The sequence below is a fragment of the Actinocrispum wychmicini genome (genome assembly GCF_004345645.1).
GTDB classification, from domain to species: Bacteria; Actinomycetota; Actinomycetes; order Mycobacteriales; family Pseudonocardiaceae; genus Kibdelosporangium; species Kibdelosporangium wychmicini.
The window spans coordinates 1-47,061 of sequence record NZ_SLWS01000025.1; the positions used below are offsets into that span (position 1 = coordinate 1).

42 protein-coding genes are annotated in these 47,061 nt (G+C 68.6%); 11 read left to right on the forward strand and 31 right to left on the reverse strand.

Annotated elements, in window-relative coordinates:
• Positions 1 to 323: 323 nt before the first annotated feature.
• Positions 324 to 734: a DUF5709 domain-containing protein gene (locus EV192_RS52920; RefSeq protein ID WP_132126430.1), complete on the reverse strand. Its 411-nt coding sequence runs from the start codon at positions 732 to 734 to the stop codon at positions 324 to 326.
• Positions 735 to 751: 17 nt separating this feature from the next.
• Here EV192_RS52920 and EV192_RS52925 point away from each other — a divergent pair, with 17 nt between their 5' ends.
• On the forward strand, positions 752 to 1,312 hold the full coding sequence (locus EV192_RS52925; RefSeq protein ID WP_132126431.1) for a cadmium resistance transporter: 561 nt from the start codon (positions 752 to 754) through the stop codon (positions 1,310 to 1,312).
• Here the strand turns inward: EV192_RS52925 and EV192_RS52930 are convergent.
• Genes EV192_RS52930 through EV192_RS52945 form a run of 4 tightly spaced genes read right to left on the reverse strand, consistent with a single transcriptional unit; the run spans position 1,305 to position 4,981 of the window.
• Positions 1,305 to 2,096 carry an alpha/beta fold hydrolase gene (locus EV192_RS52930; protein ID WP_132126432.1) on the reverse strand — a complete coding sequence of 264 codons (792 nt, stop codon included), beginning with the start codon at positions 2,094 to 2,096 and terminating at the stop codon, positions 1,305 to 1,307. The two genes, EV192_RS52925 and EV192_RS52930, sit on opposite strands and share 8 nt — an antisense overlap.
• Positions 2,089 to 3,372, reverse strand: a complete 1,284-nt coding sequence (locus EV192_RS52935) for a bifunctional o-acetylhomoserine/o-acetylserine sulfhydrylase (RefSeq protein ID WP_132126433.1) — start codon at positions 3,370 to 3,372, stop codon at positions 2,089 to 2,091. Before EV192_RS52935 ends, EV192_RS52930 begins: the two co-directional genes overlap by 8 nt.
• Entirely contained in the window at positions 3,369 to 4,367 is a 999-nt protein-coding gene (locus tag EV192_RS52940; protein WP_132126434.1) for an isopenicillin N synthase family dioxygenase, read from the reverse strand. The genes EV192_RS52935 and EV192_RS52940 overlap by 4 nt, the downstream gene beginning before the upstream one ends.
• A complete protein-coding gene (locus EV192_RS52945; protein WP_132126435.1) occupies positions 4,364 to 4,981 on the reverse strand; it encodes a GNAT family N-acetyltransferase in 618 nt (205 codons plus the stop codon). Before EV192_RS52945 ends, EV192_RS52940 begins: the two co-directional genes overlap by 4 nt.
• A 237-nt stretch (positions 4,982 to 5,218) precedes the next feature.
• Between EV192_RS52945 and EV192_RS52950 the strand changes: the two genes are divergently transcribed.
• Positions 5,219 to 6,547 (forward strand): beta-1,3-glucanase family protein, encoded by a 1,329-nt coding sequence (locus EV192_RS52950; protein ID WP_132126436.1) that lies wholly within the window; start codon positions 5,219 to 5,221, stop codon positions 6,545 to 6,547.
• Between the two features lie 3 nt (positions 6,548 to 6,550).
• On the opposite strand, the gene EV192_RS52955 is transcribed toward EV192_RS52950, so the two are convergent.
• The 3 genes from EV192_RS52955 to EV192_RS52965 all read right to left on the reverse strand — a co-directional run bounded on the left by EV192_RS52955 (position 6,551) and on the right by EV192_RS52965 (position 10,018).
• On the reverse strand, positions 6,551 to 6,991 hold the full coding sequence (locus EV192_RS52955) for a hypothetical protein (RefSeq protein WP_132126437.1): 441 nt from the start codon (positions 6,989 to 6,991) through the stop codon (positions 6,551 to 6,553).
• Between the two features lie 17 nt (positions 6,992 to 7,008).
• The gene (locus EV192_RS52960; protein WP_243727649.1) at positions 7,009 to 8,070 is read right to left on the reverse strand and encodes a DUF6745 domain-containing protein; all 1,062 of its coding nucleotides are present in this window, start codon (positions 8,068 to 8,070) and stop codon (positions 7,009 to 7,011) included.
• Positions 8,071 to 8,263: 193 nt separating this feature from the next.
• Positions 8,264 to 10,018 carry an ABC transporter ATP-binding protein gene (locus EV192_RS52965; RefSeq protein ID WP_243727650.1) on the reverse strand — a complete coding sequence of 585 codons (1,755 nt, stop codon included), beginning with the start codon at positions 10,016 to 10,018 and terminating at the stop codon, positions 8,264 to 8,266.
• A 310-nt stretch (positions 10,019 to 10,328) separates the two neighbouring features.
• Here EV192_RS52965 and EV192_RS52970 point away from each other — a divergent pair, with 310 nt between their 5' ends.
• A complete protein-coding gene (locus EV192_RS52970; protein WP_132126439.1) occupies positions 10,329 to 11,699 on the forward strand; it encodes an ankyrin repeat domain-containing protein in 1,371 nt (456 codons plus the stop codon).
• Here EV192_RS52970 and EV192_RS52975 read toward each other — a convergent pair whose 3' ends face one another.
• On the reverse strand, positions 11,700 to 13,364 hold the full coding sequence (locus EV192_RS52975; RefSeq protein ID WP_132126440.1) for an LTA synthase family protein: 1,665 nt from the start codon (positions 13,362 to 13,364) through the stop codon (positions 11,700 to 11,702). It lies immediately after the preceding gene.
• A 77-nt stretch (positions 13,365 to 13,441) separates the two neighbouring features.
• On the opposite strand from EV192_RS52975, the gene EV192_RS52980 reads away from it, so the two are divergent.
• On the forward strand, positions 13,442 to 13,999 hold the full coding sequence (locus EV192_RS52980) for a GNAT family N-acetyltransferase (protein ID WP_132126441.1): 558 nt from the start codon (positions 13,442 to 13,444) through the stop codon (positions 13,997 to 13,999).
• Here EV192_RS52980 and EV192_RS54545 read toward each other — a convergent pair.
• Entirely contained in the window at positions 13,971 to 14,135 is a 165-nt protein-coding gene (locus tag EV192_RS54545; RefSeq protein ID WP_165961068.1) for a hypothetical protein, read from the reverse strand. The genes EV192_RS52980 and EV192_RS54545 overlap by 29 nt on opposite strands.
• Before the next feature lie 228 nt (positions 14,136 to 14,363).
• Between EV192_RS54545 and EV192_RS52985 the strand changes: the two genes are divergently transcribed.
• Positions 14,364 to 15,512, forward strand: a complete 1,149-nt coding sequence (locus EV192_RS52985; protein WP_132126442.1) for a cytochrome P450 — start codon at positions 14,364 to 14,366, stop codon at positions 15,510 to 15,512.
• Between the two features lie 92 nt (positions 15,513 to 15,604).
• Positions 15,605 to 16,129, forward strand: a complete 525-nt coding sequence (locus EV192_RS52990; protein WP_132126443.1) for a hypothetical protein — start codon at positions 15,605 to 15,607, stop codon at positions 16,127 to 16,129.
• Here EV192_RS52990 and EV192_RS52995 read toward each other — a convergent pair.
• From EV192_RS52995 to EV192_RS53020, 6 genes are all read right to left on the reverse strand, one after another.
• Positions 16,103 to 17,329 carry a kynureninase gene (locus EV192_RS52995; protein WP_132126444.1) on the reverse strand — a complete coding sequence of 409 codons (1,227 nt, stop codon included), beginning with the start codon at positions 17,327 to 17,329 and terminating at the stop codon, positions 16,103 to 16,105. The two genes, EV192_RS52990 and EV192_RS52995, sit on opposite strands and share 27 nt — an antisense overlap.
• 178 nt (positions 17,330 to 17,507) lie before the next feature.
• Positions 17,508 to 18,317 (reverse strand): ABC transporter permease, encoded by an 810-nt coding sequence (locus EV192_RS53000; RefSeq protein ID WP_132126445.1) that lies wholly within the window; start codon positions 18,315 to 18,317, stop codon positions 17,508 to 17,510.
• A gap of 7 nt (positions 18,318 to 18,324) precedes the next feature.
• Positions 18,325 to 19,176: an ABC transporter permease gene (locus tag EV192_RS53005; protein WP_132126446.1), complete on the reverse strand. Its 852-nt coding sequence runs from the start codon at positions 19,174 to 19,176 to the stop codon at positions 18,325 to 18,327.
• A 692-nt stretch (positions 19,177 to 19,868) separates the two neighbouring features.
• Positions 19,869 to 21,056 (reverse strand): ABC transporter substrate-binding protein, encoded by a 1,188-nt coding sequence (locus tag EV192_RS53010; RefSeq protein WP_132126447.1) that lies wholly within the window; start codon positions 21,054 to 21,056, stop codon positions 19,869 to 19,871.
• Positions 21,053 to 22,141, reverse strand: coding sequence for an ABC transporter ATP-binding protein (locus tag EV192_RS53015; protein ID WP_132126448.1), 1,089 nt, complete (start codon positions 22,139 to 22,141; stop codon positions 21,053 to 21,055). Before EV192_RS53015 ends, EV192_RS53010 begins: the two co-directional genes overlap by 4 nt.
• Positions 22,141 to 23,562, reverse strand: a complete 1,422-nt coding sequence (locus tag EV192_RS53020; protein ID WP_132126449.1) for a gamma-aminobutyraldehyde dehydrogenase — start codon at positions 23,560 to 23,562, stop codon at positions 22,141 to 22,143. The genes EV192_RS53015 and EV192_RS53020 overlap by 1 nt, the downstream gene beginning before the upstream one ends.
• A gap of 149 nt (positions 23,563 to 23,711) precedes the next feature.
• Here EV192_RS53020 and EV192_RS53025 point away from each other — a divergent pair, with 149 nt between their 5' ends.
• Positions 23,712 to 24,413, forward strand: a complete 702-nt coding sequence (locus EV192_RS53025; protein WP_132126469.1) for a FadR/GntR family transcriptional regulator — start codon at positions 23,712 to 23,714, stop codon at positions 24,411 to 24,413.
• Positions 24,410 to 25,144, forward strand: a complete 735-nt coding sequence (locus tag EV192_RS53030) for a cache domain-containing protein (protein ID WP_243727651.1) — start codon at positions 24,410 to 24,412, stop codon at positions 25,142 to 25,144. The genes EV192_RS53025 and EV192_RS53030 overlap by 4 nt, the downstream gene beginning before the upstream one ends.
• Here the strand turns inward: EV192_RS53030 and EV192_RS53035 are convergent.
• Positions 25,128 to 25,718, reverse strand: coding sequence for a Uma2 family endonuclease (locus EV192_RS53035; protein WP_132126450.1), 591 nt, complete (start codon positions 25,716 to 25,718; stop codon positions 25,128 to 25,130). The two genes, EV192_RS53030 and EV192_RS53035, sit on opposite strands and share 17 nt — an antisense overlap.
• 144 nt (positions 25,719 to 25,862) lie before the next feature.
• Between EV192_RS53035 and EV192_RS53040 the strand changes: the two genes are divergently transcribed.
• A complete protein-coding gene (locus EV192_RS53040; protein WP_132126451.1) occupies positions 25,863 to 26,132 on the forward strand; it encodes a hypothetical protein in 270 nt (89 codons plus the stop codon).
• Here the strand turns inward: EV192_RS53040 and EV192_RS53045 are convergent.
• A complete protein-coding gene (locus EV192_RS53045; protein ID WP_132126452.1) occupies positions 26,114 to 27,202 on the reverse strand; it encodes a serine hydrolase domain-containing protein in 1,089 nt (362 codons plus the stop codon). The genes EV192_RS53040 and EV192_RS53045 overlap by 19 nt on opposite strands.
• A 58-nt stretch (positions 27,203 to 27,260) precedes the next feature.
• On the opposite strand from EV192_RS53045, the gene EV192_RS53050 reads away from it, so the two are divergent.
• Positions 27,261 to 28,250 carry a small ribosomal subunit Rsm22 family protein gene (locus EV192_RS53050; protein ID WP_132126453.1) on the forward strand — a complete coding sequence of 330 codons (990 nt, stop codon included), beginning with the start codon at positions 27,261 to 27,263 and terminating at the stop codon, positions 28,248 to 28,250.
• Here EV192_RS53050 and EV192_RS53055 read toward each other — a convergent pair.
• From EV192_RS53055 to EV192_RS53115, 13 genes are all read right to left on the reverse strand, one after another.
• The gene (locus EV192_RS53055) at positions 28,234 to 29,109 is read right to left on the reverse strand and encodes a tetratricopeptide repeat protein (protein WP_132126454.1); all 876 of its coding nucleotides are present in this window, start codon (positions 29,107 to 29,109) and stop codon (positions 28,234 to 28,236) included. The genes EV192_RS53050 and EV192_RS53055 overlap by 17 nt on opposite strands.
• Positions 29,106 to 31,604 (reverse strand): Hsp70 family protein, encoded by a 2,499-nt coding sequence (locus tag EV192_RS53060; protein WP_132126455.1) that lies wholly within the window; start codon positions 31,602 to 31,604, stop codon positions 29,106 to 29,108. The genes EV192_RS53055 and EV192_RS53060 overlap by 4 nt, the downstream gene beginning before the upstream one ends.
• Positions 31,597 to 32,178, reverse strand: a complete 582-nt coding sequence (locus EV192_RS53065; protein WP_132126456.1) for a hypothetical protein — start codon at positions 32,176 to 32,178, stop codon at positions 31,597 to 31,599. The genes EV192_RS53060 and EV192_RS53065 overlap by 8 nt, the downstream gene beginning before the upstream one ends.
• Entirely contained in the window at positions 32,175 to 33,557 is a 1,383-nt protein-coding gene (locus EV192_RS53070) for a hypothetical protein (RefSeq protein WP_132126457.1), read from the reverse strand. Before EV192_RS53070 ends, EV192_RS53065 begins: the two co-directional genes overlap by 4 nt.
• Positions 33,542 to 35,167: a DUF998 domain-containing protein gene (locus tag EV192_RS53075; RefSeq protein WP_132126458.1), complete on the reverse strand. Its 1,626-nt coding sequence runs from the start codon at positions 35,165 to 35,167 to the stop codon at positions 33,542 to 33,544. The genes EV192_RS53070 and EV192_RS53075 overlap by 16 nt, the downstream gene beginning before the upstream one ends.
• The gene (locus tag EV192_RS53080; RefSeq protein WP_132126459.1) at positions 35,164 to 36,255 is read right to left on the reverse strand and encodes a serine/threonine-protein kinase; all 1,092 of its coding nucleotides are present in this window, start codon (positions 36,253 to 36,255) and stop codon (positions 35,164 to 35,166) included. Before EV192_RS53080 ends, EV192_RS53075 begins: the two co-directional genes overlap by 4 nt.
• 188 nt (positions 36,256 to 36,443) lie before the next feature.
• Complete coding sequence (locus EV192_RS53085) at positions 36,444 to 37,748, reverse strand: class I SAM-dependent methyltransferase (protein ID WP_132126460.1); 1,305 nt, start codon at positions 37,746 to 37,748, stop codon at positions 36,444 to 36,446.
• A gap of 25 nt (positions 37,749 to 37,773) precedes the next feature.
• Positions 37,774 to 38,088 carry a hypothetical protein gene (locus tag EV192_RS53090; protein ID WP_207926989.1) on the reverse strand — a complete coding sequence of 105 codons (315 nt, stop codon included), beginning with the start codon at positions 38,086 to 38,088 and terminating at the stop codon, positions 37,774 to 37,776.
• Positions 38,089 to 38,113: 25 nt separating this feature from the next.
• Positions 38,114 to 38,725 (reverse strand): ATP-dependent Clp protease proteolytic subunit, encoded by a 612-nt coding sequence (locus EV192_RS53095; protein ID WP_132126462.1) that lies wholly within the window; start codon positions 38,723 to 38,725, stop codon positions 38,114 to 38,116.
• Positions 38,726 to 38,819: 94 nt separating this feature from the next.
• Complete coding sequence (locus EV192_RS53100) at positions 38,820 to 41,177, reverse strand: helix-turn-helix transcriptional regulator (protein ID WP_132126463.1); 2,358 nt, start codon at positions 41,175 to 41,177, stop codon at positions 38,820 to 38,822.
• A gap of 148 nt (positions 41,178 to 41,325) precedes the next feature.
• Positions 41,326 to 42,333, reverse strand: a complete 1,008-nt coding sequence (locus EV192_RS53105) for a hypothetical protein (RefSeq protein WP_132126464.1) — start codon at positions 42,331 to 42,333, stop codon at positions 41,326 to 41,328.
• On the reverse strand, positions 42,330 to 43,799 hold the full coding sequence (locus EV192_RS53110; RefSeq protein WP_132126465.1) for a P-loop NTPase family protein: 1,470 nt from the start codon (positions 43,797 to 43,799) through the stop codon (positions 42,330 to 42,332). Before EV192_RS53110 ends, EV192_RS53105 begins: the two co-directional genes overlap by 4 nt.
• A gap of 56 nt (positions 43,800 to 43,855) precedes the next feature.
• On the reverse strand, positions 43,856 to 44,836 hold the full coding sequence (locus EV192_RS53115) for an IniB N-terminal domain-containing protein (protein ID WP_132126466.1): 981 nt from the start codon (positions 44,834 to 44,836) through the stop codon (positions 43,856 to 43,858).
• Between the two features lie 195 nt (positions 44,837 to 45,031).
• Here EV192_RS53115 and EV192_RS53120 point away from each other — a divergent pair, with 195 nt between their 5' ends.
• Positions 45,032 to 46,693 carry an Hsp70 family protein gene (locus EV192_RS53120; RefSeq protein WP_132126467.1) on the forward strand — a complete coding sequence of 554 codons (1,662 nt, stop codon included), beginning with the start codon at positions 45,032 to 45,034 and terminating at the stop codon, positions 46,691 to 46,693.
• Positions 46,694 to 47,061: the final 368 nt, after the last annotated feature.

Sequence of the window (47,061 nt, forward strand, 5' to 3'; positions counted from 1 at the left end):
AAGATCACCAGTTCTACAAGGAGTCCCGCTGTCCTGTCGATCTTGAACTTCACCCGCCTTGCCCCACCAGCAAAATCACTAACTACGCGGCATTGCCCGGGGCCGGGTCCCGTAGGCGCACCCCTTGACACCCATGGTTTGCAAAGCACAGGTCGGCCGGGAGAGAGGACACGAACCACAGGTCTGATGCGTGAGCACACGCCTTGGGCAAGCACGGCCCCCGGCCCCTCGATGGCTGGCGCTGTCCTCCCGTGCGGGCGCGCAGGTGGGTCCGTGTTCTCAGTGGGTGGGGCTGTTCGTCGCTATGTTGGGTGGTCGCTCCGTCAGTACTCCTGTGGGTCCACTATGTGCATTGCGGCTTCCTCCGCTGAGGCGGCGCCTCCGTCGATACCGACGTCGGTGGCTCGCAGTTCGCCGTTCGCGTCCTCGTCGTTCGGTGCCGTCAGGCGGCCGGCTCGGCGGTTGCCGACTTCGTTGTCCAGTAGTTCGCCGTCGGTGTCTTCGGTGTCGCCCAGGTCGTCTCGGCCGTTGTCGGTCAGGTCTGGGACTTCGCGGGCCAGTCGGCCGGTGAGGCTCTCGCCCTCGGCGGTTTCCCTGGCTGTGGTGCCCCAGTCGTTGATCGCCCGTGGTTTCTCCGGTGGTGAGTAGCCTTCGTCGTACGGGTCGCGGTCGTCGAGGGTGTCTTCGATGTCCAGCAGTCCGTTGTCGGCGTTGTCCTCGGTGTCGTCGTTCATTCTCGTAAGGTAATCCGGTGCGACTGGGACTGCTGGGCCAGGCTGTGGGGGTGTTCGCGGTCACGAACATCGACGACATTGTCCTGCTCGCGGTGTTCTTCGGGCAGGCTGCCGGGCGGTACGGGCGGGTGGTTGTCGGTCAGTACTTGGGGTTTGTGGGCATCTTGGCGGTTTCGGTCGCCGGGGTGTTGGGGGCCCGACTGTTGCCGGACAGTGCCTTGCCGTATCTCGGGTTGCTGCCGCTGCTGCTCGGTTTGTACACGGCGTGGCAGGCCTGGCGGGGTGGCGACGGCGAGATGTCCGCTGTCGGCAAGGCGCCGACTGTGGTCACGGTCGCGGCCGTCACCCTCGCCAATGGCGGCGACAACGTCGGCGTGTACGTGCCGGTGTTCGCGAACGGCGGTACTGGGCAGACGGTCGTGTACTTGGTTGTGTTCCTGGTTCTCGTCGCGGTGTGGTGTGTCGCCGGCCGGTATCTCGCCACGCGGCCGGCCGTGACGCGTGCCATGACACGATGGGGGCACATTGTCGTACCCGTGGTGTTGATCGCGCTCGGTGTGGGGATCTTGGTCAGCTGACCGTCCGCACGAATTCGATCACGACCCGGTACACCTCGTCGCGGTCGATCTCGTTCAGGATGTTGTGCAGGTCGTTCGGGAAGATCACGGCCTTGCCATTGGGCAGTAGTTCGGCTGCCCGCTCCGCGCCGGCGGCCGGGGCCAGGTCGTCCTCGGCGCCGTGGACGAGCAGGGTGGGCACGGTGACCGACTCGATCACGGCGGCCACCCGACCGGCCGCGGTTCCCAACGCCTGCAAGGTTTCCAGCCGGATACCGCCCTGCCAGGTCAGGGGATCGTCCCGGATCTGCTGAGCGTACGCCTCGTTGCGGGTCATCTCGCTGGGATCCTTGCGGATGTCCATCGGGTCGATGCCGGTGGCGAGCAGGGCGACCAGCGCGCTCTCCCCGCTCGGCACGAGCGACGAGCCCGCCAGCACCAGCGCGGACGCGGGCACCTTCCGCTCCCCCACCAGCAACACCGTGAGCGTCGAGCCCAACGAGTGTCCAATGAGGACGAACGGGAGCTCGGGATGCGCGGCGCGCGCGAGGTCGATCAGGGTGCCGGCGTCGTCCAGCAGAGTGTCGACACTGTTGATCAGGACGCGGACCCCGTCGCTGCGGCCGTGGCCCGCGTGGTCAAGGGCCCAGACCGCGATGCCGGCGTCGTTGAGCGCGGCCGCGAAGGGCTCGTAGAGTCCGACGTGCTCCCCCAGGCCGTGCAGCAACACCACGAGAACCCGTGGGTCGGCCGGGACCCAACTCCGGTGGTGGACGGTCCCGGCGGTGCCGGCGAACTCAGGCATGCAGTCCTCGATCCAGGTCGGCGATCAGGTCGTCGGCGCCTTCCAGGCCGACCGACAGCCGCACCAGGCCGGGGCCGACACCGCTGGCGAGCTGCTGGTCCGGGTCGAGCTGCGCGTGGGTGGTGGACGCGGGGTGGATGACCAGGCTGCGCACGTCACCGATGTTGGCCAAATGGCTGAACAACGTCAACCCGTCCACGAACCGTTTGCCCGCGTCGACACCGCCGGCGAGGTCGAACGCGACCACCGCGCCGACCCCCTTCGGCAGGTACCGCGCGCCCGCGTCGAACCAACGGTTACCGGGGAGCCCGGCGTAGTGGACACGCGTGACGCCCGGCTGCTCGGCCAACCACGCGGCCACTTTTCCGGCGTTGGCGACGTGCCGTTCCATCCGCAACGACAACGTCTCGATGCCTTGCAGCAGAAGGAAACTGTTGAACGGTGACACCGCTGGCCCGAGGTCGCGGACCAGCTTTGTCCGCAGCCGCAACGCGTACGCGAGCCTGCCGAACTCGGTCGCGAACACGAGGCCGTTGTAGCTCGGGTCCGGTTGGTTCAGCTGTGGCCACCGGTCGGGTTCGAAACGGAAGTCGAACCGTCCACTGTCGACGATCGCACCGCCGATCCCGGTGCCGTGCCCGGACAGGAACTTCGTCGTCGAGTGCACGACGATGTCGGCGCCGTGGTCGATCGGCCGTTCCAGGTACGGTGTCGGCACGGTGTTGTCCACGACGAGCGGCACGCCCGCACTGTGCGCGATGTTGGCGACGGAGGCGACATCCAGGACGTTGCCCAGTGGGTTGCCGACGCTCTCGGCGTAGAACGCCTTGGTGTTGGGGCGAACCGCGGCGCGCCACTGGTTACGGTCATCCGGATCGGTCACAAAGGACACTTCGATCCCGAGATCCCGCAAGGTGTACGCGAACAAGTTGTACGTCCCGCCGTACAGCGTCGCCGCCGACACCACGTGGTCGCCGACGCGGGCGAGGTTCAGCAACGCCAGCGCGGACGCCGCCTGACCGCTGGCCACGGCGACCGCCGCGTACCCGTTCTCCAGGTCCGCGAGCCGCTCCTCCACAACGGCCGTCGTCGGGTTCGACAACCGGGTGTACGCGTGCGTCTCCAGGTCCTTCAGCGCGAACGCGGCCGCTGCGTGCTCCGCGCCGTCGAACACGAACGAGGTGCTCTGGTACACAGGCACGGCTCGGGCCCCGGTTGTCGGGTCCGGGCGTGCGCCCGCGTGGATCTGCCGTGTCTCGAACGACCAACGCGTCATCCGGCGACGTCCGCCCACCAGCGCTCGGCGACCTTGGGATGCGAGCGCAACCACCCCACCAGCGCGTTCGCCCCGAACTGCGCCAACAACGGATTGTCCTTCTCGTCGCTGACACCCCGGGCGTGCGCGGCCAGCTCGGCCGGCAGCCGCAGCGGCTCGACCACGGCGTCCAGGCGCGGCCCGAGGAAGAACGGCACCGAGAACCGCTCGACCCCGGCGGGTGGGCTGACCACGCGGTGCCGGGTGGCGGTCAGGTAGCCCTGGGTGGCGATCTCCAGCATCTCGCCGATGTTGAACACGAAGCTGCCCGGGATCGGCGTGGCGTCGATCCACGTGCCGTCCTGCGCCTGCACCTGCAGGCCGCCGACCTCGTCCTGCTGCAGCAACGCCAGATAGCCGTAGTCCTTGTGGGCGCCGACCCCCTGGTCCGCGTCCGGCGTGGCCCGACCCGGGTAGCGGACGATCTTGACGTGGGTGGACGCCTCGTCGTCGAACCAGGCGTCGAAGTATCCCTCGTCCTGGCCGAGCGCGGACGCCAACGCCCGCAGGACCTCGCGGCTGACCCGCAGGGCCTCCGCCTGCCACGCCAGGGTCGTCTCCCGCAACCCCGGGAGGTCGGCCGGCCACTGGTTCGGCCCGATCAGCCGCTGCCACGCCGGCGCCCCAGCCGCCGGCGGGACAGGGTCACGCTCCGGCCCGATGTCGATCTGCTCGCGCCAGTCCGGGTGACCGCCGGTGTACTCGTAACCCGTCCGGGTGTAGCCCCGGAACTGCGGTGAGTGAATGTTCTCGATGGCCAGCCGCTGCTGGAGCGGCAACCCGAAGAAAGCCCGCGCGACCTCGAAGATCCCCGTGGTCAGCCGCTCCGGGACGCCGTGCCCCACCACGTAGAAGAACCCGACTTCGTGGGCCGCGTACCGCAACTGTTCGAGAAAGCCGGCCCGGTCCCCCTGGCGGAACCGCGACAGGTCGATCAACGGCAAAGGCGTACTCACCCTTGCGACCCTATGCCGAGGGGCCCCGACACCCCAGTACTCCCACCTGATGGGAGGACAGCGGCCGGGTGCGACCGGGCGAAATCACTGGCCAGCATGCCCATCATCACCAGATCATGGTGCCGGCCGGCCAGGAACACGTGCTCCCGAAGTCGCCCCTCCTCGACGAAACCCAGCCGGCCATGGAGGGCCAGCGACGCCTCGTTGAACGCGTACACGCTCGCCGTGCACTTGTGGTACCGCCGCTCGCCGAACATGAAGCGCAGCAGCAGCACGACGGCCTCGGACGCATAGCCTTTGCGCTGCTGCCCGGCCATGATCCCGATGCCGTACTCGAACCAGCCGGCCCGCAGGTCGGCGCGATTCGACGAGATCCCGCCGACCAGCTTCCCGGTGTCGACGGCCTCGATGGCCAGCTGGAAGCGGTCGCCGACGGGCTCGGCCGCGGCCCGCTCCTTGGTCCACGCCCGGTAGCCCTCGGCGGACCGGGGCGGGTGGACCATGTCACCCGCCCGCTGGTCCGCGGAGTCCGAATCGAACTCCATGAACCCGGCCCAGTCGGCCGGCTCGATCCCGCGCAACCGGACCCGTGACCCCACCCAGAGAGATGTCATGCCGCCATCGGATCAAGCGACCCCGGCGGAGTCCACCGGATTTTCAGGTGCCTGGTTACCGGGTACGCGCCGCGCCCAGGTCGTGGCTTGACATCTCAGCCGGATCGGTTCAGCCTCTGTGTGAGAGCGCTCTCCCGGCTGCCCCGCCGCCTGGCGAAAGAGACCCTGCCCCGCGGCCATCGTCGTCGCCTGGCCAGCGACGACCGTGTCCGCCACTCGTCCCGCACGAGGAGAGACATGCCCATCACCGCAGTGCCGCGACTGTTGGCCGCTGTGACTCTCGCCGTGGCCATGCTCGGCCCGGCCCCCGCGTACGCGGCGGATCCCCTGATCTCCCAAGGAAAGTCCACTACCTCGTCGTCGGCCGAGAACGCGACCTTCGGCCCGTCGAACGCGGTCGACGGCAACACCGGCACCCGTTGGTCCAGCTCGTTCAGTGATCCACAGTGGATCCAGGTCGACCTCGGCGGCACCGCGACGGTCAGCCAGGTCGTGCTGAACTGGGAGACCGCGTACGCGCGCGCCTTCCAGATCCAGACCTCCGCCGACGGCGGCAGCTGGACGACCATCTACTCGACCACGACCGGAACCGGTGGCACACAGACGCTTTCGGTGTCCGGCAGTGGCCGGTACGTCCGGATGTCCGGCACCCAGCGGGCCACCCAGTGGGGTTATTCGCTGTGGGAGTTCCAGGTGTTCGGCACCGGCGGCGGCAACGGCGGCGGTGGGACCGGCGCGCCCCCGAACGAGTTCTGGGGCGACACCGGCTCGATTCCGGCCGCGCGCAACGTGTTGACGGTGCAGGTGCTCAACCGGACCAACGGGCACTACCAGGACAGTCAGGTGTACTGGAGCTTCAACGGCCAGACGCACTCCATCGCCGAGCAGCCGTACCTGGACATGCCGGCCAACTCGGCCGGCCGGATGTACTTCTTCCTCGGCTCGCCGACCAGCCAGTACCAGGACTTCATCGAGTTCACGGTGAGGCCGTCGGTGTTCAACGGCAACACCACCCGGGTGGACGCGTTCGCGTTGAAGCTGATGATGCGGCTGCACGCGCACGACGGCTATGACGTCACGGTCGGCGACGACTACCCGACGTTCCAGGAGGACCGCACGGCCACGTTCCAGAAGTTCGTGAACGAGGTGCCGACCGAGTTCAAACAGCTCGCCCAGGCACCGAACGCGCCGTTGCGCATCCCGGCGCCTGGGAGTGTGCCGGCGTTCCGGGCCGGCGGCCAGTACCAGAACTACTTCACCGGGTACGCCCAGTCGGTCGGGGTGACCGAGTCCACCTCGAACATCACCGGCTGTGCCGGTTCGCTGGCCGGCAACCCGAACATGTGCGCGGCGCTGAACCGGCACGTGGCACAGCTGCCGCAGTCGCAGTGGTCGGACCCGACGCAGTACTACAAGGCGGCGCCGGCCAACTACTACGCCAAGTTCTGGCACGACCACGCCGTCAACCGTCTCGCGTACGGCTTCCCGTACGACGACGTGGCCGGCCAGTCATCGTTCATCTCGCACGGCAACCCGCAGTGGCTGCTGGTGGCCGTCGGCTGGTGAACGTCAGTCGGCGATCAGCACGGCGCGGGACCGGGCTCCGGCCCCGCGCTCCTGCTGGCGACGCACCAGCCACCGGCCGGGCGCCACCCCGCTGGCGCCGTGCTCCGGGTGGATCAGGTACGCGGGCGCGATGTTCTCGAACACGCCGATGGCCAGCCGGGTCAGGTCCCGCATCGCGGCCGTGACCCGGCATGTGCCCGGGTCGGCGACCAGCGTGTGCGGGTTGTTGCCGGCGACGCCACGCACCAGTTCGACGCCGTCGGGTGGCACCTGCCGCCAGATCCCCCAGCCGTCGCTGAGGGTCACGGACTTGATCATGTCGAACGGGATCACGATGAGGTCGCCCTGGGCCTGCAGGCCGTCGATCACCGGCACGGCCACCTGGCGTTCCAAGTGGTCCAGGACGTCCAAGCCGGTTCGGTCAAGCAGTTCAGCCAAGTACATGGGAATCACCTGGGGAGTCATGTCCGGCGCTGCAGCTGGGCGTACTGGGCTCCGGTGAGCCCGTACGACCAGCCGGCGGCGTCGATCGGGTCGTTGAACCAGGGTGGGACGCGCAGTCCGTACTGCCGGCGGGTGCCGTCGCGTTCCACCGAACCGTTCACGGCGAGCAGTAACCGGGTCGATGTGCCCCACCGCTGATAGGGCAGGTCGTAGAGGCGCAGCTCGCTGCCGGGATTCCCGGGGTCGGCGGCCTGTCCGACCAGGGCGAGGCCGGCTTGGGCGATGAACGCCGGCCAGCCGAGGTGTTCGATCGCGCAGCGCCGTACCTCGATGTTCGGTTCCGCGGCGATCAGGTCGACGGTCGGTCCTTCGACCACCCACGACGGAACCCTCATGCCGTGCCACGAATGCACCGCCCAGCCGTCCGAATAGGACATAGCTGGGCCATTTTCGGTGTGCAGCCGGAGCTCACCATGGAGTGAGCCAGGGACAGGTTCGGTACGCACCACACACGGTCGCTCGACGACGACACACGTGCTCTCACGGGGAACCCACCATCCACATGAACGCGCCAGCGTCGACCACAGTTCCGCGTGAGCGACATCGTCGGCTGGGATGCGCGCGCCGAGGACCTGCCGGATCACGTCGAACTGGGCGATCCAGTCGACGTCGTGCTGCCCGAACCACAGGAGGCCGGTCCGTTCCCCCAGCGCGGCCCGAACCACCCCGGCGACGGACTCACGGACCACGCGGCTCAGCACACCGTGCACCGCCGAGTCCACAAGGGACCGCGATGACATGCCGGATCGCATTGCCGCCACTGGATCTTCGGGTGGTGCCGAGCGCCACCCGGTGTATCCGACGCCGATTCGATGTCGTAGACCGGAGACCAGGGTCGCCAGCCGGCCTTCCAGCGGCAGGTCCGTGTCCCACCGCCAACTCCTGGGCGGTCCGAGAACGCCGACCGCCGCGGCCGGCGACTCCACCCACACGAACGTGGGTGGAGGCCGGTCCAGCAGGCAATAGAGGCCGCTGATGGCGTTCTCGGTCGCGTCCCGGTCGGCGGGCAACGTGCTCAACGCGTGCCCGAGCCACTCATCTCGAAGTGCCTGGATCCGGTGCCATCGTTCGGCTCTGTCGGTGGACTCGCTACCGGCGGCCCACCTGCGACGGGCGCTCAACGCGCCTGGGCGGACACGCCCTTTCCGTTCGACATGACCCCATGATCGCAGCCAACTCCCCCGGTTGGCAACCCCCCTTCCGGAACAGTCCTCAGTGGACCAGGGTGTCGTCGTCCAGGAAGCCGCCGGACTGGTGCCGCCAGAGCTTGGCGTACGTGCCCTGGGCGGCGAGCAGCTCCGAGTGCGTGCCCTGCTCGACGATCCGGCCGCGGTCGAGCACGATGAGCTGGTCCATGCTCGCCACCGTGCTCAGCCGGTGCGCCACCACGAGCGCGGTCCGGCCGGCCATCAGCTCCCACAGGGCCTGTTGGATGAGGATCTCGCTCTCCGAGTCGAGCGCGCTGGTCGCCTCGTCCAGCAGCAGGATCGGCGCGTCCCGGACGATCGCGCGGGCCAGCGCCACCCGTTGGCGTTGGCCGCCGGACAGCTTGACGCCGCGTTCGCCGACCAGCGTGTCGAAGCCCTGCGGCAAGCCGTCGGCGAACTCGGTGACGTGCGCCGCCTTGGCCGCCCGGTACACCTCGTCGTCGGTGGCGTCCGGCCGGGCGAAGCGGATGTTCTCGCGCAGTGTCCGGTGGAACATGGCCGGGTCCTGCGGCACGTACGCGAGCAGGCTGCGCAGGTCGGCCTGGCGCAGCTGGGAGATGTCCTGGCCGCCGATCAGGATCCGGCCCGAGTCGACGTCCATCAGCCGCAGCAGCAGCCGGGTCAGCGTGCTCTTGCCACCGCCGGACCGGCCGACCAGACCGATCTTGGTGCCGCTGGGCACGGTCAGGTTCAGTTCGGTGAACAACGGCGACGCGCCGGCGTGGGCGAACGTCACCTGGTCGAACCGGACGTCGGTCGCCTTGGGGCGTAACGGCTCCGGCTTTGACGGGTCGACCACGGCCGGCGGGCTGAGCAGCAGTTCGGTGAACTGGGCGGCCTCGGTCAGCGAGCTCTCCAGTCGCCGGTAGATCGAGTTGAACTCGAACATGATCCGGGTCGCGTTCGAGTAGTACGAGAACGCCACCACGATCGCCTCGACGCCGAGCTTCCCGCCGCCGAGGCCGATGGCCAGCACCAGCCCGACCACGTTGGTGAGCACGGACAGCGGCGCGACCACGGTCTCGATGCGCAGGTTGCTGTAGTCCCATGACCGGATGGCCAGACGGCGTTGGTTCGCCACGCGCGTCCGGTGTTCGGCGGCTTCCTGGTCCTCCGCGGCGAAGGCGCGCACGGTCTCCATGTTGGAGAGGCTGTCCGCGACGTGGCCGGAGACGCGCGCGACCGCGGCCTCGCGTTCGTCGACCAGCCGCTGGCGGCGACGCACGAGCGGCGCGACGATCACGCCGGCCACCAGAATGAGGCTGATCAGGCCGAGCACCAGCATCGGGTCGTACTGCCACAGCACGACCGACGCGAACGCCAGCGGCACCACGCTGGCGATGACGTTGAACGTCAACGTGTCGATGAACTCCTCGAACCGCGAGGCGAAGCTGAGCAAGCGCTTGGTCAAGGAGCCGGCGAAGTTGTCGTGGAAGAACGCGGCGTCCTTGGCCAGCAGCTCGTTCATGCCGATCACGTAAAGGTTCTCGACACCGCGGCCGTCGACCCGGTTGAGGCAGTGCAGCCCGACCCGCCACAGCGCCTCGGCGAGCAGCAGCAGCCCGGCGAACCCGATCACGTACGGCGCCAGCAGGCCGACCCCGGAGCCGCCGCCGGCCAGTACCCCGACGAGCTGGGCTACGATCAACGGGGCGAGGTAGAACAAACAGGTGTTCCCGATCGCCGGCAACACCATTCCCAGCGCCGAGAGACGCTTATGCCGCGCCAGTTCGCGGCCGTAGTATCGTAGGGCAAGCATCACCGCTTTCTTTCGGACGGGTGAGCCTCGGTCAACGGTTTCGGAATCGCCACCGGACGCAGGCGAAGACATCGGTCCCCTCTCCAGAAGTCAGAATCCATTCTCCAGCATTCGGGCCCGTTCCGGCGACCGATTTTCCCCGGGCATCTACAAAGGACATGACCGCGGTGTAGGCTGGCGGTCAGCGCGGCAGGGGCCGCGTCCGGTCCGCGGAAAGGGCTGTGCCCACCCCGACGAAGTACCGACCTGACCGCACCTTCTTTCCTGCCCGGTGCCAGCGGACCGCGGGCGACGAGGAAAGGAGGCCGCCGTGCCGGCTGCCGTCAACCTGGAGCAGATCCGCAAACAGGCCAAGGAGCTGCTGCGCGACGCGCGGCAAGGCCAAGCCGCCGCGCTCCGCCGGATCACCGATCGCCACCCCGGGACCAGCGAACCGATCAAGCTCGCGGACACCCAGTTGGTGATCGCCCGCGAGCACGGGTTTCCCAGCTGGCCCAAGCTGCGCGCCTACCTTCGTCGACTGGACGAGTACGGGCCCGCGCTGCGGCACGCCTTCGAGGACGAGGTCGACTACTACGCCGACCGCGCCACCGGTTTGCTGGCCTCGGCCACCGACGGGACAGCCGAGGCCCTCGCCGCGTTCGAGCGTTGGTCGGTCCCGCTGACCGCCCGCGGTGCCCGTACCGTGGTCGCCCGCGAGCACGGGTTCGCCAACTGGCCCGCCCTGTGCGCCCACGTCGGCTCGTTGGCCACCAGTGGTGAACCGTTCCGTCGCGCGTTCCAGGCGATCCGTGAGCAGAACCTGGCCGCGCTCGACGAGCAGCTCACCCGGTTCCCCTGGCTGGCCGAGGCGGTCGGCACCAACGGCAACGACCTGCTCGGGCTGGCCACGGGCACCTGCGACGAACGGCTCGTCAAGCTGCTGCTGGAGCACGGCGCGGACGTCACACGCGGTAACACCCATGGCTGGACACCCCTGCACCAGGCCGGCTACGGCGGCCTGCCGGAGCTGGCCCGGGTGCTGCTGGCCGCTGGGGCGCGCGCGGACGTCTCCGGTCGCGGCGACGGCGGCACCCCGATGATCGTCGCGTTGTTCTGGGGGCACCGGGCGGTCGCCCGTCAACTCGCCGAACAGGGCGTGTACCCGCGTAACCTGCGTGCCGCCGCCGGGCTGGACGACGTGGATCTGATCGACGAGCTGCTGTCCGGGCCGAACGCCGGGGCCCATCGCGGCTTCTACCGCCCGCACAGCGGCTTCCCGGCCTGGCGGCCCACCGACGACCCGCAGGAGGTCCTGGACGAGGCACTGTCGTGGGCGGCCCGAAACGGCAGCGTCGACGCGATCGACCGGCTACACGCGCACGGCGCTGACCTGAACGCCGACGTCTACCGGGGGACGCCACTGACCTGGGCGGCGTTCACCGGCCAGGAAGCCGCCGTCCGCCGGCTGCTGCGACTGGGTGCCGACCCGAATCAGCGGGGCACGTTCGGCGGACCCACCCACGGCAGCGGGGTGACGGCCCTGCACCTGGCCGCACAGTGGGGCGATGTCGACGTCATCCGGGTCCTGCTCGACGCGGGCGCCGACCCCACCCTGACCGACGATCTCTACGACTCGACCCCCGCCGGCTGGGCCGAGCACGAGGGCAAGGAGGCCGCACTCACCGCCCTCACCGGCTGATCACCGGGTGCCCGCGGTCCCCTGGGACCCGAACGCGGCCAGGAACCTGTCGCGGAACTGGCTCATCGGCCAGATCGGGGCCCGGGGGTCCGGGTGCAGGCCGTCCTGCCAGCCCCAGCCGGCGATCCGGTCCAGCACGGCCGGGTCCTTGGCGACGATCGTGACCGGCACGTCGTGGCTGGCGTTCTCGCCGCTGACGATCGGGGCCGGCTGGTGGTCGCCGAGGAACACGAGCACGAGGTTGTTGTCGCCGTAGTTCTGGACGTACTGGATCAGCGTGGTCAGCGAATACTGGATGGACTCGCCGTAGGCGGCGCGGATCTTGGTCGGGTCCGGCCACACGTCCTCGGGTTGCTTGGCGGCTTTCGGCTGGGGGTTGAACACCGCGCCGTCGCCGACCGTGTTCCAGTCCACCATGGTGGGCAGGGGCGCCCACGGGGTGTGGCTGGTGACCAGGTCGATCTCGGCCATCACCGGCGCGTGGCCGGGCTGGGCCCGCTCCAGGCCCTGGAACGCGGACATCGTGTACTGGTCGGGCATCTGGGCGTAGAAGTACTTGGGGCCGCGGTAGCCGACGTTCCGCGAGTCGTAGAGCTTGTCGTACTGGTAGAAGGCGCCTTCGGGCCAGTCGTACATGTTCTCCGGCAGGTCGCCGACGGTCCGCCAGCCGGCGCGTTTGAAGGCGTGGCTGAACGTGAACCGGTCGCCCGTAATGAGATTGTCGTACCGGCGCTGGTTGTTGATCCACACCCCGGACTGGAACGTGGAGTGCGCCAGCCAGCTGCCACCGCCGAACGTGGGTGACGTCAGGAACGCGCTGCGGGACGCGAACCCCGCTTGCCGGAGCGCGGCGCTGCCGTCGTCGAGCACCTTGTCGACGCCGGGGGCGATGTCGGAGCCCTGGACGGCGACCCGGCCGTAGCTCTCGATGAACGTGAACACGACGTCCTTGCCGCGCAACGCGGTCAGCAGCTCGGAGCCCGGGGTGTCCCGGAACGCGTCTGTCGCCACCTCGTCGGTGAACGCCCCTTGGTCGCGCATGTCGGCACGGACTTGACGGGCCTCGTCGTACGCGTACACGGCCGCGCTGCGCGCCGCGAACGGCTGACCAGGCGTGAGCTGCACGCTGAACACGGCGCAGAACACCCATACGACCGCGAGCACCGCGATGGTCCGTATCGTGGTCTCGCGGCGACGGGCGGCAAGGCGGGACAGCCGTATCGCGGCGAGCGCGCTCAGCGAGATGACACCGACGGCGAGCACGATGGCGCCGATGACCACGGCGATCGCGCCGACGTGACCGGTCGCGTTGGTCAGGAAGTTCACCGCGGGGCCGAAGAAGCTCCAGTCGAACATGAGGTCGAACGGCCGGTCGAACGCGGCGTAGAAGCCCATGTCGATCATTCGCACGATCATCAGCGACCCGACCAGCGCGCCGAGGACCGCCGCCACGATCGCCCTGGCCCGGCGCGGCAGGAAGATCAGGACCGCGGCGGCGACGAGCGCCTCGACCGGGATCCGCAGGAACGCCCATGGTGTCAACTGGCCGAGTTGGTTGGGCACCACCAGCGCGAACAGCGTCAGCAGGCAGGCCAGGCCGGTGAGCACCCCCGCCGCCACCCGGCGTCGTTTCGACGGAGTGCTGGCTTCTTCGTCGGTCGTCATCTCATCCCTGCGCACGTCTCCGATACGCGGAGCGCGCATCGACGGTTCAGGTGATCCCGTCCGGATAGGCTCGCCGAATGGATCACCTGGGGACCACACGGGCCACACAACGCCTGGCCACCGCGGCCGACACGGCCCAGATCGCGGCGCTGATGCGTGCCTCCGTACTGGATCTTTTCCCGCGTTTCTACAGCGAACAGCAGTCCGCCAGCGCGGCGGTCCACCTGACCGTGCCGGACATGGACCTTATCGCCGACGGCACGTACTACGTCCACGAGGCCGACGGCGAGGTCGTCGCTTGCGGCGGGTGGAGCAAACGCGAGAAGTTGTACACCGGCAGCGGTGACAAAGACGGCGACGCCCGGCTGTTGGACCCGTTGACTGAGCCGGCCCGGGTCCGCGCGATGTTCGTCCGCGCCGACTGGACTCGCCGTGGCCTGGCCAGGGCCGTCCTGGACGCCTGCCGGCGGGCGGCGGTCGGGCAGGGCTTCCGGGAGTTCGTCCTGATGGCGACGCTGCCCGGGGTGCCGTTGTACCACGCGTACGGCTTCGAGGACGTCGAGGACACTCAGATCCCGTTGCCCGACGGTGTGATCCTCGAAGGTCTCACGATGCGGCTGGCGTTGTCTGCTTGAACGACAAGACCGGCGCGCTCATCGACTGCACTGAGTCCGGCCCGGTCGGGTCGGTCGGCCGCTGCTGCTCACGCCACACCTCGGCGCCGACCGGGACAGGCGACGCCTCCAGGAGGCTCACCTGGTCGGTGACCATCATCAACACCTTGGGCCGGCCGTACATCCGGTCGCCGCCGGGACCGACCAGGACGCATTCGCGAAGTAGGTGCGGACGACCATGTCGCCGGTTGCCGGGTGCGTCCAGGTTCGCTGGTCCTGGCGCTGGAATCCGGTGTCGTCGAAGGAGAGCGGCACGGGGTCAACCCCTACGGTGTCGCGGGAATGGCGGATGCGGTGATCATGTCCATCCGACCATGCTGGTTCCGTGACCGCGCGCAAGGTGGACCGAGGCGATACCGAGGTGGGCTGTCCGGTTCGGCGGGACGCGGACGGCGGGTGGACGATCACCGGCTATCCGGCCGGCCGCGCGTTGCTCCGCGAGTCCGCGACCGTACAGGCCGGTCTGGGTGTCGAGACCGTGGACAAGATGCCGGCGAGCATCCGGCGGCCGGTGCTCTACCGGGACGGACCGGAGCATCGCGAACACCGCCGGCAGACCGCCCGGTTCTTCACCCCGCGTCGGGTCGACTCGTACCGCGGGCTGATGGAACATGTCGCGGACGAGCAGATCGCGCGGTTGCGCGCGGCCGGCACGGTCGATCTGGCCGACCTGAGTTTCAAGCTGGCGATCGACGTCACGGCCGCGGTGATCGGGCTGACCGAGAGCCGGCCCGGGATTCAGCGCCGGTTGGAGCGGTTCTTCCCGGAGAAGTTCGGCCGGCCTGGGTTCACCAGCGTGAATGGGATCTACTGGCTGTTCCGGCAGATCGCGAACTGGTCCCGGATCTATTTCGGCGACGTCCGCCCGGCGGTCCGGGCCAGACGTACCGAACGCCGCGACGACTTGATCTCGCATTTGCTCGACGAGGGCTGTAAGAACACCGAGATCCTTGGCGAGTGCCTGACGTTCGCGGCTGCGGGGATGGTCACGACGCGTGAGTTCGTCGTGCTGGTGGCGTGGCACATGTTCACCGACGACGCGCTGCGCCGGAAGTACTTGGCCGCGGCGGAGCCGGAGCGGCTGGGCATCCTGCACGAGATCATCCGGCTGGAGCCGGTGATCGGCCAACTTCGCCGTCGTACCACCGCCGAAGTCGTCCTTCCGGGTGCGGTCGTGCCGAAGGACGCGGTGGTGCGAGTCCAGCTCTGCACCGCCAATCTCGACCCGGACGTGGCCGGCGCCGAGCCGTTGGATCTCTGTCCCGGCCGGGACATGCCCGACGGCGGCCTGTCGTTCGGCGACGGCGCCCACAAGTGCCCGGGATCGCACGTCGCGATCATGGAAACGGACATCTTCCTGTCGAAACTCCTTGCCGTGGAAGGCATCCAGATGGTGAGCCGGCCACGGGTCACGTTCAAGGAGGACATCGCCACGTACGAGCTGCGGGGCATGCGGGTGTCCATTGCGGCCTGACCCGCCGCAGGTCCGCCCTTTGGGGCACAACCCGGGCGAACGAGCCACGTCCCTTTGTACGTAGCGACTTCGAACGGGATCGGGTGGTCATGATGCGGACAGGACATTTACCCAGGCTCATCATCGCATTGGCGGGCCTGTGCCTCGCCGGCTGCGGCGCCACCCAGGCCGGCAGCCCGGCTGTCGAGAGCACCACCACTCCCGTCTCGGTGGGAACCACCACGTCCACCCGGCCATCCGCGGACAAACCGGTCGACCAGACCACTCGTCCGTCCAGCCACACCAGCGCGACGTCGAAACCCGCGCCGACAGTGTCGATCTCCGTTGTGCGCCAACCAACTTGCCCGGTCCACGGCACGCCGGACGCGCCGTTCTCCTCGCCCGGCACGGACGTGATCATCTCGTGGAAGGTGACCGGCGCGAGCGGCGCCGCTGTGGCCGTCGACAACCCGAACATCTATGGCGCGTACGGAATGTACGACGCCACGGGTCAGTTGACGCTAGCGTTCGGGTGCAGTGGCACAACGGGCAAGACCACGCACACGTACACGGTGTGGTCGGCGGGTGTGAAGGACGTGTCCAAGACGATCTCAGTGAGCGCCACCAACAACCCGTAGTGCCTCGTCGATCGCGATCAGGCCACGGGTGGTCTCGGTGAAGCTCGTGCTCAACGGGGACAGGCCGATCCGCAGGGTGTCCGGGTTGCGGAAGTCGGGGATGACGTCGCGGTCCCAGAGGTGCCGCACAATGGTGTGGAAGTCCGGATGGGCCAGGGTGACGTGACTGCCACGGCGGTCGCTGTCGCGTGGGCTGCCGACCCGGACACCGTGTGGCGTCAGCAGTTCGTCGGCTACCGTGATGGCGTGCTCGGTCAGCTGGACGGATTTGGCGCGGACCGCGGCCGGTCCGGCTTCCTCGATCAGCTCGACCATGTCGATCACCGGCTGCAGGCCGAGGATCGGCGGTGTGCCGCTGAGGAACCGGCGGATACCGGTCGCGGGCTCGTACCGCTCCCCCATTTCGAACGGGTTCCGGGCGCCGATCCATCCCCAGATGGGCTGCTGTAGAGAGTCCTGCAACTCGGCTCGGACGTAGGCGAACGCCGGCGCGCCCGGTCCACCGTTGAGGAACTTGTACGTGCACCCGACGGCCAGGTCGGCACCCCACTCGTCCAGCTCGACGGGCACAACTCCGGCCGAGTGACACAGGTCCCAGAGCACCAGGGCGCCGGCCGCGTGGGCCAGTTCGGTGATCTCGGCGGCCTCGGCGAGCCAGCCGGAGCGGTACGCGACGTGGCTGAACAACACCAACGCGGTGTCCGAGCCGACCGCCTTGTGTACCTGGTCGACGGTCACGCCGCCGGCCGGGTCGACGTCCAGCCACTTGATCCGGAGGCCGCACTCGGCGGCGACGCCTTGCAGGATGTACCGGTCGGTCGGGAAGTTGTCCCGGTCGCACACCACCTCGGTGCGGCCGGGCCGGGCCGCGACCGCCGCCCGGATCAGCTTGTACAGCAGGACCGTCGTCGAGTCGCCGATGACGGTCTGCCCGCCGGCCGCGCCCAGGACGACCCGCCCGAGGTGGTCGCCGAGCCGGGCCGGGGTGTCCAGCCACCGCTCGTCCCACCCCCGGATCAGCCGCCCGCCCCACTGTTCCTCCACAAAGGACCTCAGTCGGTCCACTGTGGCCTTCAGTGGCCGCCCGAGGGAGTTGCCGTCGAGGTACGCGACCAGGTCTTCGTTGGGCACGAACCGGTCGCGGTACCTGTTCAGCGGGTCGGCCGCGTCCAGCTTGGCGGCCTGGTCAAGCAACACCATGGTCCCGTCCTTAAGTGTCCTGAACCGGAGGTACGTCACCAGTCTCGACGGCCCAGATTCCCGCTGGCCGCACCGGCCAAAGGCACTGGTACAACCCGGTACAAGCCCCCTTCGTCCGGCACGCCCAGCGGAAACCTGGATCCGCCGAATACTGGCAACGTACCTCCGGTTCAGGACACTACAGCCGTCCACCGCTGGCGGTGTCGCCGCCGGAAAGTCGCTGGGCGAAGTATACCGGCACGGTCGACACCACGATCAGGACGGCGGCGACCACGTTCACCACGGGCGCCTGGTTGGGCCGGAACAGGTTGTCGTAGATCCAGATCGGCAGGGTCTCCATGCCGGTGCCGAGGGTGAACGTGGTCACGATGATCTCGTCGAACGACAACGCGAACGCCAGCAGACCGCCGGCCAGCAAGGCGGACCGCAGCATCGGGAACGTGACCAACCGGAACGTCGTCCGCCCGTCGGCGCCGAGGTCCATCGACGCCTCCTCCAGGTTGCCGCCCATCCGCCGCAGCCGGGCCACAACGTTGTTGAACACCACGACGATGCAGAACGTGGCGTGCGCGATGATCGCGGTCAGCAACCCGAGGTCGATCCCGAGAATGGTGCGGAACGCGTTGTTCAGGGCGATCCCGGTCACGATCCCCGGCAACGCGATCGGCAGAATGATCAACAACGACACCGAGTCCCGCCCGAAGAACCGGTACCGTTGCAAGGCGAACGCCGCCATCGTCCCCAACACCAAAGCGATGGCGGTGGCCGCCACCCCAGCCTGAACACTGGTCCACAAAGCCCGAAGAGCACCCTCATTGGTGACCGCGCGCCGCCACCACTCCAGCGTGAACCTCGTGGGCGGCCACCCAAAGGTGGTGTCGCCGTTGAACGAGTTCAACAGCACCACCAGAAGCGGAAAGTAGATGACGGCCAACCCGACACCCAACGCGGTCCGCAACAGAACGCGCGTGGCCCTTGAGGTTCGCATGGCACTCCTAAAGGTTGTCCAACGCGCCGGTGCGACGCACAGCGGCCAGATACACCATCATGATCACCACCGGAACCGTCGCCACAGTCGCGGCGAACGGAAGGTTGTTGGCGGCCCCGATGTTGTCGTAGACGACGTTCCCCAACATCTGACTGGTCCCGCCCACAATCTTCACGGCGATGTAGTCCCCCAACGACAACGAGAAAGTGAAGATCGACCCAGCCACCACAGCCGGAAAAGTCAACGGAAGCACAACAGACCGAAAAGTCCGAAAAGACCGAGCCCCCAAATCCCCAGAAGCCTCAACCAAAGAGTCAGGAAGCCGCTCCAACCCGGCGTAAATCGGCAAAATCATGTACGGCAACCACAAGTACGACAACGTAACCACAGTCGCCGCAACCCCATACCCCGGACTGTCCAACCCAAACGGATCCAACAACCAATGAACAACCCCATTCCCAGAAAGCATGGTTCGCCAAGCATACCCCTTAACCAGATAGCTCGCCCACAACGGAGTCATGACAGCAATGACCAAGACCCGTTGCGCCCGCCGAGAAGCCAACTTGGCCATAGCAAACGCCATAGGAAAAGCCACAACCGCATCAATCACCGTCACCAACGCGGCAATACCCACAGTCCGCAACGTGATGGTCCGATACACGGAGTCCGAGAACAGCATGCCGAAGTTGTCCAACGACCAGTCAGTAACCACCTTGCCGGTAAAGACGTCGGTGTGCCAGAACGCGGTGACGAACAGCGCAGCCAACGCCCCCAGATAAGCCAACCCCAACCACAGCAACGGAGCGGACAACAAGATCCCCAACCGCAACCGAGGCCGACGGAAGAAGAAAGCACTCATGTCACTCCCAAACCGAGAAGGTGGTGTCATGCGCCAACGGGAACAAGCAACTGAACAAAGTGGACAGATAGCCGGAAGGGGCAACGCCGGCAAAGGCAGCCGGACAACCCGAGGAGGCTGGCGGGCGGAAGGTGAAGAGCGGAGGGTGGCTGGGCGAATGGAGGGCGGTTGGGTGTTGAAGGGAAGCAGAGCAGACCGAGGGCGGGCGGCGGCTGGAAGGCGACAGAAGACAACGCTGGGCAGTAGGCAGTAGGCAGTAGGCCGGCGGGTGGGCGGCGGGGCGATAGCTGGTAGGCGGTGGCTGGTAGGCCTTGGCTGGTGGAGGCGGAAGGCAATCGGGTGTGGGAGGACTGAGTGCGGGAGGGTGTGTGCGGGAGGGCTGGGTGTCGGAGGGTGGGTGGGAGGACTGAGCTCGAGAGGGTGGGTGGGGCTGGGTGTGAGAGGGCTGGTGTGAGGGAGAGGGGGTAGAGCGGAGGTTCGGTTTTACACGGGGCGCGGTGGGTATAAGCTGGCTGCGGCGGCAGGCCCAAAGGCATCCCAAGAACAAACCTGTGGGTGGTGAACCCAGGGATACATGGCCTGCCGGCGTAGTCGGCTTGCACCCACCGCGGGGGTCCCCGTGTCAAACCGAACCGTGGTAGGCACCGGCAGCAGCCGCAACCCAAGGGCCGCAATCCAAAGGGAGCAATGAGTCACCCCTTGATATCGGTCCAAGCCCGAGTCCACTCCCCATAGTCCTTGCACTTGACATCAGTCCGCCCATCCAGGCACTGAGCAATAGGCGTTGTCCAGTAAGCGATCTTCGCCGCATACGCCGCATCATTCGCGTGATACGTGTCGCACAGCGACTTGTCCGTCATCTCCACGCATGCCTTCGAGTTCGCGGGCGCCTCCCCGAAGTACTCCGCAACCTGGGCGTTCACCGACGGACTGATGACGTAGTCCATCCACTTGTACGCGCACGTCTTGTGCGTTGACTTCGCCGCGACCATCCAAGTGTCAGACCACCCCGTGGCTCCTTCGGTGGGCACGACGGACTCCACCGGAGCGCCCTCCCCTTTCGCGAGGTTCACCGTTACCTGCCAGGCGGTTCCCACCACGGAGTCGCCGTTCTTGAGGGACTGGGTCTCCTTCAGGTAGTCCGACCAGTACTCCGACACCAACGGCCGCTGCTTCTTCAGCAGGTCGACCGCGGCGGTGAACTGCTTGTCGTCCAGGGCGTACGGGTTCTTGATGCCCAGATCTGGTTGGTGGGCCTGCAGGTACAGGGCCGCGTCCGCGATGTAGATCGGCGAGTCGTAGGCGATGACTTTCCCTTTGTACGGCGACTGGGCGTCGAACATCACCGACCACGATGTCGGCGCGGGCGTCACCTTGTCGGTGCGCCACGTCAGGATGTTGGCGCCCCAGCCGTGCGGAATCCCGTACGCGACATTGCTGACACTGTTCCAGGACTTGTTCTTCAGGAAGGGGTATACGTTTTCGTAGTTGGGCACCAACGATGTATTCACCGGCTCCACGTCACCCGACGCGACCAACCTCAAGGAGGCGTCCCCAGAAGCCGAGACGACGTCGTACTGACCCGTTTTCATCAAGGTGACTGCCTCGTCCGACGTCCCGAACGGCTTCACGTTGACCTTGCAGCCGGTCTGCTGTTCGAACGGGGTCACCCAGTTCACTTTCGGGTCGTTCGAACCGTTCTCCGCGTATCCCGGCCACGCCAACACGTTCAGCGCCCCTTCGGGCTGGCCGAGCGCCTTCAGGGCGTCCATTTTGGGCGGGGTGAAACCTTGGGCGCCGGGTGGGGCTCCGGAGGAACCAGATGTTCCGCACGCGGCCAGGAGCACGCACGCGGCTCCCAGAAACAGAGTCTTCTTCATCGCTGGGGCCCTTCCGGTGAGGGGACGCGGTAACAGTGGTCCTGCCGCCAGGACAGCCGGACCCGGCCGTCGGGGAAGTCGGGTGGGCTGCCGACGTTCTGGCGGACCACGGAGAGTTGGCCGCCCGCGTCGAGCGCGACGGCGTAGCGCACGGTCGCGCCGGCGTACACGATGTCGGTGACCGTGCCGGTTGCGTTGGTCTCGCCCGCGTCGGCAGGCGAGGACAGGTCGCCGTCGATGCGGATCTTCTCCGGCCGGATACTGTATACACCGGGTCTTCCGATGACCGACTCGGCGCCGCGTCCGCTCAGCAGGTTGGAAGTGCCGACGAACCCGGCGACGAACTCGGTCGCGGGTCTCTCGTACACCTCGGCCGGCGTGCCGACCTGTTCGATCCGCCCGCCCGAGAACACCGCGATCCGGTCGCTCATGGTCAACGCCTCGTCCTGGTCGTGCGTCACGAACACGAAAGTGATCCCCACGTCCCGTTGGATCTGTTTCAACTCCACCTGCATGGCCTGCCGCAGTTTCAGGTCCAACGCGCCCAGCGGTTCGTCCAGCAGCAACACCTTCGGCCGGTTCACCAACGCCCGCGCCAACGCCACTCGCTGCCGTTGCCCACCGGACAACTGGGACGGTTTGCGTTCACCGAACCCGTCCAGGCGAACCGTGTGCAGCGCCTCCTCCGCGCGGTTGCGTCTCTCCACACGCGGCACACGCTTGACACGTAAGCCGTACTCGACGTTCTCCCGCACGGACATGTGCGGGAACAACGCGTAGTCCTGGAAGACCGTGTTGACGTCACGTTCGAACGGCGCGAGCCGACTGACGTCCTGCCCCGCCAACTCGATCGTTCCGGAGGTAGGCAGATCGAAGCCCGCGATCATCCGCAACACTGTCGTCTTGCCGGATCCGGACGGGCCGAGCATCGAGAAGAACTCGCCCGGCGGAACGTCCAAGTCGACTCCGTCGACCGCGCGCACGTCGCCGAAGTGCTTGCGCAGCCCGACAAGCCGGACCGCGGGTTGGGTGTCCGTGGCCGCCCGCGGGTCCGTGGCGACGGTCGACGGCGCTTGGTTGGGCATCAGAGCGCGCTCATCACGTGTTTGACCCGGGTGTAGTCCTCCAGCCCGTACATCGACAGATCCTTGCCGTAGCCGGACTTCTTGAACCCACCGTGCGGCATCTCGGCGACGAGCGGGATGTGCGTGTTGATCCACACGCAGCCGTAGTCGAGTTCGGCGGCGACCCGCATCGCGGTCTGGTGGTCCCGTGTCCACACCGACGACGCCAGGCCGTACGGGACGCCGTTGGCGGACCGGACCGCGTCGGCCTCGTCGGTGAACCGCTGCACGGTGATCACCGGCCCGAACACCTCGTTCTGGGTGATCTCGTCGTCCTGCTGAACACCGGAGATGACTGTGGGCGCGAAGAAGTAGCCCTCGCCGCCGACCTGCGATCCACCACTGTGGACGGTCGCGTGGTCGGGCAGCCGTTCGACGAACCCGGCCACCCGCTCCAACTGGTTGGCGTTGTTCAACGGGCCGTACAGGACCTCGTCGTCGTCCGGCCGGCCGGTCTTCGTGGCCGCCGCCTGCTGTGCGAGCAACTCCACGAACTCGTCGTGCACGCTGTCGGCGACGAGGACACGGGTGGCGGCCGTGCAGTCCTGGCCGCCGTTGAAGTATCCCGCCATGGCGATCCCCTCGGCCGCCATGGCGAGGTCGGCGTCGGCGAACACGACCACCGGGGCCTTGCCGCCGAGTTCGAGGTGCACACGCTTGACGTCGGTCGCGGCGGTCCGGGCGACCTCCACCCCGGCCCGGACCGAGCCGGTGATCGACACCATCGCCGGGATCTCATGCGCCACAAGGGATCTGCCCGTGTCCCGGTCGCCGCAGACCACGTTCAGGACACCCGGCGGCAGGAACTCCGCACACACCTCGGCGAGCAGCAGCGTCGACGCCGGTGTGGTGTCCGACGGCTTGAGCACGATCGCGTTGCCGGCGGCGAGCGCGGGCGCGATCTTCCAGACGGCCATCAACAGTGGGTAGTTCCATGGCGTGACCTGGGCGCAGACCCCGATCGGCTCGCGCCGGACGAACGACGTATGCCCCTCCATGTACTCCGCTGCCGACCGTCCTTCGAGGACACGCGCGGCGCCGGCGAAGAAGCGCAGTTGGTCAACGGCGGGCGGCAGTTCCTCCGACGCGGTCAGTCCGAGTGGCTTGCCGGTGTTCGCCGACTCCACGCGCACGAACTCGTCCGCGCGGGCCGCGACCGCGTCGGCGATCTTGAGCAGGGCGAGCTGGCGCTGCGACGGCGTGGTCTTCCGCCACGACTCGAACGCTCCCGTGGCCGCTTTGAGCGCGCGGTCGACGTCCTCGGGTCCCGCGACCGCCGCCGTGGCGTACGGCTTGCCGGTCACCGGGTCGATCACCTCGGCGACCCGTCCGGACAGGGAGTCGACCTGCTTGCCACCGACGAAGTGCTTCAGCTCCAGCACCGGAACTCCTTCACTGTGGTCGTCCCGCTACACGACGTGACATAACATATGAGTCCATATGTCAAAGGACAAGAGTTTCCGGCAGGATTGAGGCCGTCGCGTTATCGAGAAAGGCACCCATGGGGATTTCGCACAGCGCGCGGTCAGCCATGTTCGCGCCGCTGGACCAGCTGGGACGGGCCGAGGCGGTGGCGGCCCGCCTGGTCGACGCGATCAACCTCGGCCTGCTCGCCGACGCCGAACAGCTGCCGAGCGAGGCCGAACTCGCCGCCCAGTTCGGCGTCGCCACGGTGACCGTGCGTGAAGCCCTGGTGGCCCTCAGGCAGCAGGGCCTGGTCGAAACCCGCCGCGGCCGGGGCGGCGGAAGCTTCGTCCGGGCGCCCCGGACACCGTCGCCGTGGCAGGACCGGCTGCGGGCCGTGTCCTTGAGCGACCTCCGGGACGTCGGCGACCACTATGTGGCGATCGCCGGGGCCGCCGCGAGACTGGCCGCCGAACGCAGCTCGCCCGAGGACGTCGAGCGCCTGCGGCTCGCCACCGAAGACCTGCGGACCGCGTACGGCGCCGAGGCCGCCCGCGCGGAACGCCATTTCCACCTGGAGATCGCGGCCGCCGCCCAGTCACCGCGGCTCACCCACCAGGAGGTTCAACTCCAGGGCGAAGGCGGCGGGCTGCTCTGGCTGCCGTTGGGTGCCGAAGAGAGCCACCGGGAGGCCTACGCTGAGCACCTGGCAATCACCGAGGCGATCGCCGACGCGGACGGCGCCCTGGCCCGCTCGTTGACCGAGGAGCACATCCTCGGCGCGCTCGACCGGCTGGCCGAGGCGCATCTGCGGCTGGTGACGCCGTGAGCGCGGCCGAGGTGAGCACGGTGGAGCACGGCGACGAGGTCGTTGAGCGGGTCGCGACCCTGGTGGAAGGCATCTTCGACCGCCTCAAGCCCTTACTCGCCGCGACCGAGGCCGTCCTCGCCGAGAACCTGCCCGCGGAAAGCCTGCACACCCTGCGGCCCCAAGTGTTCGACGCGCTCGGCGGCCTGGTGATCGGCGCCGGCTTCGTCAGCGCCCCCCACGTCCTCGCCGACCAGGAGTTCGGCTTCGAGTGGTGGACCGCCGGCAACCCGCCCGAGCAACTGTTCATCAGCCTCGACCCGACGAGCGACAACTTCCTCGACTACACCCGCCAGTCCTGGTACACGGTCCCCCGCGACACCGACCGCCGCCACGTCAACGGCCCCTACGTCGACTACCTCTGCACCGACGAGTACACCCTCACCTTCACCCTGCCCGCCCACCGCCACGGCACGTTCGCCGGAGTGGTCGGCGCGGACGTGTACGTGCGCGAGTTCGAGCACGCGGTCCGTCCCATGTTGCGGTCCTTGGGCCGGCGCGCGTCCCTGGTGAACGCTCAGGGCCGGGTCATCGTCTCTAACAGTGTTAGAGACGCGACTGGGTCACTGGTCCGGGAGGTCGACGTCCCCGCCTGGTGGACATCGGGGGCGACACCGTCCACATCGAACGGACGAGCCCTGCGCCGCTGCGGCGACTCCCCCATCACCCTGTTGGTCAGCGCGACCTCTTGAGCAACGCGGACAGATCCAGGTCGATCGGCACAGGCGCTGCCGTGATGGTGGCTGAACCATCTGTCTGGATCCTGTTCTCGGCAACGTAGCTGCCGTCCACGAACCGGTGCGCGGTAAGCGTCATGCCGGCCAGATCGTGTCCCCGGTCAATGGTCCACACAAAGGGCACACCAGCCACGGTGTAACCCGCCATCTTGTCCTCGCGTTCCTCGCGCGGATTTCCGGGCGACCAGATCTCGACAATCAGAGCAAGCTCCTCCGGACCGAAACTCACCCCGGCCGGTTCCCTTGTCGACACAACGAGATCCGGGATGACCATCAGCCGCCGGCCCGTGGAGATCCGCACGTTGGGCGCTGGGACCACATACAGATCGGTTCGCCCGCAAGCTGCGAACGCATCCTCCAGCGGGCGGATCAGCCGACCGGCCGCGTACTGGTGTGTAGTGGAGGGTGCGGGAGTCACGTGCAGGTATCCCCAAAGCAGTTCGAGACGCGACCCGTCCGCCGGAGGGTCCATCGCCAGCCAGTCCTTGACCGTGAACGGGCCGAGCGGATGTTCCAGAGCAGCGGACACGCTCCACCTCCAGGTTCGACTCCAACGACGATCAGTGTCCCACACTAACAACCGGAGCGCTCGTTGGCGATCACTCGATCGGGTTGACCAGCACCGACGCTATCCTCACCGCCCGCACCCCACCAACAGGAGGAACAAAGCTCGATGCTCGGCCCAGACCTACCTGCCCCACACGAACTGTTCGACGTCGACACCTGGCTGCGCCGCTGGCCAAGCGGCACACACAGGACCGAACTCTGCCGCGGCGTGCTCGTGTTCTCCGGCGAGTTCGACCACCGGGACGTCGAGATCGCCCAGCGCGCCTACCCTGGCCGGCAGGTCGTCCTCAACGAAGGCGGTGGGATCGAGATCCACCCCGGCAACGTCCCACCACCTTCGATCTTCAAACGCCGCGCTCACCTCAGGCCGGTGTAGGCGGTGGTCATGAAGGACATGGCTCGTTCGTCGGGGGCTGTCCGGGGGTCCATCATCTGGTTCATGGCGTAGGCCACTGTCAGGCGGGCGGTGGGGTCGACCATCACTATGGAGCCGCCCCAGCCGCCCCACGCGCAGGTGTTGCCGAACAGGGCGTAGCCCATGCCCCAGCGCATCGACATGCCGAGGAGCTGGTCTTCGCCGTTGAACTGTTCTTCCGAGGCACGCGCGCAACCCGCTTCCGACAAGAGCCGGATACCCCGGGCTGTGCCGCCGTTGGCGAGGACCGACTGCACGGCGGCCATTGAGCGGGCGTTGCCGATGCCGCCGGTGGCTGGGAACTCCGTGCGGCGCCAGGTCAGGGAGTTTCCTTCGCTGAGGCGGATTCCGTGTTCGGGTCCGTACACCTGGGTGCCGGCGGTCCAGTCTCCGTCCGGGGATTCCGGTGGGGCGATGCTGAGGGACACCCTGTGGTCGTGTTCGGCGGGCAGGGTGATGTGGAAGTCGGCGCCGAGGGGACCGGCGACTTCCTCGGCGAAGAAGGTGGCGAGGGTACGGCCGGTGGCGCGGCGGACCACCTCGCCGACCAGGTGGCCGAAGGTCATCGAGTGGTAGCCGGCCGCTGTTCCCGGTTCCCATTGGGGGGTCTGGCGGGCGAGCAGTGCTGTGGCGCGGTCCCAGTCGAGGAGGTCTTCGCGGGCGATCGGCGGGTCCCAGTCGGGGAGGCCGGCGGTGTGCGACAGCGCGTGCCTGACGAGCACGTTGGTGGCTCTGAACTCGGGCCAGTACTTGGCGACCGGGGCGTCCAGGTCGATCACGCCGCGGTCGGCGAGGATCAACGCGCACAACGCTGTCATGGTTTTGGTGCTGGAGAACACGTTGGTGATCGTGTCGCGCTCCCACGGCTTTGTCCTGGTCGCGTCGGCGTAACCGCCCCAGATGTCGACGACCGGTTGGTCGCCCAGGTACACCGCTACTGACGCGCCCACATCCGCCTTGTCCAACGACTCTGCCAGGGCGTCGCGTACGGCTTCGAAACGTTTGTCGCACGTTCCGTGAATCTCGGTCACGGGAGCAAATGTCCCATCGCGGTCAACCGAATTTGCGGGCCTGGCAAGATGTCCGGTTGTGGTCGCACTCCCGCATGCCCTTCAGTCCGCCTTGGACACCGCGTTGCGCCGGTATCCACCGGCCCACCTCGCGCAGGCTGTCCAGCAGCTCACCAGCCGGTACCGATCGGGTGAGGCGGCCAACGAGCCGATCATGGCGTCCGACCTCCAGGTCGCCGCGTACGCCGGTTACCGGATGCCGGCGACCTACGCGGCCGTCCACGCGGCGCTGACCCAGGTCGCCGAAGTGGCGACCGGGTTCGAGCCGGCGACCCTGGTCGACGTCGGCGGCGGCACCGGCAGTGCGTTGTGGGCGGCCCAAGCGATCTGGCCGTCGCTGGCCGAGGCGACCGTGGTCGAACAGGTGCCGCGGGTGCTGGCGTTGGGTCAACGGCTCGCGTCGGCCGCCGACACATCGGTGATACAGCAGGCCACTTGGCGGCAGGGGGTCATCGATCCCGGCGAGCCCGCTCCCGACGCCGATCTGATAACACTGTCCTACGTACTCGGCGAACTGCGGCCGGAAGCGCGAGACGAAGCCGTTCGATGGCTCGCGAGCGAGGCGGGGATGGTCGTCATCGTCGAACCGGGTACCCCTGCGGGGTATGAGCGGATCGTCCAGGCGCGGGACGTTCTCCTCGACAAAGGACTGTCCATTGTGGCGCCGTGCCCGCACGGCAACGAATGTCCAGTGCCGCGCGGGAAGGACTGGTGCCACTTCGCCGCACGGCTCCCCCGGCTCGGGTTCCACCAGCTGATCAAGGAGGGCACGCTGAACTTCGAGGACGAGAAGTTCGCCTACGTCGCCGCCTCGACCACCGAGTGGCCACGGGTGGACAACCGAATTGTCCGGCATCCGCAGAAACGCAAGGGTCTGGTGTCGATCAGACTGTGTACACAGGACGGACGGCTCGCCGACGAGATCGTCACGAAGCGCCACGGTGATCGTTACCGTGGCGCCCGCGACGTCGGTTGGGGCGACGGCTGGCCGGTCACTGAGCCGGAGTGACCAGCAGGGTCACCGTCCGGTTCTTCTCCGGTGTGGTCCCCAGGTGCGGTGCGGCCGACTGGTCGGCCGACATCGCGGTGAACGCCGTCATCGGCAGGCCGGACGCGTCGGCCAGCGCCTGCGCGGCGGTGGCCGCCCGGTCCATCGCGACGGCCGAGCCACCGGTGGCCGGGCCGGGGCCGAGCGCCAGACCGTGGCCGAGGACCGTCACCTTGACGTTCCGGCCGGTCAGCAAGCGGCCCCACTCGGTCAGCCGGCGACGCCCCACGGCGGTGAGCTGGCTGCCGTTCGGGGCGAACAGGCCGTCGTCGAAGACGACGCTGATCTGGTTGCCGTTCGGGGCGACCCGCACGCCAGGCGTACGCAGTTCGTCCACAAGGGACTGCGACGGCGCCTGGTTCTGCGGCTTGGACTCCGACGACGGGGCCGCCGTGACGGTCTGCACCTGAGGCGTCACCACACTCGGCTGAGCGTTGGCGACCGTATTGTCGTTGCCCGGTAACGCGATCAGTGCCGCCGCGCCGGCGACCACAACCGCCGCGGCCACGCCCGTCCCCACGGCGAACGCCGGGAACGGGTGTTTGCGTCGCTTGCCCGCTGTGATGTCCGCGATCAGTCGCGTGCCAGCCAGGGCGGAACTGTTGCGAGGGTCGGCGGCCAGGATCTGCCGCCACGTCGTGTCGGCCGTGGCCAGGTCGCCGCGTTGGGCGTGCACCCTGGCCAGCAGGTCCTGCGAAGCCGGATCCGGCAGCGCGGACAGCACGCGCGCCGCCGCGTCCAGGTCGCCCGCCCGAGCCAGCTCCGCCGCCTCAGCCCGGCGGAGCTCCTCGGTGAACGCGAAGGTAACAGGCTGGTTCACCGGCGGCGTCCGTTCTTGTGGCTGGTCACGCCACCCTCCGACGGGTCGGGCAGGTCCGCCGGCCACAGCCGGCGCAGCCTGCTGTTGATGCCGGGCAACGACCGCCAGTCCTGCTCGGCGATCGCCTCGTCGCCCTCGGCGATCAGCGCCCGCGCCTTCACCGGGGACGTGAGCTTGTGCTGGTTCTCCCGGTAGTAGTAGAAGACGCTGATGTCGAGCGTGCCGTCCCGCTTCATCATCACGGTCTCCAGGGCGCACGCCCTGGTGTACAGCTCGTTCACGGTCGCCGAGTCCGGTTCGCGGCGGGCCTGCTCGGTGCGCCGCTCGATCTCCTCCAGCTCGGCGCGGTCGTCCGCGTCACCGAGCCGGCTGACCAGTTCCCGGCAGTGCGCGAGGACGGTCTTCAGGTCGGTCATCCGGCCGGGCAGCTTGACCTCCTTCTCCACCTTGTCCAGTTCGGACTGGATCTCGCGGAGCTGCTGGTCGGCCGCTGCCGCGGCGCCGTCGTCGTTGGCCGCCGCCCGCACCTCGTTCTTCGCCTGCGACACCCGGCGTTCCTCGTCGAGCTGGTCCAGCCGGGCCTGCGCGGGCTGGGAACCGGACTTGTCCGCCGACTCCCGCAGCTGGTCCAGCCGTTCCTGCACCTCCCGCAGCTCGCGTTCGAGGTCCTCCAGGTTCGGCGCCTGCACGTTGGACAGGTCGATGTCGGCCTCGAACTGCTCGTCCACCAACGGCACGTCGGCGACCACGGTGACCCGCCGCGACTCGTCCACCTCGATGGTGACCTCCACGTCACTGCCCCTCGGCAGGTCCACGCGGACGTCCTTGGGCCGGATCTCGATCAGGCCGACCTGCAGGTTGCGGTCGCCGCGGTCGTTCTCGCCCTCCACGATCGGGATGCGGATGGCCGCGTCCGGGTCGGTGCGGTGCAGGGCCACCGTGGTGTGGAAGATCTTGCGCGCGGTCGCCGGCAGCCGCGTGCCCTTGTCCAGGATCGACGCGAACGACTTGTCCGCTTCGGACAGTCCGAGCGAGTTGGTGAGCACCGCGCCGCCCGGCTCGTTCAGCCAGTGCGTGACGGTGACCGTGGCCGGGGTGACCTTCTCGGTGATCCCGTTCTGGCCCACCAGCTTCACGCTGAACGTGGACGCGGTCTGCTCGTCCACCTGCACCTCGGTCACGAACGTGCCCTCGGCGTCCAGCGTGACCTGCGGGGTGCGGAACGGCGGCTTGCCCTCCGGGTTGTCCAGCACGACGTGGAACCGCGTCCAGTCCTGGTCGGTCGCGCTCTCGAACCGACCGGCCACCGGGACCGTCCGCAGGCTCGTCGTCCGCGGGAACCGAAGGTCCACGGTGAACTCACCGGCCACCGGGCGGATCTTCGGCCGGTCCAGTGCGACCGTGCTGGCGAACACGGCGGCGCCCCGGGCGACCACGGTCGTCGGGTCCTGGGTGTGGTCCAGTTCGATGCCGAGGCCGGTCTTCGAGTCGGCCAGCAGCGCGCGCAGGCCGGGTGCCAGGGTGGCGCCGCCGACCAGCAGCAGGCGGTCGATGTCGCCCGGGTTGAGGTTGGCGTTGGCCAACGCGTCCCGGCACAGGTTCACCGCCCGGATGTAGTACGGCTCCGCGACCCGGTCGACCTCGCCGCGCTGCATGGTGTACTCGAACGTCTCGGTCTCGCCGTTGATGTCCAGGTCCACCATGACGATGGTCTTCTCCAGGCGGGACAGCGCGATCTTGGCCTCTTCGGCGGCCCACTTGAGCCGCATGAAGTTCAGCTTCCACGCCGGGTTGTTCCGGGTGAACTCGGCCAACCCGAACGCCTCCGCCGCGGCCGGCGCGAGCACCCGGTCCACAATGGCCCAGTCGATGAGCTTGCCGCCCAGGTGCGGGTCGCCGGCGTGGTCGAGCACGCGCAGCTCGCCCTCGTGCGTGCTGACCACGGCGGCGTCGAACGTGCCGCCGCCGAGGTCGAACACCATCCAGTACGCCTCGGCGCTCTCGTTCTGGAAGCCGTACGCGAACGCCGCTGCCGTCGGCTCCTGCACCAGCGGGCACGCGCCGAAGCCGGCGATCGCGGCCGCCTCGCTGGTGGCGTTGTTCTGGTGCAACCGGAACGCGGCCGGGACGGTGATCACCGCGGCCTGCGGCGGCTCTCCGAACTGGGCGGCCGCGTCGTCCCGCAGCGACTTGAGCACTTCAGCGGACAGTTGTTGCGGGGTCAGGGAAATGCCGGCCGTCTTGAACTCGCGGACCGTGCCGTCCAGGCCCATCTCCTGCTTGAACTCGGCGTGCGCGTTCTCGTTGCCCTTGTAGATGCGGTCCCGGGCGCTGCGGCCCACGTTGGTCACCCCGGGCTTGGGGATCCAGACCGCGGACGGCGTGTAGTCCCAGCCGTCGTTGTTCTTGACGACGAACACGTCGCCGTCCTGCACGACCGCGATGGCACTGTTGGTGGTGCCCAGGTCGATCCCGAAGTCGATGGTGTCACGCACTGGCGTCTTCCTCCCCTGTGTCCTCTGTGTGCTGAGCCGCCGGGCTGCCGACGATCACTTGTCCCATCTGGATTCGCTTGTCCGCCAGGTAGACCGAGGGACGGACGGTCTCCTGCACCATCTCCACCCGCAACGACGGATCATCCTGGTACGCCAGCACTTCCAGGGAGAGTCCCGGGTGGTACTCGTCGCCGTCGTGCTCCTGGATCAACACACCCGCCTGACGCAGCGCGTCGTGCGTCGCCACCAGCAGCCGGCCGACGCGCTTGGCCTCGCGCGGGTTCTCGTCGGCGAACTTGGTGATCCTGCGCTGCGCCCGCCACAGGTTCGTGGCGGCTTCGGCCAGGTCCTTCTCCCGCAGCACCGGACCAGCCGGCGCCTGCGGCTGAACGTCCTGTGTGGACTGTGCGGACTGGGTGGACCTCTTGGCCGCGGCGAGGGTGTCGGCGACGTCGTCGAGCAGCCGCGCCAGCCGGATCCGTTCGCTCGCGGTCCACTCCGGCTCGGCGATCCGGAACGGCTCGTGATACCGCCGTTGTCGCCGTTCCACGCGCCATCGCGCGAGCCCGCTCATTCCCGGTACCACCTCTCTGCCAGCCGGTAGCTCAACGCGAGCGTCACCGGCATGGTCACGACGAACATCGCAAGACACCACAGCACGGGTGCCATCGAAGGCTGCATGAACCACAGGACGTTCATGGCGGCGAACAGGACCTCAACCGCCCGGGGCAGAATCAGCCGCGCCTCCGCCGGGCAGTAACGCTCGACGTACGCGAGGGTCAGCGGCACCGGCGCGAGCAGGACCACCAGCAGGGACGCGAACACCCAGTGCATCCCCAGGACACCGGCCGCGAGATCGGCCCAACCCGCCACCAGCCCGAGACTCAGGACCGCGACGAGGGTCCACCACAGCGGCCCGGACCGGTTCATCCCGGTCACCTTGGCCGGACGCCCACGACCGCCCGGCTCCCGAGCCAGGTTGCGCTTGATGATCACCTTGTCGTCGGGGTCCACCGCGAGCCGACTGGCCTGCCGCAACAACCGCTGCGAATCCTCACGGTCGGTCAACGCCAGGGCACAGTCGTTGAGCGTCGTCGAGATCTTCTGACGCAAGGTGGCCGACCGGGGAAACCGGTTGTGCGGCAACAGGGTCTCCAGCAGATCCGCGTCCCGCGGCAGCTCCCGGCCGGCCCGGCGGGCGGCCTCAGAGACCTTGCCCGCGTCTTTCAGCGCGTTGATCTCCTTGAGGCGTGCGGCGATCCGGTCGCAGGCGGGCAGCCCGGCGTACGCGCGTGCCTCGTTGACGACGTCGGCGTCGAAGGGCCAGTCGTCGATCAGGTTCGCCAGCCCGGCCGACCGTCGAGCCAGCGTCGCCTGCGGCCGCAGCAGCGCGCTCGGCATCGCCGACCGCAGTCCATCCACAGTGGACTCATCCAGCCGCCGGTCGGCGAGCGCGGTCATCCGCTCGCGCACGTGCTCCCAGAACTCCGCGACCCCGAGCGCCGCCATCCACGCGTCCACCACCGCCGCCCACAGGCGTTCCCGGTCGGCGGTACGCGCCGCAGCCTCGGCGTCCAGTGCCCTGGCGTGCGCGTCCACAGCGTCATCATGCCGTTCGTGGAGTCCGCGTGGGCAGGCGCACTCACCAGGCTCGCCCCACCACCAGAACAGCTCGTGCACGAGCCGGCGGTCGGCACGCTCCAACTGATCGAACGCGGCCCGCGCGTCCGACTCCGACGGCGGTCGGGGCAACGGGAGCCGCTTGTCGCCGCTGAACGCCATCAGGTCGAAGCTGCCCAGCACCATCTGCCGCCGCTGCCGCACCGCACGCGCGCCCGCGTTCGTCGCCAGGCCGGTGACCCGAAACGGATTCGTCCGGTACAGGCCCGGTTCGGCCATGTCCAGCAGGAGGCCGGCCGCCGCCCTGGCCCGGCCGGTCACCGCAGCCCCCATTTCTCCGTCAGTTTCTTGCCGATCCAGGTGGTGACCGGCAGCGACGCGACCAACAACCCGAGACTCCACCACGCCGCCGGCCCGTGATTGGCCGCCGAGGACAGAAACCACAGGATGGACAGGAAGAACGCGATCATCCCGACGCCGGAGAAGCCCTTGCCGAGCCGCCGGTACCGATCGACGTAGCTGATGGTCAACGGAACGACCGCCAGCACCATGGCCACGAACACGGTCACCCCCGTCGCCAGGCCAGACGACTGCGTGATGCCCACCACGGCCGCGACCAGCCCGAGGCACATGGCCAGGTTGAAGAACCAGGTGTACGGCGCGGTCGGCAGCGGCTGCGGCTGGCCGGTCTTCGCGGTGATCAGGTTGCGCCGCACGTAGTCGATATCCGCGCGCTGCTTGGGGGTGGTCGCCGTGTCGTCGAGCTTGCGGAGCAGTTCGAACGCCTCGTCGTAACGGTGGGCGTTGATCAGCTCGGTGGTCCGCTGCCACAGGCTGCCCTCGTCCTGCGGCACGGCGGCCGTCGGCCGTGGCGGGGGCACCGCGGACGTGGCCCGGGTGGTCCCCGCCGACCGGAAGTCGTCCAGGTTGCCCTGCATGATGTCGCGGTCGGACTGTTCCACCACGATGTCCAGCGCGTGCTCGTACAGCGCGATCTTCAGCTGCTGCTGGTCCAGGGTGAGCGGGTCGGTCATCGCGAACGCGCAGTTGTTGAGCGTGATGGCGATCTGGTTGCGCAGCGCGGACGACCGGCGGAACCGCTCGTGCGGGACCACGGCCTCCAGCACGTCCGCGGCGTCCGGTAACTCGTTGATCGCCCGCTGGGTGGCCTTCTCCACCTCCTCCCGGTCGCGCAGCCCCTGGATCTCCTTGACCTGGGCGTCGATCCGTTCGTACGCGGGCGCCGCCGCGTGCGAACGGGCGTCGTCGATGATGTCCTCGTCGACGTCCCAGACGTCCAGCAGGTTGGCCAGGTCGGCCGACTCCGCCGTCCGGCGGACCAGCACGGCCTGTGGCTGGAGGAGCGCGCGGGGCATGGTGGTGCGTAATCCGTCCAATGTGGACTCGTCGAGCCGGCGGTCGGACAGCGCGCCGATCCGGTACCGCACATGGTCCCAGAACGCGTCCTCGTCCAACGCGTCGATCCACGCGTCCGCGGCGTCCGCCCACAGGTCGACCCGGTCACCCCGGCTGACCTCCTCGTCGGCCGCCTCCGCGTCCAGCGCCTTGGCGTGCTGTTCGACCGCGAGGTCGTGCAGCTCGTGCACCTCCGCCGGGCATTCGCACTTGCCGGGCTCGCCCCACCACCAGAACAGCTCGTCCACCAGGCGCCGGTCCGGCCGCTCCAGCTCGTCGAACGCCGCGCGCACGTCGTCCGCCTTCGGCGGCGTCGGCAACGGCAGCCGCTCGTCGTTCACCGTGGGGTCCTTGCCGAGGTCGATGATGCCCATGACCATCTGGCGTCGCTGGCGCACCTCACGCGCGCCCGCGCCGGTGGCCAGGCCCGTGACCCGGAACGGATTCGTCCGGTACACGTCCGGGCCGGCCATCTCCAGCAACAATTCCGCCGCGGCCCGGCCGCGGCCCACATCGCTCTCGGTCACATCATCACCCCACGGCGCCACAGCGTGAGCAGGTGGACATAACGCGCCCGTACCGCGGGCGAAAGGGTCACCGCTTCCTCCATCACATCCGCCGCGTCCTGCAAGGTCGCCGCCGTCCTGGCCAGTTCCCGGGCCCGGCCGGCCATCTGCCAGGCCCGTTGTTCCCCCGATGGATTTCCCGACCGCGTGCCGCTGGACTTCGCCACCGGCGCCGCCTCGGGCTCCGCCTCGTTCTTGGTCGCCTCCAGCCGGGTCCGCAGCTGGTCGGCGAGCACCACCGCGTTCGGCGTCCGCTCGGTGGGATCGATCGCCAACGCGCGCAGCACGATCCGGTCCAGCTCCTCGTCGATGTTCTCGTTGAAGGAGCTCGGCGGCAGCGGCGCGTCCCGGTACATGTGCACCGAGAACGTGTGGAACGGGCTGCCGTCGTGGAACGGGTGCTTGTTGGTCAACAGCCGGTAGGCGATGGTGCCCAACGACCACACGTCGCTCGCGCAGGAGTAGCCCTCCATGCGTTGGACTTCCGGCGCCATGAACGCATACGTACCCTGTGCGCTCGCCAGCTGCGTCACCGGGTCGGCCCGTTTGGACAGGCCGAAGTCGCTCAGCCGCACGCGCATGCCCTTGTCGTCGTACCCGACGAGCACGTTGGCGAGCGTGAGGTCCCGGTGCAGGATCGGCGGCGACTGTTGGTGCGCGACCACCAGCGCGGCCGTGATCTGTTCGATGACCTGGACCGCGACAGGCAACGGCACGGGCGTGTCCTCGTGCACGCGGACGAGCCGTTGCAGGTTGCCGCCGGCGATGTACTCCATGGTGAAGTACCCGCGTCGGCCGTCGGCGGTCTCCAGGGTGTTCGCGTCGAACAATCTAACGATGTTAGGGTGACCGAGCGTGGACAGCAGGCGGGCCTCGTCGAGCATCGCGTTGGTCTCGTCCAGAGTGGCCACTCGCTTGAACAGTTTCATCGCCTGCCAGCCAAGAATCTTGTGCCGCACCCGGTGCACCTCCGCGTACGCCCCTTCGCCGAGCAGCCGGTCGACAACCAGCGTCTCGTTCACCCGCGTGCCGCTTGCTAGCAGTGCCATCACCCAGTTCCCCTTCGGAAGTCACCTGCGAGCGCCACGGTCCTGAGCGTATCGATCGCATGACTTAAGACTCATGGGAACGAGTTGGAAACTAAATGCCATTTGACCTTCGCGAGACACCCGCAATATGTACCCGATGGTCGTGGGGACTCCTCCCACCGGGCGGGCTGTCGCGATTTCCACCTACGTCACAGCACGGCCGACGGGGCCAACGGAGGCGGTGTCACCGGGCTCATCGCCACATGGCCGACATGGTTGCGCCAGGCGTCCCTGCCCGCGCCGCGAAGCACTTCGACCGCGTGATCGACGAAGCCCTCGCCGTCGAGCCGCCCGGCGAGCACGGCACTGCACCGCGCCAGGTCGTCGGCCGGCATGTCCACCGGGGCACCGCCGAGATATCCGTCCGCTCCCCGGACGCACACGCCGAGCCCGGTCAGCATCGCGTCGAGCCGTTCGTCGAAGCGCCGCCGGAAATCCGCGTCGGCGCGGAGTGTGCCGACAGTGTGGGCGTTGGCGAGGTTCTCCAGGTTGTCGTCGTGCAGGGCGTACCACGGCGCCAGCTCGATCGGCCGGGCGTTCTCGACGCTGACCGCGAACTCCCGCGCCACCAGCTGGTCGGCTTCCTTGCGGTACACGGTGTAACGGGAGGCGGCCGAGTCCGTCCAGTTGCTGCCGCAGACGAACAGCCCGCCCGGCCGCAGCAGGCCCGTCACCCAGTCCAGGGCGCGCCGCCGGAACGGGTGGTCGAAGTACATGAACACGTTCATGCAGCGGACCACGTCGGCCCCGCCCGGCAGCTCGAACTCGCCGATGCCACCCGGGACGAGCTCCAGGTTGCCGGTTTCGTAACGCCGCATCGGATCACGGACCAGCGTGCCGTGCTCGTCGCCGACCTCGTTCGCGGTGGACAGCCGAGGCAGCAGCCGGTCCAGCAGGCCGCGGAACCGGGCGCGGGTGCCGGCCGGGTCGGGGTCGAAGTTCCCGGACTGGTAATACCGCAGCCGGTGGTCGTCGTCAAAGCAGGCGTAGGCGCCGTCGGCGTCCAGCACCAGATAGCGGCCGAACGCGGGATCCACGCCGACCACCCGCCAGTCGCCCAGTCGTCGCGCGGTGTCCATCGTGGTGAACGGCGGGAAGCCACAGCCGAGGTCCACGAACACCCCGGTGCCCGTGGGCCGGTGCCACGGATTGCCGGCGACGTACTCGTCCAGCTTGCGGTGCCGGCCGGCCATGGTGACCGGCGGGACCAGACCGGACCACGCGCTGGGCACCGTCCGCGGCACGCTGAACCCGATCATCCACGCGGTCAGCAGGCTCAGATCAGCCGGATCCTGCCGCGCCACCCGCATCAGCCGGAACGCCCGGTCCGCCAACGCCTGAGCGTCCGCCGAAGCCTCGGCCAACCCACGCAGTTCCGCGACGACAGCGCGCGAAAGACGCCGGTCGAAGTACGCGGCGTTCCACCGGTCGACGATCCCCTCCACCCCAGGCACACCCCCACCATGCCAGAGCGGCCGCTTACCCGCCCTCGGTCTTGTCCTGGATCAGGACGCGTTCGGTCCGGCGTTGGGCGTCCAGCAGGAGCATCGCGCGGGTGAGGGTCGGCGCGTAGATCTCCTTCTCGCCTCGGTCGACCATGGCCTCCAGGGCCTTGACGAGTTCGCGCGCGGCGGAGACAAGGGCTTGGGCCGCGTGCGTGACCGCGATCGTGGGAATCCGGCCGGGTTCGTGGGCCGGATTGAGCCGGCCCATCAGGTCGACCGCGCGCAGGTAGTGGTGGACCAGGTCCTGCTCGGCCCGGGTCATGCCGGGCAGGGGTGCGTCTTTGTCCATGTCCACCATGGTTGGTTCAGTCGGTTCAGGGCTGCGCCGACAGCTTCCGGTACGGCATCACCTCGTCGGCGATACCGTACTCGACCGTCTCCTTGGCTGGCAGGATCAGGTTGCGCTCGACGTCCTGGTGGACCTGCTCCGGGGTCCGCCCGGTGTGCCGGGCCAGGGTCCGCTCCATCAGCGTACGCATCCGCTGGATCTCGGCCGACTGGATCTCCAGGTCGGTGACCTGGCCGGACGCGCCCTCGATGGACGGCTGGTGGATCAGGGTGGTGGAGTTCGGCAGCACGAACCGCTTGCCCGGGGAGCCGGCGGCGAGGATCAGGGCGGCGGCCGACGCGGCCATGCCGAGGCACACGGTCTGGATGTCCGGGCTGACGTACTGCATGGTGTCGTAGATCGCGGTCATCGAGGTGAACGAGCCGCCGGGCGAGTTGATGTACATGACGATGTCGCGCTCGGGGTTGTCGGCTTCGAGGTAGATGAGCTGCGCCATCACGTCGTTGGCGGAGGCGTCGTCGATCTGCACGCCGAGGAACACGATTCGTTCCTCGAACAACTTGTTGTACGGGTTGGACTCCTTCACGCCGTAGCTCGTTCGCTCCACGAAACTCGGCAGCACGTAACGGGATTTCATCGCCCCGCTCCTCTCCGTGTCGGTCCACGGTAGCGTGGCCGGCGGCCGGCGGGCAGCCCTGTTCGCCGGCGGCTGACTTCCCCTAGGTGTCCACTTAGGACCGCCGAGGCAGTTCCGGCGCCGGGTGTAGGGCGATCGCGCGCAGCTGGGTGAGCATCTCGCTGCGGTTCGTGGCGCCGAGACGCTGGCGGATGCGGGCGACATGGTGCTCGACGGTCTTCGCGGAGATGAAGAGCTTGTCGCCGACCTGTTTGTACGTCATCCCTTGCAGGATCAGGTCGGCGACCTCCTGTTCGCGTTCGCTCAGCGGACAGGGCAGGTCGGACGCGGGTGGCTGGCGGACCGGCCGGCGGCGGGTCTGGTGCTGCCGGGCCTGCAGGCCGCGGGCGCGGTCGAGCAGGCTGACCATGGCCTTGCGGTCCGATGTGCGGATGGCCGCCTCGCTGGCCAGCCGCGCGCTGTCCCACCACAGGCCGGCTTCGAGCAACGCGCCGGTCGCGGCCTGGACCTGGTCCGGGTCGACCCGGGCGGTGGTGACGTCGAGCCAGCACGTCGCCGCCTGGGTCAGCGCCGAACCGTAGGACGTGTGGTTGGCGGCGAGGACCGCGATGTGGCCGCGGGCCGCGTCCAGGTTCTCGGCGATCAGGGCCGCGTGCACGCCGGCCCAGTGCAGCGGGGTCGCCCACAGTGGCGGATCGCCGAGGCGGTGCAGAATCGCGAGCGCGTCGCCGGGCGCCGTACCGAGGCTGGCCGTGTCCCGCAGCCGGGCCGACGCGACCACGAACTCGGCGAGCGGCAGGATCGTGAACAGGTCGACCGGATGCCGCACCAGGCACTCGCCGACCTGCTGCCACGCGCGGCGCAACGCCGGGGTGTCGCCGGACCGCCGGGCGAGGCCGATCTCCAGTGCCACAAGGAAAAGCCGGTCTCTTGGCTCGTGCGCGCCGAGCCCGTCGACCAGCTCGCCCGCCTCTTCGAGCCGGCCATTACACATGTTGATCCACGCCCGCAGCAACGTGTGCCGGGTGCGCATGACAGCACCGCCCATCGAGCCCGCACTGTCCAAAACGGACTCGGCAACACCAGTCGCGCCACAGTGCAACGCGACGAGCGCGGCCAGCGCCGCCGGGCTGTCGGGCAACAGCGCGTCCCGGCCGGCGGGCTCCAGCAACGCGGAAGACCTGACGAGCAACGACAACGCCGTCACCTGACTGCCCGACACCGACAGTCGCACTCCTTCGGCCATCAGCGCGGCGGCGCCGTCCAGCAACGTCGGCGGTCCGTCGGCGTGTGTCACGGACGTCGCCGTCAGGTCTCCGACGGCGATGGACGCGATCGACGCGAGGGCCTTGTCACCCGCCCATCCGTACAGTTCCGCGCTGCGCGCCCACTGGCCGCGATGTGCCAGTGCGGCCGCCGCGACCCGTGCCGCGGACGCGTCGCCTGCCCCGACGGCTTGGTCGGCGAGGCGCAAGGCGGTGTCCAGGTCGCCGGACAACGCGGCAGCGCGCGCCCAGTCCGCGACGACCGACCTCAGCGGACGGCCCGCGGACACGGCCGCGCCGAACAGTTCGGCCGCCGCCGCCGGGTCGTCGCCGACGACCTCACGGGCAGCCATGTCGAGCACTGTGGCGACGGTCGGTCCGGTGGCACCGCTGCCGAGGAGGAACCGGGCGAACGGCAGGATCGGCTCGGTGCCGTCCAGCCGCAGTTCGGCGAGCCGTTGCAGGACACCGAGATACAGCTCGGCGGGCACGAACTCGGCGACGGCCCGCGCGCACAACGGCAGCAATGTCCCGTCCTGGCTCAGGAAACCGGTCGCCCGCGCGGCGCGCATCACCTCGGCCACACCGTCGCTGTCCCGGCCGAGGAGATCGCCGAGCAGGTCGATCCGCAGCCCGGCGCCGGCGTGCACGGCCACCAGATAACGCAGCACGTCCCGATCAAGCGACTCCAGGTCGAACCGCAGCGACCGGGCCGCCGCCTCGCCGTCCCGGGCCACCCGCGCGACCCACCGCGGCACTCCCCCGGTCAGGCCGTGCACGGCTTCGGCGCCCTCGCCGAGCAGCCGCTTGACCGAGATGACGTCCCACGGACCCAGCTGGCTTCGGTCCAGGACGAGCATGAGATCCGTCAGCTCCGCGGGCCACGGCCATGGCCTGCACGCCACGACCATGCGGGCGCAATGACTGTCCCGCAGGCGGGCCAGTTGCGCTCCGGTCAGCAGGTGGGCGTTGTCGACGAGGGTCACGGCGCCGCTCGCCGGCTCGCCCGTGACCGTGTCGACACCCGCGTCCTGGTAGGCGTTCGCGATCTCGCGCAGCAGGGTCGACTTGCCGTAGCCGCCGGGGGCGACGATGGCCAGCCGGAGCGGCGCCGCCGGGTCGGCGGTGATCGCGGTGAGCAGTCTTCTGGTCTGATCGGTCAGCAGCGGACCCGCGGATGGGCGCATTTCCGGCCCCTCTCGGCAGAACACTTCGGTTCACCGGGCATTCCGGCGAACCGTGAAGTTGTTTCAGCAAGAAGGGCGGCCACCCTGTGGGCAGGTTTTTTCTACCCGATGACCCGATCGCACGCCATACCCGGATGCCCGATCGTGATCAGGCGATTTCCGTCAACAGACCTTCGCATGTCCGGACAACGACCCGAGCGGCCGCCACGCACTGCCGGTTCGACAACGGATTTTCCGCCAGCCGCCGCCACCGCACCAGCGCGGCCAGTGCCGCCTGACGGGGGTCGGCGGCGTCGCCCAGCCCAAGTCTGCTGGTCACGGCCGCGCCGTGGCCGCCGAGCAGCCGCTGCGCCTGGGCCGCCAACTCCGCCGGCATGGCGATCCGACCTTCGCGCAAACTGTCGAGGACACGTATCTCCGCGAATTCGTGCGCGCCCGCCCGCAGCCGTTCCACTTCGGCCCGCAACGGCCCCAGGTGTTCCAGGGCATTGAGCGCGGACCGGGCTTTCAGAAGACGGGTACGGGACTGGAACTGGATCCTGATTTGTTCCCGAAGATCGTCGATTCCGCTGCGCCGGGACAGCTCGCCAGCCAGTTTTTCCGGGGTGTCGAATCCCTGGCGCAGCAGGGTCACCGCCAACCGGAGACCGAACATGCCGAATCGTTCGACCAGGCCGTGGTCGGCCACCCGGTCGGCGGACATCAGCCGGGCGTCCACCTCGACGCGGGGCATGCCGGCCAGTGCCGTGAGCGTCGCGAAATCCGCCTCGCGCATGGTGTTGGCTGTGCTCGCGAGCAACGCCGCGACCGGGATCACGGTCTCCGGGTAGACCCGGGCGACCTGCCGGGCGGAGGTCATGGCGTCGAGCCGGCCGCCGGTGATCTCGTCCGCTCTGGCCAGCACGAGGACCGCCGGCTGCTCGCGCACGGTCCGCCGGTAGTGGCCGCACCGGAAGAGGTGGATGACCGCGTCGGGCTCGCCGGTCACGAGGTGGATGTCCGCCAGCGCCACCCGCAGTGTCCTCTTGCCCGCCTTCGGCGGTCCGGTGACGGCGATCCGCAGGGGCTCGTCCAGCCGGGCCCAGTGTCGCGCCGCCTCCGGATACACCTTCCGGGTCCGCCACAGCAGGTCGGTCACGTCGTCAGTGAGGCTCATCGGACCAGCGCCATTCGGGAAACGAGTGGATCAGCCTGTTCACATTCGCTTTCGGAATACATCAGCCGGGCCAGCCGGGCCAGGTTGCCGACCCGGTCCAGTTCGGCGCGCACGTCCCGGACCCGCGCGTCCCGGTCCGTCCGGGCTTCGCGCGCGGCGACCATGGCGTCAGCGAGCGCACGCTGGGTCTGTTCGGCGTGGGCGGCGAAGTGGTTCCGCAGCGTCCGCTGGACGTCTCTGAGCAGGTCGCGGCACTGTTTGCCGGCCTGGAAGACGACGTCGTCGATGTGCTTGCGGACCGCGGTCTTGGCCTCCGCCTGACGGCGTTGCAGCATCCGCTTGCGTTCGTCGTGCACGGTCTTGCCGCCCAGCAGCAGGCCCGCGCCCACGGACAGCGGGTTGATCAGGGCGACGCCGGCGACCGTGCTGAGCATCCCGATCATCAGCGTGCCGCCGTAGCCGCCGCGCATGCCCACGATGAGTTTCTGGCCCAGGCCGAACTTCTCGGCCGCGACCGGCTGGTAGGCCTTGACGTCGACGACGTGCCGCCCGGCGATCTCGGGCAACGCGTGGGTCTCGAACATGTCCGCGACCTGGGCGGCGAGCCATTCGGCCCGGCCCATCATCCAGTCGAACGTGGCCTCGGTGCAGTCCAGCTCGCGCTGCCGCAGCCACTCGGCGAACTCCTCCCCCACTTTCGGCGGGTCGACCACGTCCAGTTGGGCCTCGGCCACCCTGAGCACGTCCCGCAGGCGTTCCCGCAGGTCGTGTTCGATGTCCGCGATGAGGTCGGCGATGCCGTCGTTGAGGGTCTGCTGCCACCGGACGCCTCGTTGCCGGACCGCGGCCTGTTCCAGCTCGGCCACCGGGTCGGGGTACGCGGCCAGCGAGGACTCCAGGCCGGCGGCCAACTCCTCGGTCACGGCCAGTACCTCGTGGGCCGCGGACCGTTTGGCCAGCCACGGCCCGGTCAGGCCGCGCAGGAACGCCGTCAACGCGGGAAAACCGGATTCCTCGAACAGGTCGACCGAGTTCAGGCGGACAGCGTGCTGCCGGAGGTCCACGGACACCGGGATCACGTCGGGCGCGTGGGCACGGTCCAGGGCGGCGACCTCCCGCCAGGACGGGTAGAGGTCCGTCTTGGTGAGTACGCACGTCACGGTCGGGCACGCCGAGCGGACCTGCGTCAACAGGGCCAGTTCGCTGTCGGTGTACTCCTGGGACGCGTCCGAGACGAACACCACGGCGTCGGCGTCGTGGATGGCCGTCGGATCGTCCAAAACAGACAGTGGCAGACCCGCGAGTGCCATGGCCAGGCTGGTCTTTCCCTGGTTGGGTTCGCCGACCAGGGCCACCCGCAGGTCAGGCGCGAGTGCCCGGCCGCGCCGCAGCCGGTCGGCCAGGTCCGGTCGTTCGTACGCGTTCGCCGCCTTGACGGCGATGTCGATGAGCTCAGCCGGAGTCACGGAGCCTCCCGTCCACGGTGAAGGGGAGGTGCCCGGCGCGGGGCACCTCCCTTGGCTTACGGCAGGACCAACAGGTGGTTGTGCGATGCGATGTCGACATCGTTGTGGGACAGCACGTCGTCGTGCGAGTCGACGTGGTTGTGCGAGTTGAGGTCGTCGTGCGAGTCGTTGTGCGAGGCGATGTCGTTGTGGGAGTTGACATCGTCGTGTGAATCGTTGTGCGACGCGATGTCGTTGTTCGACGCCGTCGTGTTGTTCGACGCCGTGGTGTTGTGCGAGTCGGCACTGTTGTGGGAGTCCGTGCTGTTGTGCGAATCGGTGCTGTTGTGCGAGTCCGTGTGGGACTGCGTGGTGGTGCCGTTGTTGCCGGTGACCGCGACGTCGCCCGCGCCGAAGTTCGTGATGTGGGCGTGGGTGGAGTTGTCGTCGGCCGATCCGCTGGCGCCGCCGTCGCCGATCGCGACCGCACTGCCGTTGTTGGCGGAGACGTCGTGGAGTTGGTACGCGTCGCCGCTGCCGAAGCTGGTGGCGCCGTCGCCCGTGCTGACGTCGTTGCCGTGGCCGACCACGTTGTGGTCGCCGGTGGCGATGTCCTTGGCGTCGTGGCCGGCGGCGACCGCGCCGGCGCCGGAGGCGATCACCGGGTCGTTGTCGAACGTCTGGATGACCGGGCCGTGCGCCCAGATGTTCTGGTTCACGGAGTTGTCGAGCACGGTGTCGTGGCTGTCGGTGTACGTGTACGTGTTCGTGATGTACTCGAACTGGTGGACGACCCCGTCCATGCCGTGCCCGCCGTGCATCGGGTGCGGCGGCGGGGGCACCGCCGGGTGCACGGACACGTTGGCGTTGCCGACGTCGTACGACCGGTTCAGCGAGACGTGACTGTTGTCGACCACCAGCGGTAGCACGTCGTGCACGTCCTGTGCGCACAGCCCGTGGAAGCCGTTCTTGTCGAGCGTGCCCTGCGGGTCGCTCCGGAATTCCTGCGCGGCTTGGGGATCACGCAGCAGGGAGAGGATGAAGTCGAGGAGGCTCACGGCGACTCCTTTCGATGGGAGGTCACCCAAGGTAGATACGCCCGGCCCGGTTGTTCATCGGGCGGTTTCCCCCATCGGCGCGTTGGGGGGATAGGGGAAAACCCCTCGTTCTGGGCCGGCGGCGGCCGGATCGGTTAACTTCGCGCCGGCTCCGCGCGATCCCAGCGCGTCTGGTTCGGCGGAGAAGGGATCACCATGCCGTATCGACTCGGGATCGACATCGGCACGACGTTCACGGCCGCGGCCGTCTGCCGGCCCGGCGCCACTGTCCAAAGTGAACTCGTGCCGTTGGGGACTCGCTCGACCAGTGTGCCTTCGGTGCTGTTCCTCGACGAGGACATCCTTGTGGTGGGCGAGGCGGCGGAGCGCCGGGCGGTGACCGACCCGGAGCGGGTGGTCCGGGACTTCAAGAGAAGGATGGGCGACGGTACGCCGATCCTGGTCGGCGACCGGCCATATCATGCCCATGACCTGGTCGCGTTGCTGGCGCGCTGGGTTGTCGACCGGGTGACCGAACGCGAGGGCTCAGCGCCGGACAGCATCGCCGTCACCTACCCGGCGGCTTGGGGTCCGCATCGCGAGTCGTTGCTGCGTAACGCTTTGGACACAGCCGGCGTGACGGCGACGCTGCTGACCGAGCCGCAGGCGGCCGCCCTACAGTACGCCTCGGCCTCTCGTGTGGAGCCGGGCAGCACGTTCGCCGTCTATGACCTTGGCGGCGGCACGTTCGACGCGGTCGTGGTGCGCAAGACGGCCGCGGGCTCCTTCGACCTGCTGGGCCCGGCCGGCGGGATCGACCAGTTGGGCGGCATCGACATCGACGACGCGATTGTCGACCACGTTCTCGCCGACCTGCCCGAACCTTCGGACCCGATGGTGATGGCGCGGCTGCGCCGCGACTGCACGGAGGCCAAGGAAGCCCTGTCCTCGGACACCGAGACAACAATTCCCGTGCTCGAGCCACGCACCCAGGTGCGGCTGTGCCGAGCGGAGTTCGACAAGCTGGTCCGCCCCATTCTCGACTCGACTGTCCACTCGTTGCGGCGTGCGATCCAGTCGGCGGATGTCGACCCAGCAGACCTCACGTCGGTCCTACTGGTCGGCGGGTCGTCGCGGATTCCGTTGGTGAGCACGCTGATCACCTCGGCAATAGGTCGTCCGGTGGCGGTGGACGCTGATCCCAAAGGTGTGGTCGCGCTCGGCGCGGCACTCGCGGCCCACCACGCGGTCGCTCCACCTGTCGAGACGCTCCCGATTCCCGCGCCGCGCCGCCCGGACCACGACACGACCCCACCAGATCTGCGCCGCCCTCGAACCCACCTGCGCCGGACCAAGATCGTGTTGACCACGCTGGCGATGCTGCTGCTCGCACTGGCCGTGTTCCCGTCCCCCTTCTCCTCGAAGACCGGCACGTCCCCAACCAACAACCCAGACCAACAACCAGCCGGCGCGGCCAACCCACCCGGCACACCCCCACCCGGCGCCACCCAACCCGGTGTCACCAAGAAGCGAACACCCGGCCAACCCGTAACCGCCGACAAAGCCCCCACCGCCACCAAGGACTCCCCCACACCTCTCAACGCCCCCCAACCGGCACCCGCGGAGCAGGTCCGCGCAGCAGCACCGAACAACGCCGCCACCCCACAGCCCCCACCCGAGGCGACCGCAGAGCAAGCCCCAGCACCTCGGGAGGCAACGTCAGAGGCACCGCCACCACCACCCCCGCCCCCGGCACCCCCAGTCGCGGCAGCCCCACCACCGCCACCCCCCACACCCGAATCCACACCGGACGCACCCCCACCACCAAGCACAGAACCAAGCCCACCACCACCAACCTCCAACCCACCAACCTCCTGAGGCACTACCCGCCAAACAAGTCCCGAGCAATAGCAGCCGGAGCAACCCGAGTCGGCGCGCCCGCGCAAAGAACCGTTCTGCCGCAACAGGATCCTCGACATCCACACCGAACCCACGCGCGCCGACAGAGCCCCGGGTCAACGCGTGCCCCTTAGCCGCTCTGTCAATGCGCGCCCGCGCAACAGGGCTTGGCTTCGTGTCCTCTCTCCCGGCCGACCTGTGCTTTGCAAACCATGGGTGTCAAGGGGTGCGCCTACGGGACCCGGCCCCGGGACAATGCCGCGTAGTTAGAGGGTTGGTGGTGGTGTCGAGATGGGTGGTGGGTTGAGGGTGTAGTGGCCTTTGGTGGTTTTGGTGAGGTGGCCGTG

Bases quoted from the DNA above. Each gene is read 5' to 3' on its own strand.
- EV192_RS52920 (WP_132126430.1), bottom strand. From the start codon at position 734: ATGAACGACGACACCGAGGACAACGCCGACAACGGACTGCTGGACATC.
- EV192_RS52930 (WP_132126432.1), bottom strand. From the start codon at position 2,096: ATGCCTGAGTTCGCCGGCACCGCCGGGACCGTCCACCACCGGAGTTGG.
- EV192_RS52935 (WP_132126433.1), bottom strand. From the start codon at position 3,372: ATGACGCGTTGGTCGTTCGAGACACGGCAGATCCACGCGGGCGCACGC.
- EV192_RS52945 (WP_132126435.1), bottom strand. From the start codon at position 4,981: ATGACATCTCTCTGGGTGGGGTCACGGGTCCGGTTGCGCGGGATCGAG.
- EV192_RS52950 (WP_132126436.1), top strand. From the start codon at position 5,219: ATGCCCATCACCGCAGTGCCGCGACTGTTGGCCGCTGTGACTCTCGCC.
- EV192_RS52955 (WP_132126437.1), bottom strand. From the start codon at position 6,991: ATGTACTTGGCTGAACTGCTTGACCGAACCGGCTTGGACGTCCTGGAC.
- EV192_RS52965 (WP_243727650.1), bottom strand. From the start codon at position 10,018: ATGCTTGCCCTACGATACTACGGCCGCGAACTGGCGCGGCATAAGCGT.
- EV192_RS52975 (WP_132126440.1), bottom strand. From the start codon at position 13,364: ATGACGACCGACGAAGAAGCCAGCACTCCGTCGAAACGACGCCGGGTG.
- EV192_RS52980 (WP_132126441.1), top strand. From the start codon at position 13,442: ATGGATCACCTGGGGACCACACGGGCCACACAACGCCTGGCCACCGCG.
- EV192_RS54545 (WP_165961068.1), bottom strand. From the start codon at position 14,135: ATGGTCACCGACCAGGTGAGCCTCCTGGAGGCGTCGCCTGTCCCGGTC.
- EV192_RS52990 (WP_132126443.1), top strand. From the start codon at position 15,605: ATGCGGACAGGACATTTACCCAGGCTCATCATCGCATTGGCGGGCCTG.
- EV192_RS52995 (WP_132126444.1), bottom strand. From the start codon at position 17,329: ATGGTGTTGCTTGACCAGGCCGCCAAGCTGGACGCGGCCGACCCGCTG.
- EV192_RS53000 (WP_132126445.1), bottom strand. From the start codon at position 18,317: ATGCGAACCTCAAGGGCCACGCGCGTTCTGTTGCGGACCGCGTTGGGT.
- EV192_RS53005 (WP_132126446.1), bottom strand. From the start codon at position 19,176: ATGAGTGCTTTCTTCTTCCGTCGGCCTCGGTTGCGGTTGGGGATCTTG.
- EV192_RS53010 (WP_132126447.1), bottom strand. From the start codon at position 21,056: ATGAAGAAGACTCTGTTTCTGGGAGCCGCGTGCGTGCTCCTGGCCGCG.
- EV192_RS53015 (WP_132126448.1), bottom strand. From the start codon at position 22,141: ATGCCCAACCAAGCGCCGTCGACCGTCGCCACGGACCCGCGGGCGGCC.
- EV192_RS53025 (WP_132126469.1), top strand. From the start codon at position 23,712: ATGTTCGCGCCGCTGGACCAGCTGGGACGGGCCGAGGCGGTGGCGGCC.
- EV192_RS53040 (WP_132126451.1), top strand. From the start codon at position 25,863: ATGCTCGGCCCAGACCTACCTGCCCCACACGAACTGTTCGACGTCGAC.
- EV192_RS53065 (WP_132126456.1), bottom strand. From the start codon at position 32,178: ATGAGCGGGCTCGCGCGATGGCGCGTGGAACGGCGACAACGGCGGTAT.
- EV192_RS53070 (WP_132126457.1), bottom strand. From the start codon at position 33,557: ATGGGGGCTGCGGTGACCGGCCGGGCCAGGGCGGCGGCCGGCCTCCTG.
- EV192_RS53080 (WP_132126459.1), bottom strand. From the start codon at position 36,255: ATGGCACTGCTAGCAAGCGGCACGCGGGTGAACGAGACGCTGGTTGTC.
- EV192_RS53090 (WP_207926989.1), bottom strand. From the start codon at position 38,088: ATGGACAAAGACGCACCCCTGCCCGGCATGACCCGGGCCGAGCAGGAC.
- EV192_RS53095 (WP_132126462.1), bottom strand. From the start codon at position 38,725: ATGAAATCCCGTTACGTGCTGCCGAGTTTCGTGGAGCGAACGAGCTAC.
- EV192_RS53100 (WP_132126463.1), bottom strand. From the start codon at position 41,177: ATGCGCCCATCCGCGGGTCCGCTGCTGACCGATCAGACCAGAAGACTG.
- EV192_RS53105 (WP_132126464.1), bottom strand. From the start codon at position 42,333: ATGAGCCTCACTGACGACGTGACCGACCTGCTGTGGCGGACCCGGAAG.
- EV192_RS53120 (WP_132126467.1), top strand. From the start codon at position 45,032: ATGCCGTATCGACTCGGGATCGACATCGGCACGACGTTCACGGCCGCG.